The organism is Massilia pinisoli (assembly GCF_024753285.1).
GTDB lineage: Bacteria > Pseudomonadota > Gammaproteobacteria > Burkholderiales > Burkholderiaceae_D > Telluria > Telluria pinisoli.
This window is the reverse complement of sequence record NZ_JANUGW010000001.1, coordinates 57,351-115,021: the sequence shown is the minus strand read 5'-3', so window position 1 is coordinate 115,021 and position 57,671 is coordinate 57,351. Positions and strand designations below refer to the sequence as shown.

Sequence of the window (57,671 nt, the reverse complement as noted above, 5' to 3'; positions counted from 1 at the left end):
GACGGCCAACTGCCCGCGCCAGGCGATGGCCGCCACGAGGGCGTCGCCGCGCGGCGCCAGCGCCGTGACGCGCTGCTCCCGTTCCGCGAACATCGTCTTTGCCTGTTCGGCCAGCACGCGGAAGGCGTCGCGACCGTCGCTCGCGGCCGTCAATTGGCCGCCCGACCAGTTCTCGAAGCGCACGTCAGGGCTCAGCGTCTCCAGCATGCCGTCGACGTCGAACTCGTTGTATGCGGCCACATAGCGCTCGATCAGGGCCAGTGCGGCGGGGGTGATGGTCTGGGCAGTCATCCACGTCTCCTCGTTGGCGTCAGGTGAATCGCCAGGCGATGGCCGAGGCGTCGTCGGCCGTCTTGGCCGCGAGCCCGGCCGCTTCCTTGCCCGCCTCGAATGCACGCAGCTCATCGAGCAGCGCGTCCAGGCCGCGCGTGCGGCACGCGTCCAGCAGGCTGGCATCCGTATACAAGTTGTACGTATCGACGAGGCGGTACAAGCCGTCGCTCGCGACCAGCAGCAGTGCGCCCGGCGGCGCCTCGCCTCGCGCCGCACGCGCATCGAATGGACCGCGCGGCTCCAGGCACAGGACGGCCGGCCGCGCCGCCGTGTTTTGCTCTTGGCGGCGCGCACGCAGCATGGGCAGCAGGCGCGCCCAGCGCTCGGCCGGGTCGTGGATGCCCTCCGCCACGAGCTCCGCCACGTGCGCCTGCGTCGCCCGCTCCTGCGGGTTCTCGAACGGATCGAGGTCGCGCACGGTGCCGTCAGCGAGTTGCAGCAGCACCTTGCTGTCGCCCAGGCAGAACCATTCCAGTGCATGCGTGCCGGCGGCGTCCGGGTCGCGCACGCGCACCCACGCGAGCGTCGCGATGGGCCAGGCGTGTGGAGGCACGTCGGCGCTGCCGCCGGCCGCCCGGTATGCGGCGCGCGTGCCGTCCAGCGCTTCCTGCACGAGCGTGTGCTGCTCCGCATCGGGACGGAGTACGCATCCCAGCTCGCGCACGAAGCGGCGCACGAACCACGCCGGGTCGCTGGCACCCAGCGCCAGGCAGCGGTCGTCCGTCAGCGGGGTCGCGCCGTCCAACAGGACGAGATCCGTGCAGCCGTCGCCCTCGAACACGGCGACGACGTCTTCGTTGATCCTGCCCTTGCCGGCCGCCGAGGCGAGGCTGTAGCGCATGTATGCTCTCCATAATATTGTCTGCGTTACTATAAGCGATCCCGATGACGCACGGATGACCCGGCGCGCGCTTACAACAGCCGGATGCCGGGCAAGGTGCGCAGCGACGTCTCGCGCATCACCTGCACGAAGTCGTCCAGGTAGGCGTCGTCGCGGCCCGAGCCTTCCGCCGGTCGCCGCGTGACGGCGTACAGGCGGCCCGTCAACCCATGCGCGCCGATGCGCTGCTGCGCCACATAGCCCCGCTGCAGATACGTTTGCACGGCCCACAGCGGCAACGCCGCGAATCCGCGCCCGCTCGCCACGAGCTGCAGCATCGCGACCGTCAGCTCGGTCGTGCGCCGCGGCGGCTCCACGCCGGCCGGGCGCAGCACCTGGCGCACGAGGTCCAGCATCTCGTCCGGCACGGGATACGTGATCAACGTCTGGCCGGCGAAATCGGCCGCTTCCAGGTGGTCGTGCGCCAGCAGCGGATGGCCCAGCGGGAGGATGGCGACGATGTCGAACTCGAACAGCGGGTGCACCTGGACGTCGCGCTCGTCCGCGTCGACCTCGGACACGATCGCGACGTCGGCCCGGTCCTGGTGCAGCAGGCCGACGGGGTCGGACTGGAAGCCGGACACGATGTCCTGCTCGACCTCCGGCCAGCGCAGCCGCAGCGCGTCCATCGACGGCATCAGCCAGTCGAAACACGTGTGGCATTCGACGGCGATGCGCATCTTGCCCGCGCCGTGGCCCCCGAGGCGGGCAATGTCGCGCTCTGCCTTTTCCACGGCGGGGATCACGGCCTGCGCCAGGTCCAGCAGCCGGCGCCCCGCGGGCGTGAACGACACGGGCGCCGACTTCCGCTCGAACAACGTGAGGCCATAGAACTCTTCCAGCGCCTTCAACTGGTGCGACAGCGCGGACTGCGTCACGTTCTGCAGCGCCGCGGCGCGCGACACGCTCCCCGCTTCAAGGAGGGCCAGCAAGGTGCGCAGGTGGCGCAGGTCGAGGATCGAGGTGGGCATGAGCGGAATTCATCTGGTCAGAAAAATAATTCGTTTGAATTATGGGGGCCGCTCACCGATCATGACAAGTATCATTCATCCAGATAAGACAACAACATGATCAAAACTCATATTCTCGGCTATCCCCGCATCGGCGCCCAGCGCGAACTGAAATTTGCACTGGAGCGCCACTGGCGCGGCGAAATCGGCCAGCAGGAACTGGAAGCCGTCGCGGCCGGACTGCGCGCGCGCCACTGGGCCGAGCAGCGCGCCGCGGGCCTCGATTTCGTCAGCGTGGGCGACTTCGCGCTGTACGACCAGGTCGTCGACCACGTGCTGCTGTTCGGCTGCGCCCCCGCGCGCTTCGGCTTCACGGGCGCCGAGACGCCGCTGGAACGGCTGTTCACGCTGGCCCGCGGCGTCGCGACGGAAGCGCAGGACGCGTGCGGCTGCGGCCACGCACACAGTGGTGACGCAAACGGCAGCGACGCGCACGGCAAGCCCGCACTGGAAATGACGAAGTGGTTCGACACGAACTACCACTACCTCGTGCCGGAATTCGATGCGGCGACCCGCTTCACCCTCGCGCCGCAGCGCCTGCTGGACCAGGTGGCCGAGGCGCGCGCGCTGGGCCATCCCGTCAAGGTCACGCTGGTCGGCCCGCTGTCGTTCCTGTGGCTCGGCAAGGCGAAGGACGGCGCCGATCGCCTCGGCCTGCTCGACGCCCTGCTGCCGCACTACTGCGATTTACTGGCGCGCCTGAAGGCCGCGGGCGCAGAGTGGGTCCAGCTGGACGAACCGATCCTCGGCCTCGACCTGCCGGGCGACTGGTCGCTCGCGTTCGAGCGCGCCTACCACCTGCTGCACGGCGCCGGCGTGCCGCTGCTGCTCGCGACCTACTTCTCGCCGCTGCAAGAACACCTGAGCCTCGCCTGCAAGCTGCCCGTCGCGGGCCTGCACGTGGACGGCGTGCGCGCGCCCGAAGAACTGCGCTCCGTCGCCGACTGGCTGCCGCCGCACAAGGTGCTGTCGGTCGGCATCGTCGATGGCCGCAACATCTGGCGCACCGACCTGGATGCCTGCCTCGCGCGACTGCGTCCCGTGATCGACCGCCGCGCCGGCAACCTGTGGCTGGCGCCGTCATGCTCGCTGCTGCACGTGCCGTTCACACTGGCGCACGACGCGGCGCTCGACGCCCAGCTGCGGACATGGCTCGCCGGTGCGCGCGAAAAGCTGGACGAGCTGCGCATCCTGAAACAGGCGTTGACGGACGGCGAACAGTCCGTCGCGGCCGACCTGGCCACGGCGCGCGCGGCCTTGGCATCCCGGCATGCGAGCCCGCGTGTGTCGCGGCCCGACGTCGCCGCCGCGCTCGCGGCCCTGCCGTCCGATGCGGACCGCCGCGCGTCGCCGTTCGCCCAGCGCCAGGCCGTGCAGCAGGCCCGCTTCGGCCTGCCCGCCTACCCCACGACGACGATCGGCTCGTTCCCGCAGACACCCGCCATCCGCGCGGCCCGCGCCGCCTGGCGCCGAGGCGACCTGGCGGACGCCGCATACGACCAGGCGATGCGCACCGAGATCGCCCACGCCGTGCACGTGCAGGAAGCGCTCGGGCTGGACGTCCTCGTGCACGGCGAGGCGGAGCGCAACGACATGGTCGAATACTTCGGCGAACAGCTGGACGGCTTCGCGTTCAGCGCCAACGGCTGGGTGCAGTCGTATGGCTCGCGCTGCGTGAAGCCGCCGGTGCTGTACGGTGACGTCGCCCGCCCTGCGCCGATGACGGTCGCGTGGGCCGCGTATGCGCAAAGCCTCACGCGCCGGCCGATGAAGGGCATGCTGACGGGACCCGTCACGATCCTGCAATGGTCGTTCGTGCGCGACGACCAGCCACGCGCCCTCACCTGCGCCCAGATCGCGCTCGCGATCCGCGCAGAGGTGCGCGACCTGGAGAGCAACGGCATCGGCATCGTGCAGATCGACGAACCGGCGCTGCGCGAAGGCTTGCCGCTGCGCCGCGCCGGACGCGACGCCTACCTCGACTGGGCCGGCCGCGCCTTCCGCATCGCCGCGAGCGGCGTCGGGGACGGCACCCAGATCCACACGCATATGTGCTATGCCGAGTTCAACGACATCCTGCCGGCGATCGCCGCGCTCGACGCCGACGTCATCACGATCGAGACGAGCCGCTCCGACATGGAACTGCTGGCGGGCTTCGGCGCGTTCGCGTATCCGAACGAGATCGGTCCCGGCGTGTACGACATCCACTCGCCGCGCGTGCCCGCGACGCGCGACATGGTGCGCCTGCTGCGCAAGGCGGCGGCCGTCGTGCCGGCCGAGCGCCTGTGGGTGAACCCGGACTGCGGCCTCAAGACGCGTGCCTGGCCGGAAACGGAGGCCGCGCTGCGCAATATGGTGGCGGCGGCGCGGCTGCTGCGCGCGGAACGCGACGGCTTTGATGCGCGCGCCGCCTAGGCCGGGCGGATGCCGCGCTCGACGACATACCGCTCGAGCGCGTCCGGGTTCCCGTCGCGGTCGGCCAGCGCAACGTAGGTGTCGGGCCGCACGAGGTACGCGGCGTCGCGCGCGAGGCCGGCCGCCTGGCACGCGTCGCACCATTCGGCATGATGCAGCGCCACACCGCGCCGGGCGCACCACGCGGCCAACTCCGGCCGCACGGTGCCGTACACGTGCACCTGCCAGGCGATGGCGGACAACGGCGCATGGTTGTCCGGGCCGCCGTTGCCCGTCCACGGCAGGCGCTCGCCGCCTTTCACGTGACCCGCGCTGCCGGCGGACAGCGGGCTGTCGGGATAATGGACGCCCATCTGCGACAGCACGCGGAACATGAAGGCGCGGATCGGCTCGATGCCGTAGGCGGCCGACGCGAACAGCGGCGCGATCCGGGTGCGCACGAAGTCGGCGAAGCCACCCTCCGCGATCACGAACGAGAACGCGCGGTCCGTCGTCTCGACCAGCTTGCGGGCGAACGCCTTGCGCTCGACATCGTAGCTGTCGATCAGCGACTCCGGCGCGCGGCCTCGCAACACGTGCGCCAGTTTCCACGCCAGGTTGACGGCGTCGCCGATGCCCGTGTTCATGCCCTGGCCGCCCGCGGGACTGTGCACGTGGGCCGCATCGCCCAGCAGCAGCGCGCGCCCGACACGGAACTGCCCCGCGATGCGGTGGTGCACGCGGTACGTGGAAAACCAGTTGACGTTATCGATCGTTAGCCCGAGGCTCGTGATCGCGCGCTGGCGCACGTCGTCGAACGCGAGCTCGTTCCCCTTGCGGACTTCCTCGTCGCGCACGGCGCCGACGAGGCGCGCGCTGCCGTGCTGGTCGTAGGCGAACAGCGCGGCGAAGTCGCCGTCCTCCAGCGACAGGTGGATCTCGCCGTTCGCGGACGGCCCGGTCACCTCGACGTCGGCCACGTAGAACGTGTGCTCGTACGTGCCACCTTCAAAGCCGGTGCCCAGCTGATGCCGGACGATGGAATGGGCGCCGTCGCAGCCGGCCAGCCACGCGGCGTTGCAGACCGATTCGCCCGCGGGCCCGCGGAGGCGCGCGACGACACCGCCCGCGCCCTGCTCGAAGCCGAGCAATTCCGTATTGCGCTCGACGCGCACACCCGCTTCTTCCAGGTGGCGCACGAGCACGCGCTCGTGCCGGTCCTGCGGGTAGATCAGCACGAACGGAAACGGCGTCAACTCGCGGCCCGCGTCGCGGAACGACAGGCGCGCGCGCCGTTCGCCTTTCACCCATAAATTGATGGCCGGGTTGCGCAAGCCGCCGGCTACGATCTCGTCCGCGAGGTCCAGCTGGCGGTACAGCTCCAACGTACGCGCCTGCACGGCCATCGCGCGCGAACTCGTGCCGGGGCCCTCGCTGCGGTCCACGATGCGCACCTTCACGCCCTGGCGTACGAGCCACAGGGCCAGTACGAGGCCGGTCGGTCCGGCGCCCGCGATCAATACTTCGGTCTCGTCCACAATCGCCTCCGTCGCACAGAGTTGATAACAGGAAAGCGCCGGAGCATGCGGCGCACGGCAACGATACAGTATGTTACGCGCGTCCCGCTAGAATGATCCGGACGGGCTTGTTTGCGGAAGGAGTGATGCGTGAAGATCGTGTGCATTGCGTGGGGTTCGTTGAGCTGGGAACCCGGACCGTTACGGCTCGCGTCGGACTGGCGCCCGGACGGTCCGATGTTGCCGCTGGAATTCGTGCGCGACAGCGACGACAGCGACGAGCCGGCCCTCGTGCTGCACGCGACGGCGCCCCCTCAGCCGACGCGGTGGGCGCTGCTGGACACGACCGACCTCGCCGACGCACGCGAGATGCTGCGCGCACGCGAAAAGATCCGGCCGGAGTCGCCGCAATGGGTGGGCAGCCTGCCCGACCCCGTGCCGCCAGGCCTGCCCGCGCCGACGCCGGCCGCCGTCGTGGCGGACATTGCGGCGTGGATGCGGGCGCACGACGTGGAAGCGGCCGTGTGGACGGCGCTGCCCGCGAAGTTCGCCGGCGTCAGCGAACGCGCGCCCAGCGCGCACGAGGCGGTCGCCTACCTGGATGGGCTCGCGGGCGACGCGCGCGCGCACGCGGAAGCGTACGTGCGCAGAATCCCGGTTGACATCCGCACGCTGTACCATGGCCTCATTGAGGAGCGGCTCGGCTGGACGCCGTCCGCTTAGTGCGCGTCAACCGCCCGACTTCAGCCGCGCCATCAGCTTGCGCGCCTCCTCGGCCTCGGCGAACCGCATGTCGCCCGCCAGCAGGCCATCCAGTTCCGCCCGCGCCGCGGCCTTGTCGCCGCTGGCCGCTAGCGCGACCGCCAGGTGATAACGGATGTCGCGCGCCGCCGGCGCGAGCGTGTGGGCTTCGCGCAGCAGCGGCAAGGCGCGCGCCGTGTCGCCCTTGGCGACGAGGATCCAGCCCACCGTGTCCATCACGTCCGGCCGTTTCGGGGCGCTGCGCAGCGCCGCTTCCGCCGTCGCGAGCGCGCGCGCGTCGCCCAGCGCCTGGTAGCACGCGGCCAGGTTGTTCAGCGCGACGGGATTGTCCGGCTGGCGCCGCACGACGTCTTCCATCTGCGCGGCCGCGCGCTTGAAGTCGCCGGCCGCCATCCATACCTGCGCGCGGTACGCGAGCACCCGCACGTCGTCCGGGTGCGCCGCGAGCCATTTCGCGAGGCGGCCATCGGCGTCCGCCACGCGGCCGGCCTGGCGCAGCGCGTTGTCGATCTTGATCGCGAGCTCGTTCGTCGCATGCAGGCTGGACGCGTGCTCGAACGCCGCCAGCGCGGCCGCCGGCTGGCGCTTCGCCATCAGGATGTCGCCCTGCAGCTGGAAGCCGGCCGCGCCCTGCGGATGCGCCCTCTGCATCCGCTCGGCGATCATCAGCGCGAGATCGTGCGAGCCCTTGCGCACGTACAGCTCGGCCAGTTCCAGCTGCGCCGACGGGAAGTCGGGCTGGATCGCAAGCACGCTCTTCAAGTCGTCCTCGGCCTGCGTCGTGTTCTTCATCAGCAGGCGCAGCGACGCCACCTGCATCAGCGCCGGCGCGGACCGCGGCAGCGCCTGCGCCAGCTGCTTGTACGATTCCAGCGCGCCGGCGATATCGCCCCGCGCCAGCTGCGCCTTGCCCAGCAGGTCGAGCAGGTCCGGATCTTCCGGGTGGCTCACCTGCAACCGGCGCGCCAGGTCCAGCGCCTTGTCCGGCTGCTGCGTGCGCAGGTATTGCGCGCACAGGTCGACGCCAGGTCCGATCGCGCGCGGGTCCACGGCGGCCGCCTGTTCGAGCCAGTGCGTGACTTGCGCCGGTTCGTGCGCCTGCTCGGCCAGCGCCGCGAGGCCGGCCATCGCGTCGACGCTCGTCTTGTTCCGGCCGAGGAAATCCAGCAGGATCTGGCGCGCCTGCGCAGGCCGGCTCGCGTCACTGGCGAGCTGCGCGAGGCCGGCGGCCGCGCGGTAGTACGCGGGGTCGATCTGCAGTGCGTGCGCGAAGGCGGCGCCGGCCGCATCGGCCTTGCCCTGGATGGCGAGCACCTGGCCCTCGAGCGCATACGCCAGTGCCTTGCCGGGTTGGGCGCGTTCCAGCGCCTGCGCCGCGGCGAGCGCTTGGTCACGGCGGCCCAGCTTCAGGTTCGCCTGCACGAGCGCTTCGGCGGCCTCGGTCGACGTCTTGTCGAGCCGCGTCGCCGCTTCGAGGTCGCGCACGGCATCGTCCGTCGCGCCGTCGCCCAGGCGCGACAGCCCGAGGCCGGTACGCAGCGACGCGGACGCCGCATCGAGTTCGCTGGCGCGCGCGAACAGCTCCGCCGCCTGGCCGAAGCGGCGCGTCTGCATATCGGCGTCCGCCGCGAGGCCCAGCACCTGGGCGTCGGCCTGCGACGCGCCCAGCACAGGCTCAAGCACGGCACGTGCTTCGGCCGCGTGGCCGGAACCGATCAATGCCTGCGCCAGCATCTTGCGCGCGTGGACGTTGGCCGGGTTGTGTTCGAGGTAGCGCCGGAAATACTGCTCCGCCTGGTAATTCGAGCCGAGCTTCAGATTGACGGCGCCGGCCAGCAGCACGCTGGGCATGTGGTCCGGCACGGCTTTCAGCACGCGGTACAGCACGTCGCGCGCGGCCTCCGGCTTTCCGGTCGAATAGTCGAGCAGCGCCTGCGTGTAGCCGACGAGCAGGCTGCCCGGCGCGCCCTTCGCCGCGAGGTCCAGCTCGGCCTGGGCCAACTGCGGCTTATGCAGGCCGATCGCCAGGTACGCCTTTTCCACGTGCGCCGTGCGGTGTTGGGGGCTCACGGCCAGCACGCGGTCGTACAGGGCCAGCGCCCTCTCGGGATGGTCGCTCGCGCGCGCGAGGTCGGCCTCGAACATCAATGCGTCGACGTCGCGCGGATCGCGTGCCAGCACGCGGTCCGCAAGGCCCTGCGCGACGTCCGCATGACCCTCGACCATTGCGAGGCGGCCGAGGCCCACGAGCGCCGCAGCATCCTCGGGCCGTTTTTCCAGCGCATGCTCGTACGCGGCGCGCGCCTCGGCATTCTTGCCGAGCGCCAGCCACGCATCGCCGCGCGCGGCAGCCAGTGCCGGGTCGTCGGGGCCGCCGGTCGTCTCGTCCAATGCCTTCTTGTGCTGCCCTTCCATCACCAGCGCGGCCGCCAGCGCGGCCAGCGCCGGGCCCCGTGCATAGCCTCGGTCCAACGCCTGGCGTGCCTCTTTCTCGGCCGTCGTGCTGTCGCCCAGGTCGAGGTAGGTACGGGCCAGCAGATAGCGTGTGTCCGTGCTGGCAGGCTCCGCGTCCAGCGCGTTCTTCAGGACGATCAGCGCGGCGCGGAAATCGCCCTGGCTGCGCAGTTGCACGGCATGCGCGCGCTGCTCGTCCGCCGTCTCCCGGTGACAGGCGGGGAGCGTGGCTGCCAGGGCAACGGCCAGCAGGAGGGCGGCGGAAGATCGGGTGGGCATGGAAAACTTATTGTTATAGATCAATCTTATATTCTGGTGGCGCAAGCCCGGATAACGCAAGCAAAAAACCGCCGGGCATCGCGGCGATACGACGGTGCGCAGTTCAGTTGCAAAAAAATCACGTATCTTATTGACATTGAATAATTTATTTACAAGCTAAGTTTATGTGTGGCATGATCGCGGCTGAGCTCATCAACTGTAAATATCGGGGGGATTCTGTGAAGAGTGCGATCACGCTGGCCGCTGCGGCCACTTTCGTTCTTGGTGCGAACCAAGCGGGCGCGGCCACGATCCTCGATTCCGGGACCACCGCCTATTACGGCTACGACAACAAGGGCGCGGCCGACGTCATCGGCGGCAGCACCTACGACATCTCGCAGGCGACGATCACGCGCGCCGGCAATGCCCTCACCATCGTCATCAACACGAGCTTCGCCGGCCAGGCGGGCGTGAGCGCGAGCTGGGGCAAGGACGGCCTGGCGACCAACCCCACCACCGGCAAGGGTATCGGCTATGGCGACGTCTTCCTGTCGGACACGTGGAACGCGGCCGGTACGAGCACCAACCACTACGCCACCGACGATGCAACAAAAGGCACCGTGTGGGACTACGGTTTCGCACTGAACAACCGCTGGAGCAATTCGGGCGGCACGTTCAAGCTGTACGCGCTGAACGGCGCGACGAATGCGCAGAACATCCTCAACTCCGACAGCTACATCAGCTGCGGCACCGCGTGCAACTACCGCGAGAATGAGGAAGTTGCCGTCAACACGAAGTCGAGCACCGTGAAGGACACGGGCCTGGGCGGCAGCTGGACCGTCTCGCAGAACAAGAACACGCCGTCGCTCGGCACTATCACCTTCAAGATCGACCTGAGCGGCTCGGAACTGCTGGACTACAGCTCGTTCGCGATGCACTGGGGCGAGACGTGCCAGAACGACGTCATCGAAGGCCTCGCGATGCACGTGCACGTGCCGCTGCCCGGCACGGCCGCCCTCCTCTTGCTCGGCCTGGGCGCGCTGGGCATTGCCCGCCGCCGCGGCGGCCGCGCGCTGCCGCCGGGCGCTGCAGCCGCCTGACCTTTTCCCGCCGGCCTGGCCTTTGGACCAGTGTCGGCGCGGCCCCGCATCGCTAGACTCGGCCTGTCACCTTTCTAGCGAGATCACCATGGACCCTCACCAGGACACGGCCGGCGTCGTGCAGGAATTCGGCGCGCTCGCGCCCGTGCGCATCGGCCTTCCCGAACAAACGCGTTCCCAGAGCGTACGCGCGCTGAACCGCCTGCTGGCGCACACGATGGCGCTGCGCGACGCCTACAAGAAGGCGCACTGGCAGACGTCGGGCGCCACCTTCTACGAGCTGCACCTGCTGTTCGACAAACACTACGACGAACAGGTCGCGATCATGGACGCCCTCGCGGAGCGCATCCAGACGCTGGGCGGCGTGACGTTCGCGCTGGCGGGCGACGTGGCCGGCGAATCGTCGATCGCGCGTGCGCCGCGCGGGCGCGAATCGGCCGCGGCCCAGCTGGAACGCCTGGCCGCCGCGCACGAGACGATCCTCCTCGACGCCCGTCCGCTCGCGCGCGCGGCCGCTGACGCGGGCGACGACGGCAGCAACGACCTGATCGTGAGCCAGGTCGTGCGCGCGAACGAGCTGCAAAGCTGGTTCATCGTCCAGCACCTGACCTTGCGGGCCGACCGCGGCTGACGATCGGCGCCTGCATATCCGTTCGTATAGCTGGACCCGGCGCGGCTTCGTCCCGACAATGCTCGTAGAAGCACAGGACGAGGAGCCGCCCATGACGATGTACCTGCCGCCGCTGGAGGACGCGCGTCCCATCACGCTGCTGATTGCGGACGACCACCCGCTGATCCTGGCCGGTCTCGCTGCGCTTATCCGCGCCGAGCCCGGCCTGCAACTTGCCGGCGAGGCGGTGGACGCACCCACCGCCGTCGCGCAATACATGCGGCTGCGGCCCGACGTGATGCTCATCGACCTGAACATGCCGGGCGGTGGCGGCATCGACGCGATCCGGCAGGTGCGCGCGCTCGTGCCGGACGCCCGCATCGTCATCCTGTCGGCGTACGACGGCGACGAGGACGTGCACCGCGGCCTGCAGGCCGGCGCCAGTGCTTACCTGCTCAAGCAGTCGGGCCTCGACGAGGTGCTGCAATGCGTGCGCCTCGTGGCCGCCAACCGGCGCTATCTGGCTCCCGGCCTCGCCGAGAAGCTCGCGCAGCGCGTGGAGGCGAATCGCCTGTCGCCGCGCGAGCTGCAAATCCTCGCGCACCTCGCCGCGGGCATGAGCAACAAGGTGATCGCGCGCACAGAGAACATCGGCGTGGGCACCGTCAAATACCACGTCAATAACATCCTCTCGAAGCTGAACGTGTCGTGCCGGACGGAGGCGGCGTGCGTGGCCGCGCGGCGGGGGCTGATCCACACGTATTGAAGGACCGCGGTTTCGGCCGCCGGGGCATGCAAATCTTGTACAATCCGCGCTTGTACCATCCCCGGCGCCGCACCGCATGACCCCATCCACCGCGACCCCGATCCGCGTACTGATCGCGGACGACCACCCCATGATGCGCGAAGGCATAGCCGCGTGCCTGACGGCGCACGGCGGCTTCGACGTCGTCGCGCAAGCCCGCGACGGCGACGAAGCCATCCGCCTGTTCGCCGCGACGCGGCCGGACGTTGCCCTCATCGACCTGCAGATGCCCGGCAAGGACGGCCTCGAGGCCATCCGCGCCATTCGCAGCCTGCACCCGGACGCACGCCTGATCGTGCTCACCACGTACGACGGCGACGCGCGCATCGCGGCGGCATTGAAGGCCGGCGCGTCGGCCTACCTGCTGAAGAACGTTCCGGGACCGAAACTGGCCGCCACCGTGCGCGAAGTCTACGACGGCACGCACATCCTGCCGCTGGCGCTGCGCCAGGACCTTGCCATCCACGACGCTGGTGTCGCGCTGTCGCCGCGCGAACTCGACGTGCTGCGCCTCGCGGCCCGCGGCCATTCGAACCGCGCCATCGGCGAGCAGCTGCACATCGGCGAGACGACGGTCAAGACGCACATGAGCGCGATCCTCGTGAAGCTGGGCGCGAACGACCGGGCGCATGCCGTCACGCTGGCCGCGCAGCGCGGCTTCATCGACCTCTGAGCGCCTAGGCGAGATACGCGGCGAGGCCGTCGACGAGCGCATCGAACGCGACGCGGCAGCGCGGACTGGCGCGCAAGTCCTCGTGCATCGTGACCCAGGTGTCGAGCCGGAACGTGAACGCGTCCGGCAGCACGCGCACGAGCGCGGGGGCGCGCGCAGCCAGCGGCACCTGGCACACCCCGATGCCGGCGCCGGCGCGGATCAGTGCCAGCTGCGCGACGTCGCTGTCCGTGCGCACGGCGAAGCGCTCGCGCGCATAGCCCGGCAACGCTTTCGCGGCCTGGCGCACGAACGGCGTCGGGCGGTCGTAGCCGATCACGGCGTGCGTATCCAGGTCGGCCAATGTGGCTGGCGTGCCGCGCCGCGCGAGGTAGTCCGGGTGGGCGTGCAGCCCGAGTTCGATGGCGCCGACGCGGCGCGCCACGAGTTGTTCCTGGCGCGGCGCCGTCATGCGCACGGCGATGTCGGCCTCGCGCTGCAGCAGGTCGTGCACGCGGTTCGACAGCACCAGTTCCACCTTCAGCGCCGGGTGACGCCGCGCGAGGTCTGCCACGATCGCTGGCATCACTTCCACGCCGACGACCTCGCTGACGCTGATGCGCACCGTGCCCGCCGCCTCCGCGCCGTCGCGCAGGCCGGACGCCACCCGCTCCAGCGCGGCGGCCGTGCTTTCCATCGCCTCCCCATGCGCGCGCAACGCGTGCGCGGCCTCCGTCGGCAGCAAGCCAGTCTGCGAGCGCGTGAACAGCACGAGCCCCAGCGCCGCCTCGAGCGCGGCCACGTGACGCCCGACGGTGGGCTGCGCGACGCCGAGCGCGCGCGCCGCGCCGGACAGCGATCCCTCGCGCAGCACGCCGAGGAAGGCGCGGTACAGTTCCCATTCGATGGTCGGTGCCATGGTGTTCTACAAAAATGTATAGCTGCTGGTATATGTCATGCAATTCCATTGCACCAGAAGAGCCATTACGCTGTCAACACTCTCAACGCACGGAGGACAGCATGAACGGATCGAACGAACGCAACACCGCCCTCGTACTGGGCGCCAGCGGCGGCATCGGCGGCGAGGTGGCACGGCAGCTGGCGCGCGCCGGCTGGCGGGTGCGCGGCATGAAGCGTGGCCTGGCGGCGGACACGGTCGACGCCGACGGCATCGCCTGGACGGCCGGCGATGCACTGGACCGCGCCGACGTGTCGCGCGCCGCCCAGGGGTGCGCCGTCATCGTGCACGCCGTGAACCCGCCCGGCTACCGCAACTGGGGCCAGCTCGTGCTGCCGATGCTGGACAACACGATCGCGGCGGCGCGCGAAACGGGCGCGCTCGTCGTCCTGCCCGGCACCGTCTACAACTACGGACCAGACGCTTTCCCCGACGTCGCGGAAGACGCGCCCCAGCATCCCGCGACGCGCAAGGGTAATCTGCGTGTGCAGATGGAAGCGGCGCTCGAAGCCCACGCGACGGCCGGCGGCCGCGTGCTGATCGTGCGCGCAGGCGACTTCTTCGGCCCGCAGGCGGGCAACAACTGGTTCGCGCAAGGCCTCGTCAAGCCGGGCAAGCCCGTCGGCCGCATCGCCAACCCGAGCGCACAAGGCGTCGGACACCAGTGGGCGTATCTGCCCGACGTGGCGGCGACGATGGTCGCGCTGATCGAACGCCGGGCGACACTGGCGCCGTTCGCGCGCTTCCACATGGGCGGCCACTGGGACGCGGACGGCACCGCGATGTGCGACGCGATCCGCCGCGTCGTCGCGCGCCACGGAGGCAAGGCGTCCGTCGGCGCCTTTCCGTGGTGGCTCGTGCGCCTCGCCACGCCGTTCAACGAGACCTTACGCGAGCTGTGGGAGATGCGCTACCTGTGGCGCCAGCCCGTCCGTCTCGACAACGCCCGCATCGTGGCCGTGCTGGGCGCGGAGCCGCACACGCCGCTGGACGTCGCCGTCGAACGCACGCTGGAAGGCCTCGGCTGCCTTCCGCCCGCGACCGCCGCACGCCGCGGCTCGGCCGTCCCCGCCTAGCCGGCCAGGTTGCCGAGCCGCTGACCCTTGCCGTACATGCGGCATTCGGCCGCCAGCGCCAGCAGGTTCGGGTCGCGCTCGCGGCTCTTCGACACGATCAGGCTGATGGTCTGGTGCGACGCGTACCGCGCGTCGAGGGGAATGAGCTCGATGCGCGTGCTGAATTCGGCCACGCGGCCCGGCAGCAGGCTGTAGCCCATGCCGCCGCTGACCAGGTTGATCAGCGAGAAGATGTCGGAGACGCGCATGATCGTCTCCGGCGTGTAGCCCGCCTGGCGGAACGCATGATCGAAACTGTCGGACGTGACGAAGCCGCCGCCCAGGGTAATGAATTTGGCGTCGTGCAGGTCGCGCAGGTCGACGTGGGTGCGGCCCGCGTACGGCGACCCGAGCGGCGCCGCGAGGTGCACCTCGTCCTCGAACAGCGGCACGGCGAGCAGCTGCGCGTCGTCCAGCGGCGCCTGCAGGCCGATGACGATGGCGTCGAGCCGGCCTTCGTCCAGGCCGCGCAGCAATTCCTGATTCGAGCCGAGTGTCAGGTCGATCTGCAGTTCGGGACGGCGCAGCTTCAGGCCCATGAGCAGTTGCGGGATGCAGCGCAACGTGAGCGAATACAGCGACCCGATCTTCAGGCGGCCGCCCGCGAAGCCGGCCAGTTCGCGCACCTTGCGCACGCCCTCTTCCGTTTCGCTCACGGCGCGCTGCGCGTGCTTGGCGAACGCATACGCGGCCGGCAGCGGCGCCAGGTTGCGCCCTTCGCGCCGGAACAGGGGGCAACGCAAGCCCTCTTCCAGCGAGTGCAGGGCGCGATGCACGCTCACCGTGCTCTGGCCAAGTTCTTCCGAAACGCGCGCCAGGCTGTGCAGGCGCATGAACGCCAGGAACACTTCCAGTTTCTTTAAGGTAATCTCTTCGTCGATCATCGCGCCGCTCCTGGGCAGAGCTTACCTTAACCATTAACTTCAGAGTAAACATTCGCGCGCCGCGTTGATTGAAGGCCCGGCGTCGTGTTCCTATGCTGGCGTTACCGTCCGTACAAAGGAGACAACATGGAAAGCAACACGCCCGCCCCGCGCCAGTGGGATACGCGGCGCCGCGACAAGGCGCGCCGGATGGCGGCGGTGAGCCACCTCGCCGACGGTCCCGTGCTGGACAGCGAACGCATCGTCGAGGCGCTGCAACTGCTGCTGGCCAGCGGCGACCGCGTGGTCCTCGAGGGGAACAACCAGAAGCAGGCCGACTTCCTCGCCCGCGCGCTCGTGCAGGTCGACCCGGACCGCGTGAACCAGCTGCACATGATCATGCCGAGCGTGAGCTTGCCGGAGCACCTGGACCTGTTCGAACGGGGCGTCGCGAGCAAGCTCGATTTCGCCTACGCCGGTGCGCAAAGCCTGCGCATCTCGCAATTCCTGCAGGAGGGCATGCTGGAGGTGGGCGCGCTGCACACGTATATCGAACTGTATGCCCGCCTGTACGTGGACCTGACGCCGAACGTCGTCATGGTGGCCGGCTACAAGGCGGACCGACAGGGCAATCTGTACACGGGCCCGAGCACGGAAGACACGCCGGCCCTCGTCGAGGCGGCCGCGTTCCGCGACGGGATCGTGATCGCGCAAGTGAACGAGATCGTCGACGATCCGAAAGACCTGCCCCGCGTCGACATTCCCGGCGCGTGGATCGACTACGTGGTCCGGTCCGACAAGCCGTTCTACATCGAGCCGCTGTTCACACGCGACCCGCGCCTCATCAAGCCCGTGCACATCCTGATGGCGATGATGGCGATCCGCGGCGTGTACGAGCGCCATCAGGTGCAATCGCTGAACCACGGCATCGGCTTCAACACGGCCGCCATCGAACTGCTGCTGCCCACGTATGGCGAGCAACTCGGCTTGAAGGGCAAGATCTGCCGCAACTGGACGCTGAACCCGCACCCCACCCTGATCCCCGCCATCGAATCGGGCTGGGTCGACAGCGTGCACTGCTTCGGCGCGGAGCTGGGCATGGAGCGATACACGGCCGCGCGCCCCGACGTCTTCTTCATCGGCCGCGACGGTTCCATGCGCTCGAACCGCGCGTTGTGCCAGCTCGCGGGCCAATATGCCGTCGACCTGTTCATCGGCTCCACCTTGCAGATGGATGGACTGGGCAATTCGTCGACCGTCACCCACGGCCGCCTGACCGGATTCGGCGGCGCACCGAACATGGGGCACGATCCGCACGGACGCCGCCATCCGACGCCGGCCTGGCTCGACCTTGTCGAGACGGACGACCCGCTCGCGCGCGGCAAGAAGCTCGTCGTGCAGATGGTCGAGACGTTCCAGGACGGCAGCCAGCCGACGATCGTCGAATCGCTCGACGCGGTGGAAGTGGGCAAGGCGTCCGGCATGCCGCTCGCACCCGTGATGATCTACGGCGACGACGTCACCCACGTCCTCACCGAAGAAGGCATCGCCTACCTGTACAAGGCGCAGTCGCTGGACGAGCGCAAGGCGATGCTGGCCGCCGTCGCGGGTGTCACGCCGATCGGGCTGCGCCACGATCCGAAGGAGACGGCCCGCATGCGCGCGCAAGGCCTGATCGCGCTGCCGGAAGACATCGGTGTGCGCCGCGCCGACGCCACGCGCTCGCTGCTCGCGGCGAAGAGCATCGCGGAGCTGGTCGACTGGTCCGGCGGCCTGTACGAACCGCCCGCCAAATTCAGGAGCTGGTGATGACGGCCGCGAATCCCTTCACGACCCGCGACGTCGACGCCATCGACCAGGCATTGCATCTCGCCGACCATGCGGTCGCGGCCCTCGTCGACGAAGCCATGCTGACACCGAAGCCGGGCCTCGTCGACCTGCGCGGCGCCGGCGCCCACCACGACCTGAGCTGGCCGCTGATGTGCGCGTCGGCCTGCGCGCTGCGGTCCGCGTTCGCGCAGATGGCGCTGGCGGGTAGCCGCATCGCGGATGACGACGACCTGCTGCGACGGCGTATCGGTGCCATCGGCCGCGACGCGGAAGCCACGATGATGGCGGCCAGCGGCGGCATCAACACGCACCGCGGCGCGATTTGGGCGCTCGGGCTGCTCGTGACCGCGGCCGCAGCGACCGGCCCGGATGTGGTCCGCATCGCCGCCCGCGCCGGCCGGCTGGCGCGCATCGGCGACCCCGGCGCACCGGCCAGCACGGGCCACAAGGGCGAGCGCGCCTGCATCGAACACGGCGTGGGAGGTGCGCGCGGCCAGGCCCGCGCCGGCTTCCCGCACGTGGTCGGCCACGCGCTGCCGATGCTGAAACTGGCGCGGGCGCGCGGCGATGCGGAGCACCACGCCCGCGTGAACGCCCTGCTCGCGGTGATGGCCACCTTGGACGACACGTGCCTGCTGGCGCGCGGCGGCAAGAAGGCGCTGGCCGCGGCACAGGACGGCGCGCGGCGCGTGCTGGCGGCGGGCGGCATCGCCACGCCGAACGGCCGGCGCGCGTTCGGCGTGCTCGAAGCGCGGCTGAAGCGGATGCACGTCTCGCCCGGCGGTGCCGCCGACCTGCTGGCGGCCGCGCTGCTGCTGGACCGTATCGAACGCGGGGTTGCGGTCCCCGCAACGACGATGGAGCTTGATTGAACATGGAAAGACTGGACTACGAATTCACCGCGGGCCAGCCGGCCGCGGGACGCACGGTGAGCGGCGTCGTCGCCTCGGGCGACCTGGAAGTGCTGCTGGAGCCGGCCGGCGCCGGGCGCACGACGGTGGCCGTGCAGACGTCGGTCGACGGCTACGGCGCCACCTGGAAGGCATTGCTGGAACGGGTGTTCGGCGCCGGCGACCTGCCGGCCGCCCGTATCGAGATCAACGACAACGGCGCGACGCCCGGCGTCGTGCGCATGCGCATCGAGCAGGCGTACGAGCAGGCAGCCACCAACGGAGGGACGCCATGAGCATCGAGAACCTGTTGAAGCGCGACAGCTTCATCGAACGGGGCGCCCGCAGCCGCGCGCAGGCGCTGCTCGCCCCGGGCACCGTCCGCGAACTGGCGGGGCCGTTCGAACGCCTGCACTCGCCCTGGCTCGGCATGCAGAAGCTCGTGACACAGGCCGACGACGGCGTCGTCGTCGCCAAGGGCCGGCTCGCGGGCCAGCCCACCGTCGTGCTGGCGATCGAAGGCGCGTTCCAGGGCGGCAGCATGGGCGAGATCGGCGGCGCCAAGATCGCCGGCGCGCTGGAACTCGCCGTGCGCGACAACGAGCGCGGCGTGCCCACGCAGGCCGTGATCCTGTTCGAGACGGGCGGCGTGCGCCTGCAGGAAGCGAACCTCGGGCTGGCGGCCATCGCCGAGATCCAGTCCGCCATCGTCGCGCTGCGCCGGTACCGGCCCGTCGTCGGCGTCAGCGCGGGTACGGTGGGCTGCTACGGCGGCATGTCGATCGCGGCCGGGCTGTGCTCTTACTTCGTGATGACGCGCGAGGCGCGGCTCGGCCTCAACGGCCCGCAAGTCATCGAGCAGGAAGCCGGCGTCGCCGAATTCGATGCGCGCCAGCGCTCGCTGATCTGGGGCCTGACGGGCGGCGAACAGCGCGCGATCACCCACCTGGCGGACGCCTGCGTGGAGGACGATACGGCCCAGGTGCGCGACACCGTGGCCGCCCTGTTTGCGCGCGGCGTGCCAGCCGTGCACCGCAGCGACCGCACCGCCGACTTCCTCGCCTGCCTCGCGCGGGTCGATACGGACACCCAGGCGACGCCGGACGACGTGCGCCGCATCTACGGACAAGGACTCGAATGATGGCAGCGAACACGAATCACGCCTCGCGCGGCGCCATGTGGCTGCGCCTCCTCACGGGCGGCGCCCACCCGGTCCACGACTGGACGACGGTGCACGCGTGCGACGCCATCCTCGCCGGCCGGCCCGCGCGCTACATCGCCGTCGTGCCCGACCCGGACAATGGTTTTCCGCGCGCCCGCAACGGCGAAGTCGGGCTCGTCGAAGGCTGGCGCCTCGCGCAGGCCGTGCGCGACGTGATCGCGCTGGACCGCGATACGCTTGAGAAGCGCCCCATCGTCGCCGTCATCGACGTGCCGAGCCAGGCGTACGGCCGGCGCGAGGAAGCGTACGGGATCCATCAGGCGCTGGCCGCCGCGGTGGCCGCGTATGCCGACGCGCGGCAGGCCGGCCATCCCGTCATCGGCCTGATCGTCGGCCTCGCGATGTCCGGCGCCTTCCTGGCGCACGGCTACCAGGCCAACCGTCTGATTGCGCTGGACGATCCCGCCGTCGCCGTGCACGCGATGGGCAAGGCCTCCGCGGCGCGCGTCACGCTGCGTTCCGTCGAGGCGCTGGAAAAACTGGCGGCCAGCGTGCCGCCGATGGCCTACGACATCAGGAGCTTCGCGTCGCTCGGCATCCTGCACGAGGTGCTGACCTTGACGAACCTCGCGCTGCCGGACGAACAGGACATCGCCCTCGTCCACGGCGCGCTCGAGGCGGCGCTGGCGGACATCCTCGAGGACCCGCGGCGCGACCTCGCGAGCCGCCTGGGCGGCGCCCACCGGGCCGCGTCGCGCCGGGTCCGCGACCTGCTCGCAACACAATGGGAGGGCGCCGACTAGCTATCCGCAGCACCCACCCGGCCGCCAACAACGATAAACACGGCCGGCACCTTTTTTCTTGGACGAAGAGGAGACACACATGATTATCTATGGAACCGCATTGCTGGCCGTCTGCCATCTGCTCGGCATCTTCCTGGGCGACCTGCTGGGCACCCTGCTGGGCGCCAAGACCAACGTGGGCGGGGTCGGCATCGCCATGATCCTGCTGATCTGCGCCCGCCTGTGGCTGCACAAGCGCGGGCTGATGCCGGCGCAGACCGAGATGGGCGTCGGCTTCTGGGGCGCGATGTACATCCCCGTCGTCGTCGCCATGGCCGCGCAGCAGAACGTCGTATCGGCCTTGCGCGGCGGCCCCGTCGCACTGCTCGCCGCCTTCGCCTCGGTACTCGTGTGCGCGTGCTGCGTCTCCCTGATCAACCGTCGGGAGCGCCCGGCGCCCGACACGGACGTCGACGCCGAAACCCGCGTCGCCACGCAACGCGCTTGAAGAGGACCATCATGCTCGAACTCCTGGAAAAGACCGCAAAACACAACGGCCTCGTGCTGGCCTTCGCCCTCGTGGGCCTCGTGATGATCGTGTCGATGCAGCTGTCGCGCCGCCTCACGTTCGGCCGCGTGCACGGTTCCGCCATCGCCATCCTCATCGGCCTGGGCCTCGCCTACTGGGGCGGCATCCAGACGGGCGGCCAGAAAGGCCTCGCGGACGTCACCTTGTTCGCCGGCGTCGGCCTGATGGGCGGCGCCATGCTGCGCGACTTCGCCATCGTCGCCACCGCGTTCGAAGTGCAGGTCGTGGAAGCGCGGAAGGCCGGCCTCGTGGGCGCCGTCGCACTGATGCTCGGCACGGTGCTCCCGTTCATCGTCGGCGCCAGCGTCGCGTGGGCGTTCGGCTATCGCGACGCGGTCAGCATCACGACCATCGGCGCCGGCGCCGTCACGTACATCGTCGGTCCGGTGACGGGTGCGGCGATCGGCGCCAGCTCCGAAATCATGGCGCTGTCGATCGCCACGGGCCTCGTGAAGGCGATCATGGTCATGGTCGGCACGCCGATGGCGGCGCGCTTCCTGCGCCTGTCCACGCCGCGCTCCGCGATGGTGTTCGGCGGCCTCGCGGGCACCGTCAGCGGCGTCTCGGCGGGCCTCGCCGCCACCGACCGCCGCCTCGTGCCATACGGCGCCCTCGTGGCCACGTTCCACACGGGCCTCGGCTGCCTGCTCGGGCCGTCGCTGCTGTACTTCGCCACCCGCTCGCTGGTGGGCTGACGTGCAAGCGCCCCGTCCGCACGACCTGCTGTTCGCGCGCGACCCGGGCGCGTTCGCGTGCGCGGGCGCGCGTCCGGACTGGTTCGATGCGGGGGCGCCGCTCGTCGTGCGGCGTGAGGCGACGCCGCCCGGCATGGTTGCCGTCGGCGCGCGCGGGTTGCACCGCAACGAGCGCTGCCCTGGCTACTTGCCCGTCGCCGCGATCGCCGCCATCCTCACGCCGCGCATGCTCGCGCAGCAAGCGCATGCGACGCACGCCGACTTCCCGTGCATCGCCGCGCTGCGCACACTGGCACCGCGGCTGGACGCCCTGGACGTGGACTGGGGCCCGGCGGGCGGCGCCGGCTACTGGCTCGCGTGCGGCCTGCCCGTGCTGCGCGCGACGAGCGACCTCGATCTGCTAGTCCGCCTGCCGCGCCGGCCCGCCGCAGCGACCTTGGCCGCACTGGCCAAGCTGCAGGACGGGCAGCCCTGCCGCATCGACATCCAGGTCGATACGGGCGCAGGCGGCTTTGCCTTCGCCGAATACGTGCGCGGCGGCCGCGTGCTGTTGAAGACGGACGCGGGCGCGCGCCTTGTCGCCGACCCATGGGAGGCCGCATGAGCGTCCTGTTCACGTTCCCCGGCCAGGGCGCGCAAAAGCCGGGCATGCTGCATACGCTGCCGGACCACGAGGTGGTCGCGCACACGCTCGCGCAAGCGTCGGCGGCGCTTGGCCGCGACGTGCTTGCGCTGGACACGTCGGACGCGCTGCGCTCGACGGTCGCCGTCCAGCTGGCGCTGCTGGTGGCCGGTGTCGCGACGGCGCGCGTGCTGGACGCGCTGGGTGCGCCGGCGCAAATGGTGGCCGGGCTGTCGATCGGCGCGTGGCCCGCCGCGGTCGTCGCGGGGGTGCTGGATTTCACCGATGCGGTCCGCCTCGTCGAATTGCGCGCCCGGCTGATGGAAGACGCCTACCCGTCCGGCTACGGCATGACCGCGATCGGCGGCCTCACACGCCAGCAGCTGGAGCCGCTGATCGCGCACGTCGATGCGCCGGGGACGCCCGTGTACCTCGCCAACCTGAACGGGCCGCGCCAGCTCGTCGTCGCGGGCGCTGCCGCCGCGCTGGACGCCGTCGCCGCGCTGGCGCTCGACCGCGGCGCCAACCGGGCGGACCGCCTGGCCGTGCCGGTGCCTTCGCACTGCCCACTGCTGGACGAGCAAGCCCGCACGCTCGCATGCGCCGCCGCCCAGGTCCCGCGCCGGCGCCCGCGCATCACCTACGTCAGCAGCAGCAAGGCGCGCGCCCTGTTCGATGCCGACGCCATCGTCGCCGACCTCGCCGCGAACATGGCGCGCCCCGTGCTGTGGGCCGACACGTCGCGCCACGCCTGGGAACGGGGTGCCCGCGTCGCGCTGGAGATGCCCAGCGGCTCGGTGCTGACGCGGCTCGCGCAGGACGCCGATTTCGCCGCAGGCACCGCCCTGTGCGTCGACGGCAACCGCCTCGACACGCTCGTCCAGGTCGCACGCGACGCCAGCTAGCAGGCGCGGTCTCGGTAAACACGGGCGAACCCGCGCAACAACACGGTCGCCGAAGGCAGCGCCGCAACGATCTGTTAAGCTCGGCAGTCGACGACACGACGATGGAGACGACATGACCGCAGCCTTCCCGCGTTCCCCAACCTGGGCCACCCGGTACCTGCTGTGCATCGCCGGCATGGGCGGTCTGCTGTACGGGATCGACGTGGGCATCATCGCCGGCGCGCTGCCCTATCTGGAGTCTACGGCGGCGCTGGCGTGGAAGCTGAATGCCCAGCAGCTCAGCTTCATCGTCGCCGCGGTGCTGCTCGGCTCCGTGCTGTCCTCGCTGTTCGCGGGCCTGCTGGCGGACGTCGTCGGCCGGCGCCCCGCGATGGTCCTGTCCGGCGCGCTGTTCGTCGCCAGCATCCCGCTGATCGCCCTCGCGGACGGCTATGTGCCGCTGCTGTGCGGCCGGCTGCTGCAAGGCGTCAGCGGTGGCCTGATCGGTGTGATCGTCCCGCTGTACCTGGCCGAATGCATGGATGCGCGCCGGCGCGGCCGCGGTGCCGCGCTGTTCCAGCTGCTGCTGACCGTGGGCCTCGTCGCGGCGGCCGTCGTCGGCCTCGTGCAGGCGCGCAGCGTGCAGGCGGCGACGGATGCTGTCGCGGCGCTGCCGGAAGCGGCGCGCGCCGCCGCCGTGCTGGCGGCCAAGGACCATGCGTGGCGCGCCATTTTCTGGGCCTGCCTCGCACCGGGCGTCGTGTTCACCGCCGGCTGCCTGCTGCTGGCGGAATCCCCGCGCTGGCTCGCGCAACGGGGCCGGCTCGACGCGGCGCGCGCCGTGCTGCTGCGCACCCGCGACAGCGCCGATGCCGACCGCGAACTGGCCGAGATCGCGCGGCCGCATGCGCAGGCGACGCGCGCGGCCGACCCGCTGCTGTCGCGGCGCTACGTGCTGCCGTTCCTGCTCGCGTGCCTGATCCTCGCCTGCAACCAGGCGACCGGCATCAACTCCGTGCTGGCCTACGTCGTCAACATCCTGAACCGCGCAGGCCTGGCGGGGACGAACGCGAACCTGGCAGACGTGCTGCTGAAGGTGCTGAACGCAGTGATGACCATCGTTGCCGTGCTCCTCGTCGACCGCAAGGGACGCCGCTTCCTGCTGATGGTGGGGACGGCCGGCATCGTCGTCGCGCTGCTCGGCGTCGGCCTGCTGTTCCGCGCAAACGAGGTGGAGCAGCGCGACGTGCTGGCGCAGGTCACGCGGCTCGCGCTCGACGACGGCCTCGCGCTGCGGCTCGATGCACCCACGTTGCGCGCGCTGGGCGCGGATCCTTCCGGCCCGCCGCAGGCGCTGACGGTCGCCTACGCGTACGGGCCGTTCGCGAACGTTGCGAGCATCCGCAGCGACGATCCCGCGTTGACGGCGCTGCAGGCGCGCCGCGCCGACACCGTCCAGCCGGACAGCGTGATCGGCACGTTCTTCCGCCGCCTGCACATGAACCCGTTCCCCGATCCGGCGGCCGCCGCTGCCAGTCCGCTCGTCATCGAAAAGGCCCAGGTCGGCCCGCTGCCGGACACGCGGCACGGCTGGCTCGTGGCGCTGGCGATCTGCCTGTTCGTCGCCAGCTTCGCCGTCGGCCCCGGCGTGTGCGTATGGCTCGCGTTGTCCGAGCTGATGCCCACGCGGATCCGCTCCAACGGCATGAGCATCGCCCTGTTGATCAACCAGTTCGTGTCGACGTCGATCGCAGCCGTGTTCCTGCCGACCGTCGGCCGCCACGGCTATTCCACGATCTTCTTCTTCGGCGCCGCCTGCACGGTCGTCTACTTCCTCGCCTCGGCGTTCCTGCTGCCGGAGACGCGCGGCAAGACGTTGGAAGAGATCGACGCGCACTTCGCCCGGCCCACGGCGAAGTAGGTCGTACCGGCTAGCCGTGCTGCAGGATGTTGAGCAGGCGCCCGAACGGATCGCGGATGAAGAAGCGGCGCACGCCCCACGGTTCCACGGCCGGGCCGTATTCGGGCGCCAGTCCCGCAGCGGCCATGCGCCGCAATACGTCGTCCAGGTTGTCGACCTCGATCGACAGGTCGGGCACGGGCGTGCCGTTGCCGCCCTCCGTCGCGAAACTCAGCTGCGGCGCGGGATTGCCGCCGCCGCTGCCGGCCAGCGTGACGATCCAGCCGTGGTCCATCACGACTTCCATGTCCAGGATGCCGCCGTAAAATGCCAGCGCCGCGGCGTTGTCCGCAGCGTGGACATTGGCAACGATACGTTTGACGCCCATTCACTCTCCCGTCCGGCTATTCGGCCGGCGGCGCGCCACGGCACCGAGCACGTCGAGGATGTCGGCCGCCATCACGGGCTTGACGAAATGCCGGTCGAAGCCGGCCGCCAGCGCGAGGTCACGGTCGCGCGCCTGGCCGTAGCCGCTGACGGCGACGAGCGGCAGCGCCGCCATGCCCGGCAGCGCGCGCAGGCGGCGCGCCAGTTCGTGGCCGTCGAATTCCGGCAGGCCGATGTCGAGCACGCACAGGTCGGGCTGGTGCTCGGCCGCGTACGCGAGCGCCTGGCCCGGGCTGTGCCAGACCGTGGCGCGATGGCCGACGGCTTCGATGTACATGGCGAGGATCTGCGCGGCGTCGACGTTGTCGTCCACGATCAGCACTTCCAGCGCGCGTTCCGGCGGCGCGGGCGCCATCGTGCCCGGCACGCTGCCGGCATCGTCGCCCTCCACGCGCAGGCGCGGCAGCACGACGGTGAAGCGGCTGCCGCGGCCGGGCCCGTCGCTGTGGGCGGACACGGTACCGTCGTGCAGTTCCACGAGACTCTTCACGAGCGCGAGGCCGATGCCGAGGCCACCCTGCGCGCGGTCCGCGCTGCGCTCGGCCTGGGAAAACAGGTCGAATGCGCGTGCCGTCAGCTCCGGTGTCATGCCGATGCCGTTGTCGCACACGTCGACGACCACGCTCGTGTCTTCGATGCGCAGGTGCAGGTCGATGCGGCCGCCGTCCGGTGGCTGGCTCGGCGTGTACCGCGCGGCATTGCCCAGGATGTTGGCGAACACCTGCACCAGGCGCTTGCGGTCGCCGGCCACCAGGGCCTCGTCGGACGGCAGGTGGAGCTCCAGGCGATGGCCCTTGGCCTTGACCTGCGGGCGCACCTGTTCGACGGCTTCAGCGATCGCGCCGGCCAGCGGCACGGGCGCGCGCTCGAGCGTGATCAGGCCGCGCGTCACGCGCGACACGTCGAGCAGGTCGTCGATCAGGCCTGTCATGTGGCGTGCCTGCCGCCCGATGATCGTCGTCACCTGGCGCACGCGTTCCTCGTCGAGGCGGCCGACCTTGAGGAAGTCGGCGGCCGCCGTGATCGGTGCGAGCGGGTTGCGCAGCTCGTGCGCCAGCATCGCGAGGAATTCGTCCTTGCGCCGGTCCGCCTCGCGCAGCGCGCGCTGCGCGTCCTTGATCGGCGTGACGTCGACCATCACGGCCACGCCTTCCGTGGCGGGATCGTCCATCGTGATCGATCCCATCTGCACGCTGACGCGGCTGCCGTCCTTGCGGAAGTATTCCTTCACGAGGTTCTCGATGCGACCCACGGTGCGCAGCTCCGTCATCGCGCGCGCCGTGGCATCAAGCCATTCCGGCGGCGTCAACGTGCGCGACGCCAGGCCGTCGCGCTCGAAGTCTGCGCGCGTATAGCCCAGCATGTCGAGGAACGCCTCGTTCGCCTCGACGATCGTGCCATCCATGCGATAGCGCACGATGCCGACGACGTTCGAATCGGCCAGCCGGCGGAACCGCGCCTCGCTCTGGCGCAGCGCTTCCTCGTGGCGCTTCTGCTGGTCGATGTCCGTGCACGTGCCCATCCAGCGCACGATGCGTCCCTCGGCGTCGCGCACGGGGAGCGCGCGGCCCAGCACCCAGCGGTAGTCGCCGCTGCGGTGGCGCAGGCGGTATTCGATCTCGTACGGCGCACCCGTCGCCAGCGACAGGCGCCATGCCGCCCACGCACGTTCGCGGTCGTCCTCGTGGAACATGGCGTTCCAGCGCTCGCCGTCCGTCTCGCCGTCGCGCATACCGGTAAAGTCGTACCAGTGACGGTTGTAATAGTCGTGGTAACCGTCCGGCAAGGTCGACCACACCATCTGCGGCATGGCGTCGGCGACGACGCGAAAGCCGGCGTCGCCGGTCGGCAGCGCGGCGGGTCCGCACACGGTGCAGGTGAAGCCGCGCACGGCGCCGTCCAGGTCGCGCAGCGGCGCGAATGCGAGGTCCAGCCACGGCGCGGCGCCGGCATCGGCCGCCGTGTGCATGCTCTGGCCGACGCGGAACGCTTCGCCTGCCAGCGCGCGCGCCGCGTGCCCCGCCAGCCCGTCCCACGCCGCCGGCCAGTCGGACAAGCTTGCTCCGAACAGGCCGGGATCGTATGCGCCCAGCAGTGGTGCGGCCGCGTCGTTGTACAGCACGCCCTGCGCGCCGCCCCAGGCCAGGAGCATCGGCACGGGCGCGTCGAACATGAAGCGTGCGGCGTGCGCGAGCGCAGGCGGCCACGAGGACGGCGGACCGAGCGGCGACGCCGTCCAGTCGCACTGGCGCAGATGCCGCTCGATGCCGTGTACGGAAGACCTGCCGGCGAAGTCGTTCATGGAATCCTGTCGGTGGCGCGGCCGGGACACCGCGTCCTCCATTCTAGCGTGTTCAAACATAGGCGGGCATCCCCGGCAGCAGCTTGTCGAGCGTGACGGGATAGTCGCGCACGCGCACGCCGGTGGCGTTGTAGATCCCATTCGCCACCGCAGCCGCCACGCCGCAGATGCCGAGTTCCCCGACGCCCTTGGCCTTCATCGGCGACGACGTCGGGTCCGTCTCGTCGAGGAAGATCACCTCCTGGTGCGGGATGTCCGCGTGAACCGGCACCTCGTAGCCGGCCAGGTCGTGGTTGACGAAGAAGCCGACGCGCTTGTCCACGACGAGGTCTTCCATCAGCGCGGCGCCCACGCCCATCGTCATCGCGCCGATCACCTGGCTGCGCGCCGATTTCGGATTCAGGATACGGCCCGCCGCACAGACGGCCAGCATGCGGCGCACGCGCACCTCCGCCGTCGCCGCGTCCACCGCGACCTCGACGAAATGCGCGCCGAACGTCGACTGCTGGTACGTTTTCGCGAGCTCGCCGTATTCCATCGTGTCTTCGCCGACGACCGCGCCGTCGCGCGCCGCCTGCGCGAGCGGCTGCGCCTTGCCGCCGGCGCGCACCATGCCGTCGGCGAATTCCGCGTGCGCCGGGTCCAGGCCCAGCTTCTTTGCCACGTGCTCGCGCAGCTTGACGCAGGCCGCGTACACGCCGGCCGTCGAGCTGTTGCCGCCCCACTGGCCGCCGGAGCCGGCCGACACCGGATACGTCGAGTCGCCCAGGCGTACGGTCACGCGCGCGAGCGGCACACCCAGCATCTCGGCCGCCGTCTGGCCGATGATCGTGTAGGTGCCGGTGCCGATGTCCGTCATGTCCGTCTCGACAGTCACGGTGCCGTCGCGCTCGAGCCGCACGCGCGCGCCCGACTTCATGTTGATGTTGTTGCGGAACGCGCCGGCCATGCCGTAGCCGACGAGCCAGCGGCCGTCGCGCACCTGGCCCGGCTTGGGATTGCGCTTGCTCCAGCCGAAGCGCTCGGCGCCCACGCGCAGGGTGTCGACGAAGCGCCGCGTCGAGAACTTGCGGCCGGGCTTTTCCGGGTCCACCGTCGTGTCGTTCACGATCCTCAGCATCACGGGGTCCATGCCGAGCTTTTCCGCCAGCTCGTCCATCGCGATCTCCAGCGCCATCAGGCCCGGCGCCTCGCCGGGCGCGCGCATCGCATTGCCTTCCGCGAGGTCGAGCACCGCGAGCCGCATCTGCGTGAAGCGGTTCGCGCCCGCGTAGAACAGGCGCGTCTGGTTGACCGCCGTTTCCGGCGAGCCGCCCGGCAAGTCGCCGGACCAGCTCTCGTGCGCGATCGCCGCGATGCGCCCCTCGCGCGTGGCGCCGATGCGGATGTGCTGGATCGTCGCGGGACGGTGCGTCGTGTTGTTCATCATGAGGGCACGCTGCAACGTCACCTTCACGGGCCGGCCCGCCGCTTTTGCCCCCAGCGCCGCCAGCAGCGCTTCCGAACGGAGGAACAACTTGCCGCCGAAGCCGCCACCGATGTAAGGCGACACGAGCCGCACGTCGGCCTCCGGGATGCCCAGCGTCTTCGCCATGTCCTGCACGCCCCAGTGCACCATCTGGTTCGACGTGTACAACGTGAGCTTGTTGCCTTGCCAGACGGCGATCGACGCGTGCGGCTCCATCATCGCGTGCGTCTGGTCGGGCGTCTTGTAGACGGCGTCCAGCTTGACGGGCACCGTCGCGAACGCGTGGTCGAAGTCGCCCACCTTCGTCGTCGACTTGTCCTTCTGCTTGCTGCCGGCCGGGCCGGCCGCGTTCATCGCCGCCTCGAGATCGTACACGCCCTTTTGCGGCGCATACTCGACGTGCACGAGGCTCGCCGCGGCCCGCGCCTGCTCGAACGTCTGCGCGACGACGACGGCGACCGCCTGGTGATAGTGCTGCACCTCGGGCCCCGCGAGCAACCGCGCCGTGTTCTTGTCGCCCTTCCCCAGCTTGCCCGCGTTCTCATACGTCACAATGGCGATCACACCTGGCGCGGCCCGTGCGGCCGCGGTGTCGATCTTCGTGATGCGGCCTTTCGCGATGGCGGCGCCGACGACCCAGCCGTAGGCGGCGTCCGGTACGGCATCGTGCCGTTCGTACGCATAGGGCGCCGTACCGGTCGTCTTGAACGGGCCGTCGATGCGGTCCGTCGGCTTGCCGACCACCTGCAGGCGGTCGATGGGATTCGTCGTGGCGGGTGTCGTGAATTTCATCGCTGCCTCCTCATGCCTTGCGTGCATCGGCCAGCACGGCGGCCAGCGTGCGCTCGACGAGCGGGACCTTGAACGCATTGTCGTTCGTCGTCCGCGCCCCCGCCAGCAGCTCGTCGGTGACGGCCTTGGCCCCTTGTGGCATGCGGCTCTCGGCGGCCGGCACGCGCCACGGCCGGTGTGCGACGCCGCCCAGCGCGACGCGCCCGCTGCCGTCCCGCTGCACGACGGCTGCCACCGACACGAGCGCAAACGCATACGACGAGCGGTCGCGCACCTTGTGGTAGTAGTGCTTGCCCTTGATCGGCTTCGGCAAGGTGACGGCCGTGATCAACTCGCCGGGCGCGAGCGTGTTCTCGATGTGCGGCGTCGTCCCGGGCAGCCGGTAGAAATCGGCGATGGGGATCGTGCGTGCCGTGCCGTCCGGGCGCACGGTCTCGACACCAGCGTCAAGCAACTGCATCGCCACCGCCATGTCGCTCGGGTGCGTGGCGATGCATGCGTCGCTGTGGCCGACGATGGCCAGCGGGCGCGTGTAGCCGCCGATCGCGGAACAGCCGCTGCCCGGCTTGCGCTTGTTGCACGCCATGTTCGTGTCGTAGAAATACGGGCAGCGGGTGCGCTGCAGCAGGTTGCCCGCCGTCGTCGCCTTGTTGCGCAGCTGGGCCGACGCGCCTGCGAGCAGCGCGCGCGCCAGCACGGCGTAGTCGCGCCGCACCCGCAGGTCGGACGCGAGGTCCGTGTTGCGCACGAGGGCGCCCACGCGCAGGCCGCCGTCCGGCGTCGGTTCGATCTTGTCGAGCTCCAGGCCATTGACGTCGACGAGGTGAGGCGGCGTCTCGATCTCGAGCTTCATCAGGTCGAGCAGGTTCGTGCCGCCGGCGATGAAGCGTGCGCCCGGATGCTGGGCGGCGGCAGCCGCCGCTTCGGCCGGCGTGCCGGCGCGCTGGTACGTGAACGCTTTCATGTCTTGCCTCCGGCGACCTCGGAGATGGCGTCGATGATGTTCGAGTACGCCCCGCAGCGGCAGATGTTGCCGCTCATGCGCTCGCGCAGCTCCGCCGGCGACAGCAGCGGCTGCGCGTTCAGGTCCGCGCTCACGTGGCTCGGCACGCCGCGCCGGATCTCGTCCAGCGCCGCCACGGCCGAACAGATCTGCCCCGGCGTGCAATAGCCGCACTGGTAGCCGTCGTGCTTCACGAACGCGGCCTGCAGCGGATGCAGCTTGTCGGGCGTGCCGAGGCCTTCGATCGTCGTGACTTCCGCACCCTCGTGCATCACGGCGAGACTGAGACAGGAATTGATCCTGCGGCCGTCGACGATCACCGTGCAGGCGCCGCACTGGCCCTGGTCGCAGCCCTTCTTGGTGCCCGTCAGGTGCAGGTGCTCGCGCAGCATGTCCAGCAACGTGGTGCGCGTGTCGAGTTCCAGCTCGCGGCGCTGGCCGTTGACGCGCAGCGCCACCTTGGCCGTCACGGGCGGCGGCGTGGCAGCCGCAGGCTCCGCACCCTGCGCGCAGCCGAGCGGCAGCGCTGCGGCCGTCGCGGACAGCGCCCCGCCGATCAGCAGGTCGCGCCGTGTCTGGTTGATGTCGGTGGAGTCGGTCATGGCGTGCGTCCTCCGGATTGAGCCCTCGTCAGATTGCGCATATTAAATCCGTTTCGACGATACCCCCTGCACGGTACGCATCGCAGCCGCCGGCCGGCGCCGCGCACCGGGGCGGTGCGTAAATGCGGCGATTTCCTCGGCTGTGTGCGCTCAGGTCCGCCCACCCGCCCGCCGCCCCCACCGGTAGCGCCGGGCAGTACCGAAAGTGGCGCTTGATGATACTTTTGCAAGCAGGACTTGGCCCGGCATGGTACTCGCGGCAACATGGCGCCACGTTCTTTAAGGAGAGATCATGAAACGCTTGTTGCTCGCAACGTTGCTCGGACTGGCCTGCGCCAGCGCCTCCGCCGCCGATCCGTCGGCGCCCTCGAAGGCCATCAGTGAGGTGACGGGGAGCGTCGTCGTCGGCTCGCTCGTCGCCGTCAGCGCCGCCGGCAGCGTCGTCGTCGCCAGCGTGGAAGCCGTGGGCGACGGTGTCGAAGTCGTGCTCGAAGGCGCGGGCCAGGCCAGCCGCGCGACCGTGCGCCTGTCCGGCGAGGCGGCGCGCGGCCTGTCGATCGCCGCCGGCACCGTGCTGCAGGTCGTCGCCATGTCGGCCGGCCAGGCGCTCGTCCTGTCGGGCAAGGTGATCGCATTCATCCCGAATGAAGTCGGCCAGGCGCTTCTGCACCATGCCCGCGCGTCCTGACCGCCGCTTCGCCCGGCTGGCCTGCGCCCTGGCGCTCGCTGCGACGCTGCCGGCGCATGCCGGCCAGGCGTGCCGCGAGGAGCCGCTGAGCGTGGACGAGGTGCGCCGTTCGCTCTCGCTCGCGCAACGCGCGTATGCCGCGCTCGAGGAAAGCGGCGCCACCGTCGCCCTCGTGGCACGGGCCGGCCAAGACCTCAGCAAGTACGGCATCGAGTACTCGCACATGGGCATCGTCGTGCGCGACCACGCGGCCGGCCGCTGGACCGTCGTGCACGAGCTGAACGCGTGCGGCACCGCGAGCTCCGACCTGTACGTGGACGGCGTCGGCAACTTCTTCCTGACGGACCTGTATCGCTACCGGGCCCAGGTCGTGATTCCATCGCCCGACGTGCAGGCGCGCGTGGCGCAGTTGCTCGTGGGCCGGACGGCGCGCCGCCTGCACGACCCGCACTACAACATGCTGGCCTATGTGTATTCGACGCGCTACCAGAACTCGAACCAGTGGGTGCTCGAGACCCTGGCCGCCGCCAGCGCGCCACCGCGCGCCGTCGAGACCCGCGCCGAGGCCCAGTCGTGGCTGCAGGGCCAGGGCTACCGCGTGCGCACGGTGCAGATCCCGGCCGTCACCCGCCTGGGCGCCCGCATGTTCCGCGCCAACGTCGCGTTCGACGACCATCCGTTCGACCGGCGCATGGCCGGACAGATCGACACCGTGACGACGGACGCGATCGTGGACTTCGTGCGCGGGCAGGATCCTCGGGCGCGCGTATTCGTCGTCGAATAGGCCGGCGGCGCGGGCGGCGCCGACAAAACGGCGACAGCGGAGGAGCGCGCATTTATACTGCCGCTTTTACCACCCCGCCAAGGAAGTCATGACCCGTCACTCCCTGCCCGCACGCCTGCCCCTGCTTACCCTGCTGGTGGCCCTCGCGTGCTCCGCCCTGCCGCCCGTCCCCGTCCACGCCGCGCACGTCGAGGACAACGCCAAGCCGGCGCCGCGCGACCTGCGCGAGACATACACGAAGTACGAATACCGCATCCCGATGCGCGACGGGACGAAGCTGTTCACCGTCGTCTACGTGCCCAAGGACGCGTCGAAGCCCTACCCGTTCCTCATCAACCGCACGCCGTACAGCGCGGGCGTACAGGCCGACGGCGAGCTGCACTACGGCGAGGACTGGTACCCGAAGCAGATCGGGCCATCGAAGGAATTCGAGGACGCGGGCTATATCTTCGTCAAGCAGGACGTGCGCGGCCGCTATATGTCCGAGGGCAAGTGGCAGGAAATGACGCCGCACGCGAACCCGCGCCGTGCCGCCGGTGAAGGCCAGGAAAGCCAGGACATGTACGACACGATGGAATGGCTGTTGAAGAATGTCCCGAACAACAACGGCAAGGCCGGCATCTGGGGCATCAGCTATCCGGGCTTCTACACGTCCGCGAGCATCATCGATTCGCACCCCGCGATCAAGGCCGCGTCGCCGCAGGCGCCCGTGACGGACCTGTACATGGGCGACGACTCCTACCACGGCGGCGCCTTCATGCTGGCCGCGAACTTCGGCTTCTACGCATCGTTCACGGAGCAGCAGAACCCCACGCCGCTACCGAAGACGTGGGCCGAATTCGACTACGGCGCGGCCGACGCCTACGACTTCTTCCTGAAGCACCGCACCCTGCCGAACATCCTCGGCACCATGACAGACAAGCAGCGCGCGCTGCTGGCACCCACCATCGAGCACGACACGTACGATGCCTTCTGGCAGACGCGCGCCATCGCGCCGCACCTGAAGAACGTGAAGGCCGCGGTGCTGACCGTGGGCGGCTGGTTCGACGCGGAAGACCCGCAAGGCCCGTTCACCACGTACCACACGATCAAGAAATACAACCCGGGCACGTTCGACGGCCTCGTGATCGGCCCGTGGGTGCACGGCGGATGGGCGCGCTACGACGGCAAACAACTGGGGCGCGTGTCGTTCGACAGCAAGACGGGCGAGTACTTCCGCCAGCACATCCAGTTCCCGTTCTTCGAGCAGCAGCTCAAGGGCGTCAAGCCCGCACAACCCATCGCCGAAGTGACCTCCTTCGAGACGGGCAGCAACGTGTGGCGCCGCTACACGGCGTGGCCACCGGTGCAGGCCAAGGCGCGCACGCTGTACTTCGGGCCGGGCGGCAGCCTGACGTGGCAGCAGCCGGCGGCGGGCGCGGGCTACGACGAATACGTGTCCGATCCGAACAAGCCGGTGCCCTACATCGGCTACCCGGCGACGTCGGTGCCGCAGGAATACATGGTGTCGGACCAGCGCTTCGCGGCCACACGCCCGGACGTGCTGGTGTACCAGAGCGACGTGCTGGAAGACGACGTCACCATCGCGGGCCCCGTCACGCCGAAGCTGTTCGTGTCGACGACGGGCACGGATGCGGACTGGGTCGTGAAGCTGATCGACGTCTACCCGGCCGAATACCCGGCGGGCGAGGAGCCGAAACGCGGCGCCGACGTGCCGCCGCCGCACGGCACGATGGCCGGCTACCAGCAGCTCGTGCGGGGCAACCCGCTGCGCGGCAAATTCCGCAACGGCTTCGAGCACCCGGAGGCATTCGTGCCCGGCAAGGTCGAGGCGATCAGCTACCACCTGGGCGACATCGACCACACGTTCCGCCGCGGCCACCGCATCATGGTGCAGGTGCAAAGCTCGTGGTTCCCGCTCGTCGACCTGAATCCGCAGACGTTCGTCACCATCCCGAAGGCGAAGCCGCAAGACTTCAAGGCCGCCACGCAGCGCGTCTATCACGCGGCCGAGACGCCGTCCGGCCTGCAGGTACTCGTGATGCCGGCTCACTGACGGCGGGCGGCGCGCTTCAGCCGCAGTCCGCAGCGATGCGCGTGCTGCGGGCGGCGATGCCCGCGGCGTCGGCCTCGACGAGGTAGGCGCAACGGCGGCCCTCTTGCTTGCCGCGGTACAGCGCCTCGTCAGCCAGCGCCAGCGCGTGCTGCCAGTCGAGCGCCGTGTCGGCGCCCGGCATCAGTGCCAGCGCACCCGCCGTGATCGTCACGGCGACATGCTGGCCGTCCGCCATCCGCACGGGTGCACCTGCCACGGCACACAGCAGGCCGCGTACGACGTCTGCGTGGCCGGCCGCGTCGCCGCCGTCGACGTGCACGAGGAATTCCTCGCCGCCCCAGCGCAACACGAGGCCGCGCGCGTCCACGCAGGCGCGCAGGCGGCGCGCCACCTCCACGAGCACCTCGTCACCGGCCGCGTGGCCGAGGTGGTCGTTGATCGTCTTGAAGTGGTCGATGTCGAGCAGGATGAAGCAGCCGCCCGTTCCCGGCTTGCGCCTCTCCATCTGCGCGCGGAACGAACGGCGGTTCAACAGGCCCGTCAGCGCGTCGTGCGTCGAGTGGAACGCCAGCTCCTCGTTCAATTCGCGCAGCCGGCCACTCGCGCGCACGGAGCGGCGGTACAACCGCCACACGAAGCCGCACGCCAGCAGGGCCACCGCGGCACCCGTCGAGGCGATCAGCTCCCACACGCGGCGCTTGCGGATCTCCTCGTCTTTCAACGCGTTCTCGCGCCGCAGCCCCTCGATCTGGAGCGCGCGGCGCTGGGCATCGAACTGCTCCTGCAACACCTTCGCCATGGTCTCGTGCTCGCCGGCCGCGATCTTCGCCGCGACGTCGCGCTGTTCCTGCAGCGCCTGCAGGGCCGCGCGCAGCCGGCCCGCCTTGTCCAGCATGCGGCTCTTTTCGAGCAGCAGGTTGGCCATGTCGGGGTAGTCGGCATTCTTGCGCTTTTCCGCCAGCACGCGGTCGATGTACGCGAGCCCTTCCGCCAGCCGGCCTTGCCCGGCCAGCGCGAAGCCCAGGTTCGCCTCGGCGACGTGACGGGTGGACGGGTCGCCCGCCTTGACCGCCAGCGGAAGCGCGGCGCGCGCGGTCCGTTCGGCCTCGGCGTAGTGGCCGTCGTCCAGCCAGCTGTCCGCGATATTGCCCAGCGCGTTCGCTTCGAGCAGCACGAGGCCGCGTGCGTGTGCGATGGCGAGGCCCTTGTCGTAGGCGGCGCGTCCGAGGGCCGCGTGGCCCTGCATCACGTGGGCGATGCCTTCGATGACGTGGCGGCGCACGGCGGATGGCGGCGCAAGCGGACCGCCGTCCGGGCCGATCTCCGCCAGCGTCGCCAGCACCCTGTCCGCCGCACCCTCGTACACATAGACCTTCGCAAGCGCGAGGCGCAAGTCGTTCACGGTCGGTTCGAGCAGCCCGGGATGCCCGCGCGCGATCGCGAGCGCCTTCAGATAATGGCTGCGCGCAAAGTCGAGCTGGCCCAGTTCCAGGTACGCGTCGCCATAGGCCCGCTGCAGCGCGGCCATGAATTCGGGGTCGCGCAGGTCGGCATGGCGCACATCGACGTCGTTCACGGCCGCCAGCACGGCCGTCTTGCCATGGCTGGCGTGCGCACCGGCCACCGCCAGCATCCCGAGCGCCTCGTCCAGCGCATCGCCCCGTTCGCGCGCGAGCTTCACCATGCGCTGCGCCGTCTGTGCGGCGGCGGCCGTGTCGCCTGCGTCCACATACGCATGACGCAGCAGTTTCAAGTAGGCGATCCGGTCGGGGTCGCCGCGCGCCATCATCGCGCCGTGCGCGGCCAGCAGCGCGGGCAGCGCGCCCGCGTCGCCCGCGCGGACGAGGCGTTCCACCCGCGCGAGCGGTGCCACGTCGGCCTCCGCCCATGCGCCGCCCGCCGCGAGGGTCAGCGCCAGCAGCGCGGCGGCGAGGTTCGGACGGGATGGGATCATGCGGTGGATCGAGGATCGTCGTACATATGCATATGGGCGAGCTACTATAGCACCGCCGACTCGCCGCGATTTATCGACGGCAACGCTTTTTTCGCAATCTCCGGCAAATCCGGCAGATCATCGCCAGGCGGGAGGGCGATCGGCATGATTCCACCGCCACGTCGTCATTTTCGTTATTTGGCGTTTGGATGTATCGATGTCGGTGAGACAAAATAACGACGCGGCGGCGCGCAACCAGCCGCCTGACCCAACGAGGAGAACGATTTTGCAGGTGAACGACACGCAGCCGACCGACAGCCGCACGGGCACGCGCGACCCCGGCCTGTACTGGCTCGCGGCCGTCATCCTGCTGATCGTCGCCTGCCTGGCCGCCCTGCCCTTCGTCAGCAGCCGCGAGGCCGACAGCACCATGGTGGCGCTGAAGAACGTCTCCGACAAGGCGCACGCCTACGATCACCTGCTCGACTTGCTGAAAGATGCGGAGACGGGCCAGCGCGGCTACGTCATCACGGGAGACGCGTCATTCCTCGCGCCCTACGACTCGGCCACGGCGGAGATGCCGGACGCGCTGCGCAGGCTCGCGCCGCTGGCGGACGGACCGGATGAACGCGCGACGCAGGCCGAGATCGACCGCTACGTCCACCTCAAGCTCGACGAACTGGCCCGAACGATCGCCCTGCGCCGCACCGACGGGCTCCCGGCCGCGGCGGCCGCCGTCGGGGACCGTACGGGCAAGACGTACATGGACCGCCTGCGCGCCCTGATCGGCGACCGTGTCGACGCGCTGGAGCGCGACCGCCACACGCTGCGCGACCGCCTTGCCACCACGCTCGGCTACAACACCTTGCTCGGCATCCTCGCCAGCGCCGCGAGCGCCCTCATGATCGGCGTGGCGCTGTATGTGGTCAGGCGCAGCCTGCGCGGGCGCGCACAGGCCGCCGACCTGGCGCGGCGCCAGGCCGAGGACCATGCCGAACAGGCGCGCGCCAGCCAGGCGCGCAGCCAGCGCCTCGCCGTCACCGCGGAAATGCTGCAGGCGATGGACAGCCTGACGCGCGCGGACGAGCTGCGCGACGTGCTCCCGGGCTTCCTGCCCCAGCTGCTGCCCGGCAGCGCGGGCGCGGTGTACCTGTACCGACATTCGCGCGACTTCCTGCAGCGCGTCGCGACATGGGGCGGCGCCGTCCACCACCCGGACCTCGTCAGCCCTGCCCAGTGCTGGAGCCTGCGCTTCGGTCGCATGCACGTCGCCGAGCCGGGCGCCGGCCTGCGCTGCCCGCATTGCGGCGACGGCGCGCCAGGTCACGCGGACCTGTGCGTCCCGATGATTTCGCAAGGCGAGGTGCTGGGACTGCTCGTCGCGAGCGTGCCGGCGGGCCCGGACTCGGCGTCGGACCAGGCAGCCGCCAACGCCATCAGCGAACAGCTGGCGCTCGGCACCAGCAACATCAATTTGCGCGAAGTCCTGCGGCGCCAGTCCACGGTCGACGAACTCACGGGCCTGTACAACCGGCGCTACTTCGACGAGACCCTGCGCCGCGAACTGTTCCGCGCCGAACGCAAGCGCGCGGCGCTGGCCCTCGTGATGATCGACCTCGATCACTTCAAGCGCATGAACGACACGTACGGCCACGAGGCGGGCGACATCGTCCTGCGCGCCGTCGGCCAGGTCCTGCGCGAGGGCGTGCGGCGCAGCGACGTCGCCTGCCGCTACGGCGGGGAAGAGCTCGTGCTCGTGCTGCCCGAGTGCGACGCCGCCGCAGCCGTGCGCAGCGCGGAAACCATCCGCGCGACCATCGCGGCGCTCGAACTGCACCATGGCGACACGCTGCTGCCGGACGTGACGGCGTCGTTCGGTATCGCCGTGTGGCCGGCCAACGGCGACGATGCGGCCACCTTGCTGCAAGCGGCCGACCGCGCGCTGTACACTGCCAAGCACGCCGGGCGCAATCGCGTTTGCACGGCCTGACGGGACCATGCTAGCCTTGCCTTTTCGTTACCGTTCGATGAGGCCCGCTTGAAAGCTTCCACCGTTTCCCTCCTGCTGCTGGCATTGGCCGGCGGCGCCAGCGCGCAAACCGCCGCGCCCCTGAAGACGCAGGTCGCGGGCCGCGTCGACGGCATGTATCCGTGGCTGGAAGGCGCCTACCAGGACTTGCATGCGCATCCGGAGATCGCGTTCCAGGAAGTGCGCACGGCGGACAAGCTCGCTCAGGCGATGCGCAAGCTGGGGTTCGACGTGACGGAGAAAGTCGGGCGCACGGGCCTGGTCGCCCTGCTGCGCAACGGCCCCGGTCCCACGATCCTCGTGCGCACTGAGTTGGACGGCCTGCCGATGGAGGAAAAGACGGGCCTGCCGTACGCGAGCCGCGAGCGCACGCGCGACGGCGCCACGTTCACGGCGCACAGCTGCGGCCACGACGTCCACATGGCCGCGTGGCTGGGCGCCGCGCGCACGCTGGTCGAACTGAAGGGAGAGTGGCACGGCACGCTGATGTTCATCGCGCAGCCGGCCGAGGAAACCGTGTCCGGCGCGCGCGCCATGGTGGAAGACGGCCTGTTCAAGCGCTTCCCGAAACCCGACTACGCGTTCGCCCTGCATTCCTGGCCGCTCGCGTACGGCACCGTCGGATTCGAGAGCGGCCCCGTGTCGTCGAACTCGGATGCGCTCGAGATCAAGTTCAATGGCCGTGGCGGCCACGGCTCGGCGCCTGACAAGGCCATCGACCCCATCGCCATCGCGGCCCGCTTCATCGTCGACGTGCAGACCGTCGTCAGCCGCGAAAAGGATCCGAAGGAGTTCGGCGTCGTGACGATCGGCGCGATCCAGGGCGGCACGGTCGGCAACATCATCCCCGACACGGTGCAGGTGCGCGGCACGATCCGCTCGTACAGCCCGGACGTGCGGGCCAAGCTGCTGGACGGCGTGCGCCGCGTGGCCAATGCGTCCGCCGCGATGGCCGGCGCGCCGGCGCCCGACGTGCGCCTGATTCCGGGCGGCGCCGCCATCGTCAACGACGACGCGCTCGTGCGCCGCACGGAAGCCGTGTTCCGCGACGCGTTCGGCCCGCAAAACGCCGTGCGGATGCCCGCGATGACGGCCAGCGAGGATTTTTCCGTGTACGCGAACGAGGGCATTCCCTCGATGTTCTTCTTTACGGGCGTGTACCCGGCGGACGCCGTCGCGGCGGCGCAGCGCCCGGGCGGCAAGCCGCTCGCGTTCAACCACTCGCCGTTTTATGCGCCCGTGCCGGCGCCGTCGATCAAGACGGCCGCCGAAGCCATGAGCCTGGCCGTGCTGGGCGTGCTCGGGAGGCCCTAGCGCTTGCCGAGCGCCGCCACCGTGGCGGCCAATGCTGCGCGCGCCTGCTGCCACGGCGTGCCCGCGAGCGCCTGCGCGCATTCGGCGCACGGCTCGAACGGGTTACAGGCGTGCGGGAGTTCGACGTAGTTCGCACCCACGACGGGCTTGGCCGCGGCCGAATTCACGCGGCCGCCCGAGCTGCCTTCCTTCAGCCATTTCTGGAAGCGTTCGAGGGCGACGCCGTCCGGCACGTACCAGCGCTTGCGGCCGGGATTCCAGCGTGCGCCGAGGGCGCGGGCTTCGTCTTTTTCTGCGTAGGGAACGTTCAGGAAAGTCATGCCGCGGATGCTAACCGATCCGGCGCCCCCATGCAAATGCCGCTCCCAGCCGGCCGCGCCAATTTCCATTATGATCAGACTTCCTCATCAACGGACCCCTACATGCCCGCCATCCGCACCCTGCACCCCGACGACTGGCCCATCTACCGCGACCTGCGCCTGCGCGCGCTGGCCGATTCGCCTCAGGCATTCGGCAGCACCCATGCCGAGGAAGTGCAACGCACGGACGACATCTGGGCCGCGCGTCTGGCCGCGCCCGCGCTCGGCGCCCACAAACAGGGCTGGCCGTTCGCGGCCGAAGTGGACGGCACGCCCGTGGGCCTCGCCTGGGTCAAGATGGAAGGCGAGCACGCGAGCGTGTACCAGGTGTGGGTGGCGCCCGAGGCGCGCGGAGGCGGCGTCGGCGCCGCGCTGCTCGACGCCGCCATCAACTGGGCCCGTGCGCGCAAGGCATCCGAACTCCGTCTCGACGTGACGGCCGGCGATGGCGCGGCCCCGCGGCTTTACCGGCGCATGGGTTTCACCGACGTCGGTGCGCCCGTACCGATGGCGGGCCGGGCGACGTTCGAACAGGCGATGGTGCTGCCCCTGTCCTAGTTCCGCCGCGGGCCGCGATCAGCGGCACAGCTTGTCCAGGCCACCGACCGGCTCCACGGCGGGCAGCCCGGCCAGGTCGATGCCCGCGTCCTGCGCGTGGCGCTCGATCAGCGCGCCCTCGCCCGCGCGCGGGCTCGGTGCGCGGTAGGCGGCGTCGGCCTGCACCTTGTCAAGGGTGACGTAGCGCGCGCCGGCCGCGTCCAGTCGCTTCATCACTTCCGGCAAGGTGACGGCGCTCCAGCCCCCCATATGCGTGAGCAGCACCTGCGGGATCATGCGCCCGTACACGCGCTGCGACATCGCCTTCGTGCGCGCGATCTGCTGGTCGATGCGGCGGTAATAACTCGTCTTCATGCCGGCGATCGCGGCCTCGTCGCCCTTCGCCACGCAGCGCGCGTACGTGTCCGTGTACGCCCAGTCGTCGAAGCCGAGCGTGACGTCGGCGATGCGGTAGCCGTGCGCCTTCAGCCACGCGATCGCGCCGTCGTGGCGCTCGCCGCTGCCGGCCGCGTCGAGGAACGGGAAGCGCAGCACGTGCCAGTCGTGGCCGGCCATGTATTTTTCCAAAGTCGGCTCGTTGGCGGTGACGTCCGCCTCCCACGCCGCCAGCGACGGCGCCCCGCGCGACAACCCCATGTGGCTGTACGCGTGGTTGCCGAGCGGGTAGCCGGCGCGGCGCCACACCTCGAGCGCCTGCGCGCCGGCCGGCTCCGTGCCGAGGCTCACGGCGTTGACGAAGCCCCACGCTTCCGGCACACGATGCGCCTTCAATGTGTCGACGTACGATTGCGCGATGCCGACCCGCGTCATGCCCGGCGGCAGGCTGCCGTGGGCCGGCAGGTCGTCGGCCGTGACGGCCACGTCGAAACGGTCGGCCGGTGCGGCCGCGGCGACACCGCCGGCCAGCAGCAGCGCGCAAAGCAGAATACGTGATTTCAAGGGCATCCTCTCGGTGGCGTGGATTAGTTCGATCACTGCATTATTACCCGGATCGCGCGGCACGGCAATCGACATCGCGGCGGCGTCCGGCGACGAACGGGCCCAGTATTGACGGGCGCCGTTTGAAATGGGAATGATTGACGCGGGGTTTGGCGGCAAGGTACGATCAAACCGTTTTCAGTTCGCCGGGCCGGTTCCGCGCGCCGCGAAACGACAATCATCCCGGAGACCCCAATGCACCAACCGACGGAAGCCGCGCGCTTCCCCATCCTGTGCGCCTGCGCGGCGCTGTTCGCCACGGGCGCCGCCCACGCCGCCGGCATCGAAGTCAACCAGCTCGGCTTCCTCCCGTCCGCGCAAAAGCTGGCCGTCGTGCCGGCCGGCGCGGGCGACCGGTTCCAGGTCACGGACGCGGCGAGCGGCAAGACCGTATTCGCGGGCAGACTGGGCCCCGCCGCAACGTGGGATGCGTCCGGCGAAACGATACGCCTTGCCGATTTCTCGCGCCTGCGCAAGGCCGGCACGTACCGGATCCGCGTCGCGGACCAACCGGAATCGCCGCCGTTCGCGATCGCCGGCGACGCGTACCGCGCGCTCGACGCGGGCGCGCTGCACGCGTACACGCTGCAGCGCGCGGGCGTCGCGCTCGACGCGCGCGTCGCGGGCCCGTACGCGCGCGCGGCGGGCCATCCGGACGACAAGGTGCTCGTGCACGAATCGGCCGCCTCGGCCAAACGGCCGGCAGGCACCGTGATCGCGAGTCCGAAAGGCTGGTACGACGCGGGCGACTACAACAAATACATCGTCAACTCCGGCATCAGCACGTACACCTTGCTGGCCGCGTACGAACACTTCCCCGCCTGGTTCGACAAGCTCGCGCTGCACCTGCCGGAATCCGGCAACGGCGTCCCGGACATCCTCAACGAGGCATTGTGGAACCTCGACTGGATGGCCACGATGCAGGACCCGGACGACGGCGGCGTGTACCACAAGCTGACGAACAAGCAGTTCGACGGCATGGTGATGCCGGACCAGGCGAACGCGCCGCGCTACGTCGTGCAAAAGACGACGGCCGCGGCCCTCGATTTCGCCGCGGTGATGGCCACGGCCAGCCGCGTGCTGGCGCCGTTCGACGCGCAAGCGCCTGGCCGCTCGCAGCGTTATCTGGCGGCGGCGGAGGCGGCATGGCGCTGGGCGCAACGTCACCCGGCCACGACCTACCGCCAGCCGCCGGACGTCGCCACGGGCAAGTACGACGACGAGCATCTCGACGACGAGTTCTCGTGGGCGGCGTCGGAACTGTACATTGCGACGGGCAAGGACGAATACCGGACCCGCGCCTTGGCCGCCGCGCCGGCCGTGCAGACGGCGCCCGGCTGGAACGAGGTGCGTCCGCTCGGCTGGATCTCGCTCGCGCAGCAGCGCGCGCGCCTGCCGCATCCAAGTGACGCCGACGGCGCGCGCCGCCAGATCCTCGCCGCGGCCGACACGTTGCTGGCGCGCCGCCAGGCGTCGCCCGTCCGCCTGGCGCTGGTTACGTCCGACTTCGTCTGGGGCAGTAATGCCGTCGCCCTGAACCAGGCCATGATGCTCGTACAGGCCTACCGCATCACGAACAAGGCCGAGTACCTGGAGGCGGCGCAATCGGCCCTCGACTACACGCTGGGCCGCAATCCGCTCGGGATGAGTTATGTGACGGGCTTCGGTGCCCGGTCGCCCATGCATCCGCACCACCGGCCGTCCGTGGCGGACGGCATCGCGGCACCCGTTCCCGGCTGGCTCGTGGGCGGACCGAACCCGGGCCAGCAGGATCGCAAGGATTGCCACGTGTCGTACGCGGCGAGCGCGCCTGCGCTGTCGTACCTGGACGATGCGTGCAGCTACGCCAGCAACGAAGTCGCCATCAACTGGAACGCGCCGCTCGTGTACGTGGCGGCCGCGCTGCAGTCGCTGACACGCTGACCGGGCGCGCTTATCAGCCCACTTACCAGCCCACTTTCTTCTTGATGAACGCCGTGAGGACCGCGGCGTTGTCGCGCTGGTGCTTCAGGCGCGGGTGGGCGGCGTAGCCGGTGAACGGGAAGAACACCGAATCGATGCGCGCGTCGCCGTGCTTGCGCATGTCTTCCACCGCCGACTTGATGTAGCCCGGCCACTGCGAGCCGGGGCGCGTCGCGTCCATGCTGCCCAGCGCGCACACGATGTACGCCTTCGGGTACAGCTGGCGGATGCGCTTGACGAACGTCTCGTAGGCGGCGACGCGCTGGGCGTCGTTCGGTTCCGGCTGCAGCTGGTGCTTGTCGCCGATCAGCCAGCGGTCGTTCTGCATCAGGTTGATGACGACGACATCCGGCGTCCAGCTGGAGAAGTCCCAGTGCGTGTCGTTGTTGCCGACGGCGCTCAGCTGGTCGTAAAAATCCGGCATCGTGAACGGGAACCAGCTGATCATGACGCCGATGCCGCTCTGCGACGTCTGGTGCAATTCCGCGTTCAGGTTGCGCGCCGTGATGGCGGCGTACGACAGGTAGCTGTTCTTGTCGCGGATGACGTCGTCGCGGGCGTTCATCGGCGCTTCGTCGCCCATACCGCTCGTGATGGAATCGCCAAAGACCTCGATGCGCCGCTTCGGACGCTCGGGCGGTGCCAGCATCTGGCCGCCGTCGGCGAGCTCCAGCCCCCGGAACGTGGTCGCGCCCTCCTCGCCTTCCGTGCGCTTCGTGATCAGGAAGCTGTGCTTGCCGGGCGGGAGGCCAGCCGCGACTTCGTACGCCTTCGTGCCCTGCGCGGCCTCGATGATCAGCGGGGCCGCCGTGTCGCCGTCGATGAACACGTTGAAGTAGTTCTTGCCCCGTTCGTCGTCCAGCGTCACGGACAGCGACGTGCCCGTGAAGTTGCCCGCAATGGCCGTGTTGGGCCACGTGATGACGGGCGCCGCGGGCGCGGAAAAATCGATGCGGCCCGTGTACTGGAGGTTCTTGTCGGTGGGAGCGACGGCGACGCCGGCGCTGGCCAGGCCTGCGTGCAGCAGCGCGGCCAGGGCAAAAGTGAGAGTCGATCGTTTCATCTTGCAGCTTTCAGGAATGGAGGCGTGCGTGCGCCTCCGTGTTGTCATCACAGCTTCACGGTCACCGGCTTGCCGTCATAGGTCACGGTCTTGTCGGCCGCGTCCATGTTCGCGCTTGTCGCCACGCCGGGCTTCAGCAGGCGCACCTTGATCTGGCGCGTCTGCGGCATGCCCTTGTACTTGCCGGTGCGCGCGCCGATCTTCACGGTGCCCGTCTTGTCGTCGTAGCGGAACGGGATGCGGCTGTACTCGCCGCGCGCGTAGGCGTTCGTCACGCCGTCGTCCTCGTAGAGGCTCGCCTCGCCGCTGGCGCCTGCGTACACCTGCAGCACGAGCGGCGCATCGGGCTTCTCGTCGACGTATTGCGTGACAGGGCCAGTCGGGATCACGGCGCCCGTACGCACGAACACGGGGATGCGGTTCAACGGTGCCGGCACGGTGGCCGTCGTGCCGCCGGCGTAGCGCTTGCCCGTGTCGAAGTCGTACCAGTCGGCGCCGGACGGGAAGTACACGGTGCGCTCGCGCGCGCCATAGCTCGTCACGGGCGCCACCATCAGCGCGTGGCCGAACAGGTACTGGTCCTTGATATCCTTGACCTTGTCGTCGCGGGGGAAGTCCATCACGAGGCCGCGCATCATGGTGCCGTTCTCGTAGTGCGTGTCCGCCGCCATCGAGTAGATGTACGGCATGAGGCGGTAGCGCAGCTTCAGGTAGCCGACCATCGAATCGCGCATCGCGTCGTCGCCCGCGGCGATGTTGTAGATCTCGCGCTTGACGACTTCGCCGTGCGAGCGGAACAGCGGGGAGAACGCGCCGAACTGGAACCAGCGCAGGTTCAGCTCGCGCCACTCCTTCATGTCTTCCGGCTTGGCCTGGTCGTTCGTCGTCGCGCGGTTTTCCTGCGCGGAGCCCACGTCGCCGTACTGGAACCGGTTTTCCTGCGCATAGCCGCCGATGTCGTGCGTCCAGTTCGGAATGCCGGACATCGAGAAGTTCACGCCGGACGCGATCTGGTCGTACAGGTTGTTCCAGCGACCGGCCGTGTCGCCGCTCCACACGGCGACCGAGTTGCGCTGGATGCCGGCGAAGCCCGAGCGCGACAGGATGAACTGGCGCTTGTCCGGCTGGTCGCGGCGCAGGCCGTCGACCATGCCGCCCGAGTGCACGAGGCTGTACGGGTTGAACGTGATCTCGCCGGGGCCGTAGACGGTCGGGCCGATCAGCTTTTTGAAATCTTCCAGGCGCGAGTTCGACAGGACGTCCGGTTCCGTGTTGTCCATCCACCAGGCGTCGAAGCCCTTGTCCACGAGCTTGTGCTGCAGCTGGCGGTAATAGATGTCGCGCGCTTCCTGCGTGTACGGATCGTAGTGGCTGTTCTTGTAGCCTTTGCCGACCCAGTCCAGCGCGCCGTCCTCGACGTTCTTCGTCCACATATGGCCCTTCGCCGCCAGCTCCTTGTAGTTGTCGGTATTGGCGTAGAACTTGCCCCAGATGGAGATCATGATGTGCGCGTGCTGCTTGTGCACGGCGTCCACCATGCCCTGCGGATCGGGGAAGCGGACCTTGTCGAAGTCGTGCGAGCCCCAGCCGTCTTCCGGCCAGTAGAACCAGTCCTGCACGATGTTATCGAGCGGCCAGCCGCGCTTGCGGTATTCCGCCACCGTATCGAGCAACTGCTGCTGCGTCTCGTAGCGCTGGCGCGACTGCCAGAAGCCGTATGCCCACTTCGGCATCATCGGCTGCTGGCCCGTGAGCAGGCGGTAGCCACCGATCACGTTGTCCATATTGTCGGCGCTGATCACGTAATAGTTGATGGCCTCCGCGATCTCGGACGACAAGGTCAGCGAATGGCGCGCGGGCGCCGGCAGCGGATCGTTGTGCGTCATCGCGACCATGCCGCCCGACGGCTTCCACTCCAGGTGCAGCGGGACCGGCTTGTCCTTCTCGAACGTCACTTCGAAGTTGTGGTACCACGGGTTCCAGCCCTGGCGCCACACATCCGTCACCTGCTTGCCGCCCACGGTGAGCGTCGCGTAGTCGGACGCGTACAGCTGCATCTTGTGCACGCCGGCCTTCGGGCTCGCCATCGCGCCGTCCCACACGACCTTGACGTCCTTGCCGCCCAGCGCCTTCAGCGGCGGCAGCTCTTTCGGCCAGTGCTCGGCCACGTCCTTCAGGTACTGGTACGCGATGTCCTTTTCCTGCCGTGTGAGCGCCAACTTGCCGTCGATGTAGTAGCGCGCCGTGAGGCCGCCCGGCTTGCCGTCGGCGTCCGTCAGCGCCAGGTCGCGCGACAGCCATGCGTACGGCGTCGGATCGCCGAAGCGCGAGATCGAGTTGTTGTCCCACAGGACGCCATAGTTCTTGTCGGAGACGACGAACGGCACCGACGCGATCATATTGTGCTGCTGCAGCAGGACGTCTTCGCCGTTGTAGTTCATCTGGGCGTTCTGGTGCTGGCCCAGCCCGTAGAACGCGTCCTTCGTGCCATAGTTGAAGCCTTCCTCGATCGCGAGGAACGGCTTGCCGCCCACCGTCACGGGCTTCATGGCTTCCGCGGCCTGCGTGAGGAAAGGCTTGCCGGCGGCGTCGAAGAAGCGCACCTGGCCGTCCTTCAGCGACACGCGCGCCGACACCTTGCGCGCCTTCAGCGTGACGGCGTCCTTGGCTTGCGCGACCGTGAACGCGCAGCCGCACGGCTTCGCGACCGTCATCAGCGACGGCGTCAGTGGCTTGTCCGCCGTGTCCAGCTTGACGACGTGGACGATGTTATCCGCCATCAGTTCGAGGCGCACGAGCTTCGCCGGGCCGGCGTCCGGATGGACGTCGATGCCGCTGGCGGTCTTCTGGACGGTGGCCGCGAAGGCCTGTCCGCCGGCGGCGAGCAGCAGCGCGGCGGCCGCGATACGGGTCAAATGCATGGTGGTGTCTCCAGGTTGATTCGATCGTCGCATAGGTTCAATACGTTCCCATCCGGACCTTCAGCACGGTCGGCGCGGCCGGCAGGTTCAGGCCGTAGTCGGTCTGGTCGCCGTTCCAGTTGCGCTCCATGACCCACTTGCCGTCCGACTCGAAATGGCCTTCTTCCACACGCGCGTGCATCGCCGGCTTGCCGGCGTTCGGCCCGTTGCCCGACAGCGTCACGCGCACCTGCTGGCCCACGATGACGAATTCGTCCGGGCCGATCTGCGCGATGGCGGCGCCGCCGGACGGCTTCTCCGTCCCGTCCGGATAATCGTTGGTCTGTGCGTGCGGGTCGCGCTCGCCGAACTGGAATTCGCGGTACGACAGGCGCGCATCCCAACCGTTCATCGCGATGGTCTGGGCGCCGCGGTCGTCGCCCTCGGCCGCGCCGTACGTGCGCCCTTCCGAAGCCCACTTCGCCCACACGCGCTGCATCGGTGCGAACACGTCGTAGACCTTGGCGAACGGCTCGACCATGCGCTTGTCCGTGTACTTCGAGCCGAGCGGGTAGTTGCTGTACGACGCGTAATCGATACCGAACGGCGCAACGCCGAGCGCACCCTTGCCGATGATCTCGTAGACATAGCGCGCATAGCCGGCCGCGTTGCCCATCTCGGGCACCATCAGCGGATTGTCCGGGCGCTGGAACAGTTGCAGCGTGGCGCTGACCTTCTTCGATTCCGGCATGTAGATGTCGGGCGCGGCGAAGTCGATGTGGGGCGCGGCGCCCTTGTAGATGCCGATCACGTCATAGGTCGGGCCGCCGCTGGCGAAGTCGCCCTTCCACGGCGGCGTCGGCTCGCCCACGTGCGGATCGCGCAGCGCATTGTTCACGTACATCGGCAGATCGTACACCGAACGGCCCGCCTTCGCGATGTCCTCGATGTAGGAGGCGATCGCCCACGTGTGGAAGTACTGGTCGGCGTAGTCGCCGTACACTTCGCTCCATGTGCCCTGCTTCGGCCGGCCGGCCGGCGGCGGCTGGTGCGCGAGGACGGCAGCCGGCACCGGTTGGCCGAACGCGGCCTGCGCGCGCGCCGCGAAGTCGCGCACGGTGCCATAGGTGCCGACCTCGTTCTCGACCTGCACCATGATGACGGTGTGCTTGTCGCCGTCGATCTTCTTCAGGTGCGTCATCAGTGCGACGAATGCCTTGCGGTCGGCGGCCAGCGTAGTCTCGCCGAACGGCGACAGGCAGTAGCTCGTCTTGCCGGCCTTGTCGATCATGCGCGGGAAGCGCTTGTTGTCGAACTTGACCCATTCCGGCGCGTACGCCGGACCCGTGTTCTTCCAGGTGCCGAACCAGAGCAGCACGAGGCGCATCTTGTGCTCGCGCGCCTGCGCGACGAGCTTATCGACGTAGCCGAAGTCGAACGTGCCTTCCTTCGGCTCGATCTGTTCCCACGCGACGGGGATCTCGAGCGTGTTCGCATGCGCGTCCTTCAGCGCGGCCCAGACTTTCGGCAGCGCGGCCGGATAATTGCTCGAATTCTGGGCCTGGCCGCCCAGCACGAGGAACGGCGCGCCATCGACCATCAGCGCGTAGCGGCCGTCCTTGCCGACGATGCGCGGCATGTCGGACGCGGCGTGTGCGGCATGGGCACACGTGGCAAGGAAGAAGCCCGCAGTCAGCAGGCGGGAGGACAGGGTTTTCATGCGCAAGCGGGTCTCCAGTTGTTGTCGGGGTTCGCGCAGCGGGCGGATCGCCGCCACGCTGCCTGATGGGTTGAACAGATACATCACATATTTTTCAGGCGGCCGCCGGTGCGGCCTGTCAAAACTGCGCGGCGTCGAGCGCGCGGCGCTCGCCCGGCCGAAGCGTCAGCGCCACGGTCTTGTCGCCGTAGCGCACCTTCGCCGTGCCGCCCGCGGCGACCGCGCGCACGGCCGCGGTGACGAGCCGGCCTTGACGCCAGCGCATGTCGACTTCGAAGCCGCCCCGTGCGCGCAAGCCCGTCACCTCACCGTCCGGCCACGCGGACGGCAGCGCGGGCAGCAGGTGGATCGTGCCGGCCTGCGATTGCAGCAGCATCTCCGCGATGGCCGCCGTCGCGCCGAAATTGCCGTCGATCTGGAACGGCGGGTGCGCGTCCAGCAGGTTCGGGTACGTGCCGCCCGCGTTCAGTTGCTCCGATCCGGCGCCGGCCTGTTCGCGCGCCCGCGCGCCCGGCGTCGCCAGCAGGCCACGCAGCATGCGCCAGGCGTGGTCGCCGTCGTACAACCGCGCCCAGAACGCCATCTTCCACGCCATCGACCAACCGGTGCCCGCGTCGCCGCGCGCTTCCAGCGTGCGCTTGGCGGCGGCGGCGAGCGCCGGCGTGCGCGCGGGGCTGATCTGGCGGCCCGGATACAGCGCGAACAGGTGCGACACGTGGCGGTGGGTGTCGCCCGGCGTGTCGAGCACGGGATCCTTCTTCTCGTCGAGCCACTCCAGCAGCTGGCCCCAGCTGCCCACGCGCGGCGCGGCGAGCTTGTCGCGCATTGTGGTCAACCGGGCGGCGAGCGGCGCGTCGACGCCGAGGATGCGGGCCGCTTCCGCCGTGTTGTTGAACAGGTCCCAGACGATCTCCTGGTCGTAGGTGACGCCATCCTCGACAGGACCGTGCTCCGGCGACCAGCCCTGCGGCGCGACGAGGCGGCCATCCGGCAGCACCTTCAGGTAATCCTGCCAGAACGCGCTCGCCTCCTTCATCATCGGGTACGCCACCTCGCGCAGGAACGCCTTGTCCTGCGTGAACGCATAATGTTCCCAGAAGTGCTGCGCATACCAGGCGCTCGCCGTCTTGTTCCACAAATAACCCATGCCGCCGAACGGATTCGATTCCGTGCGCACGGTCCAGCCGCGCACCGGCTTGCCGTCCCGGCCCTTGAATTCGGCGGCCGTCGTCTGGCGCCACATGGGTGCGACGCTCGTCACGAAGCGGAAGAACGGGTCCGCCGCTTCCGACAGATTCGTCACCTCGGTCGGCCAGTAATTCATCTGGACGTTGATGTTCGTGTGGTAGTCCGACTTCCACGGCGGCGTGACGCTGTTGTTCCACAGGCCCTGCAGGTTCGCGGGCAGCGAATCGCGCGAACTCGACACGAGCAGGTAGCGGCCGTACTGGAAGTACTGCGCTTCCAGTTCCGGATCGGCGCCCGCCTTCGTGTACGCGAGCAGGCGCGCGTCCGTCGGCAGCGCGCTGCGCTCCGCTGCGGTCGTGCCCAGGTCCAGCTGCACCCGGCCCAGCAGGCTCGCCACGTCGCGCTCATGGTCGGCGCGCAGGTCGGCGACCGGGCGGCTTGCCGCCGCCGTCACCTGGGCCGTCACCCGCGCCAGCGGATGGTCGCCGCGGAAGTGCCGCGCCGCGTCCGCCGCGTAGCTCGTGCCCGCGCCGACGATGATCGTCAGCGCATCGCAGCCGGAAAACACGAGGCGGCCATTCTCGATGGCGACCTTTCCGCCGTCGTTCACGACCTGCACCTGGCTCGCGTAATCCAGCGTGTTCGCTGTGGGCGCCTCGCCCGGCAGGGTCCAGCCGGCCAGCGTGCCCGTCGCGTACAGCCGCTGGCCTGCCGCGGTCAGGTGCGCGCCGTGGCGGTCGGACAGCGCGATCGACCCGGAATATTGGCCCGGCCGGTCGGCCGTGAGGCGCAGCACGATCACCTGCGCGGGATGGCTCGCCCACGCCTCGCGCCGGAAGTGCACACCGCCGTGCGAGTACGTGACGGCGTGGACGGCGTGCGCGAGATCCAGAGTGCGGTGGTAGTCGCGCGCATCCGTGTCGTGGCCCGGCAGGTCGACGACGACATCGCCGAACGGCTGGTACGCGCCCATCGACTTGTCATCGCCCGACCACAGCGTGATGTCGTTGAACTGCAGGTGCTCGCGGGCGACGCCGCCGAACACCATGGCGCCAATGCGGCCATTGCCGATCGGGAGTGCCTCGCGTTCCCAGCCATGATCGTTGTCCTGCGCCGGGCTGTCGTAGCGCAGCACCAGGTCGGGCGCGGCGGGCGCGGCGGCCGCGGCGGACGCAAGGCCCGCCAGCGCCAGTACGAAAAGCGCCCGGCGCACGGCCATCAGCGGGCGGCGGGAAATCATCGGATGCAATCGGCTACAACGCAGGGGCATGACAATCGGTTCCGTAAAGCGGGTTCAATTCGAAATTGGCTTGCCGTAGACGATGCCGCGGCCGGCCGTGCTCATGTAGACGACACCGTAGCGATTCATGTCGCCGACGATGAACTGGCCGTCGCCCGGCCCGCCGTACTGGTGGGCGTCGTCGTTGATGCGTGTCCAGGTGGCGCCCGCGTCGAGCGAGCGGTAGACGCCGCGCACGCCCTTCACGTCGCCCCAGATGTACACGGTGGGATAGTCGCGTCCCGGCGCCGCCTTGCCGAAGCCGACGGCCCCGCAATAGCCCACGGCCGCCAGCGGGGCGACATGCGCGCCGCCGTCCACGGAGCGCACGAGGCCCCCGTTCTTCAGTGCGATCCACACGTCGCCCGCGCGGCCGGGCGCCACGCGGACGAGGTGCGAACCGCCCGCGGGCAGGCGCGCGCGCGGGGCGAACGTGGCGCCGCCGTCCGTGCTGGCGAGCAGCGCCGCGTCGTCGTACGCATAGAACACGTGTGGGTCCACGGCGTCGGCCACGGGGCGCATCTTCGGCTTCGCGAGACCGGCGACCTGTGTCCACGTGGCGCCCCCGTCGGCCGACCGCCACACCTCTTTCGCGCGCTCGGGCGCATGCAGGATGACGGCGCCGTCGGCCGACATCGCGACCTGGCCCCGCGTGCCCTTGAGCGTCGCGGTCCGGGTCCACGTCGCGCCGCCGTCGTGCGTGACGAGCATGCTGTCGCCCACGCGCACCATCGTGCGGGGCATCTTCGCGGCGACGGCGAGGCCGGTGGTCGTGCCGATCTGCGGTTCGTGGATGCGGCCCGGCCGTGCCGGGTCGTCGTGCAGGAAGCCGTCGTAGTCGCCGATCGCCGACACGAGCGGGCCGCCCGGGATGCTGGCGAGGTCCAGCGGTACCGTCTCCTCGAGTCCGTCGACGGCGAACGTCCACGTGGCGGACGCCGCGTCGATGTTCGCCGTGCGGAACACGCCATTACCGGACGTGACCCACACCGCGTGCGTGTCGGCGGGGTCGAATTCGATGGAACCAGCCCAGTGGATCGCATGGCCCTTCAGCCACGGCACGCCGGCGTCGTCGCGCACGAAACCGCGCGCGACGACGTCCGTCCAGTTCGCGCCGCCGTCGCGCGACAGGAAGATGCGGTCGCCCTTCGCGTCGCCCTGCGGCAGGAAGGTGTTGATGGTCGAGACGACGAGGCGCTGCGGGTTTTTCGGATCGACGCTGATGCCGGCGAACGGACGCGTCCAGCCGGCCGGCGTGATGTTCGTCCACGTGCCGCCCGCGATCGCATACTTCCACACCTGGCCGCGGTCCATCGGTTCGCGGCCCGCGCGGTCGGGGTGCGGGCCGGCGCCGTTCGCGAACGTCACGACGAGGTTGCCCGCGCCGTCGAGCACGGCGCGCTGCGGCATCAGGTCGACGGGCGCGCCGGCCACGGGCTGGAACGTCGCGCCGCCGTCGTCGCTGCGGTACAGGTTCGGACCAACGGTGCCGAAGCGCGACACGCCTGCGAACAGGCGGCGCGCCTGCCCGCCGCGCACGCTCGCGGGATCGGGCACGACGAAGTCGATGCCCACGTCGTTCGGCGTCGTCGTCACGGACAAGCCGGCCACCCGGGTCCACGTGCGGCCCGCGTCCGCGCTCTTGAACAGGCCATCGCGGCGCGTACCTACATACAGCACCTTGCTGTCGGCCGGATCGACGGCCAGGCGCTCACCGTCCTGGCGGCCCATGCCGTTGCCGTGGGTCTTGAACTGGTTCGTGACGTCGACGGTGGAAAACGTCTTGCCGCCGTTCGTCGAATGGAGGATCGCGGTGCGGCCATCGTTCAGGTAGGCGATGCCGGCGAGAAGCCAGAGATTGTCGGCGTCGTGAGGATCGACGGCCAGTGCATCGACGCCGAGGAGGCCCGTCCGGCCTTCCGGCACCCAGTCGAGCAGCGCGGTCCAGCGCTTGCGGCGCGGGTCCCAGCGGTACGCGCCGCCCACGTCCGTGCGCGCGTACGCGACGCCGGGCGCGGCACGGGCCGGCACGACGGCCGTGACGAAACCGCCACCGCCGATGGCGACGCTGTCCCACCGATACGGCGCCCCGGGGTTCGGCGCCCCGGCGTTCTGCGCCCCGGCATACGGCGCCCCATTCTCCGCCTGCTGCGCGCCCGCGCTACCGGCCAGCAGCGCCAGCGCGACGGCCACCGCGGGGGCCAGCTTTTTCGACTTCATCGATCCGTCTCCATCATGCGTGTGCACCTGAACCGGGTGCGCATGAGTCTCCAACATTGTTTTGATATTGCTTATCGCTATGCTAAGCCAAGCGCTGTTTATGGCGCAAGGAAAATGTTCGCGCTAACAGCCAATTATCGCCCGGCGCGCGTGTTGCGCTTGTTTCGTGGCATCGCCGCTAAACATCATGAAACAGGACCGGATGGCAGCGCTGTCAACCCCGAGCTGTTGTTTTTCTCATACGTCAAGAAAAATATTTATCAGGCTATGAAATCGATTACGTATAACATTCGCCGGTGGGCTTGCTGCTGAGCAGTATGTCATACGCTAACACGAACGCCACGCCATGATTGCCGATTTTGTTCGAGATATCAGGGGCTTGGCGCAGGCCTGGGCGCCCTCTCCCCGGCCGCACTGCCGACAGCGGCGATCCCGCTGCGGCAGGGATTTTCCCGGCCATGCGCATGCAGCAGCGCATCGCGGTGACACACAACGTCCGCGCATATGCACGAATCGGGAAAAATTATGGTAGCGTATAACAACCAGTGTTAAGCATCACATCGACCTGGCTGTATGTTCGAGCTTGTTATAAAAACACTACCTGATCATCGGGGGAGACAATGAAGAAGTTCCAGAAAACCGCCATCGCGGCGGCGGTCGCGCACGTCGCCGTTCTTTCCAGCACCGCAGCTTGGGCACAAACCAGCAGTGACGCCAGTGCCGCAGCGAACGAACCGGCAGTGGCCGTCGTTCACATCAGCGGCCAGCGCGCCGCACTCCAGTCGGCGCAGAAACTCAAGCAGGATGCGGACGAAGTCGTCGACTCGATCGTCGCGGAAGACATCGGCAAGCTGCCTGACCGCTCGGTCACCGAGGTGCTGCAGCGTATCGCCGGCGTCACGATCGACCGCAACATGGCGGGCGACCCGAACCGCCAGTCCGTCGAAGGCTCGGGCGTGTCCGTGCGCGGCCTGACCTACGTGCGCTCGGAAATCAACGGCCGCGACGCGTTCTCGGCCGGCGGCGGCCGCTCGCTCGGCTTCGCCGACGTGGCACCGGAGCTGATGGCCGGCGTCGACGTCTACAAGAACCCGTCCGCGGAACAGATCGAGGGCGCCATCGCCGGCCTCGTGAACCTGCGCACCGCCATGCCGTTCGACTACAAGGGCTTCAAGGGCACGGCCGGCGTGTCGGAAAGCTATTCGACCCTGCGCAAGGGCGCGCCGTCCCCGACCGAGACGATCCTGTTGTCGAACCGCTGGAAGACGGACTTCGGCGAGTTCGGCGCCCTCATCGACTTCGCCCATGCGAAGAGCCCGACCCGCTCGGACGGCGTGGGCGTCGATCCGTATTGGCCGCACGTCAATTCGACCGATCCCGCGCTGTACGACCGCTCCCAGACCAAGTGGATCCCGCTCGGCGTCGGCTATCGCTCGCAGCAGTTCGACCGCACCCGCCGCGGCGACTACGCGGCATTCCAGTGGCGTCCGAACAAGGACCTGACGGCCGCGCTCACGTACTTCAAGACGAAGTACAAGGAAGACCTGGACGAGCACGTCGTGTCGTCGTCCGAGGACAAGTGGTACCAGCAGGTCGCCAGCGCGGATTCGGTCTTCAACAGCAATGGCGCGTTCCAGAGCGGCACGATCTCGAACCCGACGTACGGCGGTTCGCCGTTCAACAGCTCGCAGCGCATCAACACGCGCGAATCGAGCACGCGCGACGTCTCGCTGAACGTGCAATGGCGCGCGACGCCGGACCTGACGTGGACCAACGACGTGCAGCACGTCCACTCGACGACGCAGGGCTTCGACGCCGACGTGTCGACGGGCTTCATCATGCCGAACCAGACGATGGACATGCGCGGCAGCGTCCCGCAGATCACCCTCGGTTCGCCGGCCTACATGGCTGATCCGAACAACTACTACTGGGCCTACACGCAGGAAGCGGTAGATCACGCCACCGCCAGCCAGACGGCCTGGAAATCCGACGTCAAGTACGCGTTCGACCATCCGGTGCTGCGCGACATCCGCTTCGGCGTGCGCATGGCCAATCGCGAAGGCGTCAACAACAAGGCCCAGCCCTTCTACAACTGGCAGGCCATCACCTTCCCGTGGATGGAAGGCTGGCAGATCAACCACGTTGCCCGTCTGGGTGATCCGCGTTTCGCCGGCGGCGCGTCGCTGCAGCAGATCGACAACTTCTTCGGCGGCAAATACAACCTGCCTCCGATGCTGTTCGCGGACGAGGCGACGGTGCGCGGCTTCCCGGATCAGTGGGCCAAGATCCACGCGTACCACGACGTGCTGTGCGCGGAGAAGGGTTCGAGCTGCACGCCGTGGGTCGCGTCGAGCTTCACCAACCCGGCCGCAACGAACTCACAGAACGAGAAGACCCGCGCGGCATATACACAGCTGCGCTTCGGCTGGGACGACCTGAAGTACCCGATCGACGGCAACATCGGCCTGCGCTACGTGGCGACGAAGGACACGGGCAGCGGTTACGTCTCGTTCACACCGCCGACCTTGAACCTGCCGACGGACGGCACCCCGGTGTCGGGGCAGGAAAACCTGATCAACATCGCCCAGTTCGCGCAGCGCATGTCGGCCGAGAACACGTACCACAACTGGCTGCCGAGCCTGAACCTGCGCATGAAGGCCAGCGAGACGCTGCAGTTCCGCTTCGCGCTGGCCCGTTCGATGTCGCGGCCTGACTTTGGCCAGCTGCAGGTCCAGACGACGCTGAACGCGACGACGCTGCAGACGACCACGAAGAGCGCGGACGGCAAGACGACGTCGGTCCACTTCGACGGTACGAGCCTCGCCGGCAACAGCGACGGCAACGCGATGCTGAAGCCGACGACGTCGACCAACGTCGACCTGACGGCCGAGTGGTACTTCGCCAAGGCCGGCTCGCTGACCTTCTCGGCGTTCAGCAAGAACCTGAAGGACATCGTCACCA

General features: G+C 69.4%; 46 protein-coding genes (2 of these 46 cut by a window edge). 26 read left to right on the top strand and 20 right to left on the bottom strand.

Annotated features, from left to right (window positions below; translation table 11 throughout):
* From NX784_RS00470 to NX784_RS00460, 3 genes are all read right to left on the bottom strand, one after another.
* Nucleotides 1–291: the 5' portion of a nuclear transport factor 2 family protein gene (locus NX784_RS00470; RefSeq protein ID WP_258814706.1), read on the bottom strand. It extends 105 nt beyond the left edge of the window; the window shows 291 of its 396 coding nt (coding positions 1–291); it begins with the start codon at nt 289–291; its stop codon lies beyond the left edge, outside the window.
* Between the two features lie 19 nt (nt 292–310).
* Nucleotides 311–1,174 carry a protein phosphatase 2C domain-containing protein gene (locus NX784_RS00465; RefSeq protein ID WP_258814705.1) on the bottom strand — a complete coding sequence of 288 codons (864 nt, stop codon included), beginning with the start codon at nt 1,172–1,174 and terminating at the stop codon, nt 311–313.
* A 71-nt stretch (nt 1,175–1,245) separates the two neighbouring features.
* Complete coding sequence (locus NX784_RS00460; RefSeq protein WP_258814704.1) at nt 1,246–2,184, bottom strand: LysR family transcriptional regulator; 939 nt, start codon at nt 2,182–2,184, stop codon at nt 1,246–1,248.
* A 96-nt stretch (nt 2,185–2,280) separates the two neighbouring features.
* On the opposite strand from NX784_RS00460, the gene metE reads away from it, so the two are divergent.
* Complete coding sequence (gene metE / locus NX784_RS00455) at nt 2,281–4,638, top strand: 5-methyltetrahydropteroyltriglutamate--homocysteine S-methyltransferase (RefSeq protein ID WP_258814703.1); 2,358 nt, start codon at nt 2,281–2,283, stop codon at nt 4,636–4,638.
* Here metE and NX784_RS00450 read toward each other — a convergent pair.
* On the bottom strand, nt 4,635–6,155 hold the full coding sequence (locus NX784_RS00450; RefSeq protein ID WP_258814702.1) for an FAD-dependent monooxygenase: 1,521 nt from the start codon (nt 6,153–6,155) through the stop codon (nt 4,635–4,637). The two genes, metE and NX784_RS00450, sit on opposite strands and share 4 nt — an antisense overlap.
* Before the next feature lie 129 nt (nt 6,156–6,284).
* Here NX784_RS00450 and NX784_RS00445 point away from each other — a divergent pair, with 129 nt between their 5' ends.
* Complete coding sequence (locus NX784_RS00445; protein ID WP_258814701.1) at nt 6,285–6,857, top strand: hypothetical protein; 573 nt, start codon at nt 6,285–6,287, stop codon at nt 6,855–6,857.
* Nucleotides 6,858–6,863: 6 nt separating this feature from the next.
* On the opposite strand, the gene prsT is transcribed toward NX784_RS00445, so the two are convergent.
* Entirely contained in the window at nt 6,864–9,629 is a 2,766-nt protein-coding gene (gene prsT, locus NX784_RS00440; protein WP_258814700.1) for an XrtA/PEP-CTERM system TPR-repeat protein PrsT, read from the bottom strand.
* Nucleotides 9,630–9,847: 218 nt separating this feature from the next.
* Between prsT and NX784_RS00435 the strand changes: the two genes are divergently transcribed.
* From NX784_RS00435 to NX784_RS00420, 4 genes are all read left to right on the top strand, one after another.
* Nucleotides 9,848–10,708 (top strand): PEP-CTERM sorting domain-containing protein, encoded by an 861-nt coding sequence (locus NX784_RS00435; protein ID WP_258814699.1) that lies wholly within the window; start codon nt 9,848–9,850, stop codon nt 10,706–10,708.
* A gap of 88 nt (nt 10,709–10,796) precedes the next feature.
* Nucleotides 10,797–11,339, top strand: coding sequence for a Dps family protein (locus NX784_RS00430; protein WP_258814698.1), 543 nt, complete (start codon nt 10,797–10,799; stop codon nt 11,337–11,339).
* A gap of 91 nt (nt 11,340–11,430) precedes the next feature.
* Nucleotides 11,431–12,084, top strand: a complete 654-nt coding sequence (locus NX784_RS00425; protein ID WP_258814697.1) for a response regulator — start codon at nt 11,431–11,433, stop codon at nt 12,082–12,084.
* Nucleotides 12,085–12,160: 76 nt separating this feature from the next.
* Nucleotides 12,161–12,796, top strand: a complete 636-nt coding sequence (locus tag NX784_RS00420; RefSeq protein WP_258814696.1) for a response regulator transcription factor — start codon at nt 12,161–12,163, stop codon at nt 12,794–12,796.
* A gap of 4 nt (nt 12,797–12,800) precedes the next feature.
* On the opposite strand, the gene NX784_RS00415 is transcribed toward NX784_RS00420, so the two are convergent.
* Nucleotides 12,801–13,694 carry a LysR family transcriptional regulator gene (locus NX784_RS00415; protein ID WP_258814695.1) on the bottom strand — a complete coding sequence of 298 codons (894 nt, stop codon included), beginning with the start codon at nt 13,692–13,694 and terminating at the stop codon, nt 12,801–12,803.
* A gap of 101 nt (nt 13,695–13,795) precedes the next feature.
* Here NX784_RS00415 and NX784_RS00410 point away from each other — a divergent pair, with 101 nt between their 5' ends.
* Nucleotides 13,796–14,809, top strand: a complete 1,014-nt coding sequence (locus NX784_RS00410) for an NAD-dependent epimerase/dehydratase family protein (protein WP_258814694.1) — start codon at nt 13,796–13,798, stop codon at nt 14,807–14,809.
* Here NX784_RS00410 and NX784_RS00405 read toward each other — a convergent pair.
* Nucleotides 14,806–15,732 carry a LysR family transcriptional regulator gene (locus NX784_RS00405; RefSeq protein ID WP_258814693.1) on the bottom strand — a complete coding sequence of 309 codons (927 nt, stop codon included), beginning with the start codon at nt 15,730–15,732 and terminating at the stop codon, nt 14,806–14,808. The two genes, NX784_RS00410 and NX784_RS00405, sit on opposite strands and share 4 nt — an antisense overlap.
* A 126-nt stretch (nt 15,733–15,858) precedes the next feature.
* On the opposite strand from NX784_RS00405, the gene mdcA reads away from it, so the two are divergent.
* From mdcA to NX784_RS00355, 10 genes are all read left to right on the top strand, one after another.
* Nucleotides 15,859–17,520 carry a malonate decarboxylase subunit alpha gene (gene mdcA / locus NX784_RS00400; RefSeq protein WP_258814692.1) on the top strand — a complete coding sequence of 554 codons (1,662 nt, stop codon included), beginning with the start codon at nt 15,859–15,861 and terminating at the stop codon, nt 17,518–17,520.
* Entirely contained in the window at nt 17,520–18,413 is an 894-nt protein-coding gene (locus NX784_RS00395) for a triphosphoribosyl-dephospho-CoA synthase (protein WP_258814691.1), read from the top strand. Before mdcA ends, NX784_RS00395 begins: the two co-directional genes overlap by 1 nt.
* A gap of 2 nt (nt 18,414–18,415) precedes the next feature.
* Nucleotides 18,416–18,727, top strand: a complete 312-nt coding sequence (locus tag NX784_RS00390) for a malonate decarboxylase subunit delta (RefSeq protein WP_258814690.1) — start codon at nt 18,416–18,418, stop codon at nt 18,725–18,727.
* Complete coding sequence (locus tag NX784_RS00385) at nt 18,724–19,572, top strand: biotin-independent malonate decarboxylase subunit beta (protein ID WP_258814689.1); 849 nt, start codon at nt 18,724–18,726, stop codon at nt 19,570–19,572. Before NX784_RS00390 ends, NX784_RS00385 begins: the two co-directional genes overlap by 4 nt.
* A complete protein-coding gene (mdcE, locus tag NX784_RS00380; RefSeq protein ID WP_258814688.1) occupies nt 19,569–20,396 on the top strand; it encodes a biotin-independent malonate decarboxylase subunit gamma in 828 nt (275 codons plus the stop codon). Before NX784_RS00385 ends, mdcE begins: the two co-directional genes overlap by 4 nt.
* Nucleotides 20,397–20,475: 79 nt before the next feature.
* Entirely contained in the window at nt 20,476–20,883 is a 408-nt protein-coding gene (gene madL, locus NX784_RS00375; protein ID WP_258814687.1) for a malonate transporter subunit MadL, read from the top strand.
* An 11-nt stretch (nt 20,884–20,894) separates the two neighbouring features.
* Complete coding sequence (gene madM / locus NX784_RS00370; RefSeq protein WP_258814686.1) at nt 20,895–21,659, top strand: malonate transporter subunit MadM; 765 nt, start codon at nt 20,895–20,897, stop codon at nt 21,657–21,659.
* Nucleotide 21,660: 1 nt separating this feature from the next.
* Nucleotides 21,661–22,263, top strand: a complete 603-nt coding sequence (locus tag NX784_RS00365; protein WP_258814685.1) for a malonate decarboxylase holo-ACP synthase — start codon at nt 21,661–21,663, stop codon at nt 22,261–22,263.
* Nucleotides 22,260–23,186 (top strand): malonate decarboxylase subunit epsilon, encoded by a 927-nt coding sequence (mdcH, locus tag NX784_RS00360; protein ID WP_258814684.1) that lies wholly within the window; start codon nt 22,260–22,262, stop codon nt 23,184–23,186. Before NX784_RS00365 ends, mdcH begins: the two co-directional genes overlap by 4 nt.
* Before the next feature lie 112 nt (nt 23,187–23,298).
* Nucleotides 23,299–25,086: an MFS transporter gene (locus NX784_RS00355; RefSeq protein WP_258814683.1), complete on the top strand. Its 1,788-nt coding sequence runs from the start codon at nt 23,299–23,301 to the stop codon at nt 25,084–25,086.
* 10 nt (nt 25,087–25,096) lie between these two features.
* Here the strand turns inward: NX784_RS00355 and NX784_RS00350 are convergent, their stop codons facing one another.
* Genes NX784_RS00350 through paoA form a run of 5 tightly spaced genes read right to left on the bottom strand, consistent with a single transcriptional unit; the run spans nt 25,097 to nt 31,679 of the window.
* A complete protein-coding gene (locus tag NX784_RS00350; RefSeq protein ID WP_258814682.1) occupies nt 25,097–25,453 on the bottom strand; it encodes a VOC family protein in 357 nt (118 codons plus the stop codon).
* Nucleotides 25,454–27,814, bottom strand: a complete 2,361-nt coding sequence (locus tag NX784_RS00345) for a hybrid sensor histidine kinase/response regulator (protein ID WP_258814681.1) — start codon at nt 27,812–27,814, stop codon at nt 25,454–25,456.
* A gap of 52 nt (nt 27,815–27,866) precedes the next feature.
* Nucleotides 27,867–30,074 (bottom strand): aldehyde oxidoreductase molybdenum-binding subunit PaoC, encoded by a 2,208-nt coding sequence (gene paoC, locus NX784_RS00340; protein WP_258814680.1) that lies wholly within the window; start codon nt 30,072–30,074, stop codon nt 27,867–27,869.
* A 10-nt stretch (nt 30,075–30,084) separates the two neighbouring features.
* Nucleotides 30,085–31,038, bottom strand: coding sequence for an FAD binding domain-containing protein (locus NX784_RS00335; RefSeq protein ID WP_258814679.1), 954 nt, complete (start codon nt 31,036–31,038; stop codon nt 30,085–30,087).
* On the bottom strand, nt 31,035–31,679 hold the full coding sequence (paoA, locus tag NX784_RS00330; RefSeq protein WP_258814678.1) for an aldehyde dehydrogenase iron-sulfur subunit PaoA: 645 nt from the start codon (nt 31,677–31,679) through the stop codon (nt 31,035–31,037). Before paoA ends, NX784_RS00335 begins: the two co-directional genes overlap by 4 nt.
* A 292-nt stretch (nt 31,680–31,971) precedes the next feature.
* On the opposite strand from paoA, the gene NX784_RS00325 reads away from it, so the two are divergent.
* The 3 genes from NX784_RS00325 to NX784_RS00315 all read left to right on the top strand — a co-directional run bounded on the left by NX784_RS00325 (nt 31,972) and on the right by NX784_RS00315 (nt 35,207).
* Nucleotides 31,972–32,367, top strand: coding sequence for a hypothetical protein (locus NX784_RS00325; protein WP_258814677.1), 396 nt, complete (start codon nt 31,972–31,974; stop codon nt 32,365–32,367).
* Nucleotides 32,351–33,151, top strand: a complete 801-nt coding sequence (locus NX784_RS00320; protein WP_258814676.1) for a DUF2145 domain-containing protein — start codon at nt 32,351–32,353, stop codon at nt 33,149–33,151. The genes NX784_RS00325 and NX784_RS00320 overlap by 17 nt, the downstream gene beginning before the upstream one ends.
* Nucleotides 33,152–33,239: 88 nt before the next feature.
* Entirely contained in the window at nt 33,240–35,207 is a 1,968-nt protein-coding gene (locus tag NX784_RS00315) for a CocE/NonD family hydrolase (protein WP_258814675.1), read from the top strand.
* A 16-nt stretch (nt 35,208–35,223) separates the two neighbouring features.
* Here NX784_RS00315 and NX784_RS00310 read toward each other — a convergent pair whose 3' ends face one another.
* Nucleotides 35,224–37,161, bottom strand: a complete 1,938-nt coding sequence (locus NX784_RS00310; protein ID WP_258814674.1) for a GGDEF domain-containing protein — start codon at nt 37,159–37,161, stop codon at nt 35,224–35,226.
* Between the two features lie 271 nt (nt 37,162–37,432).
* On the opposite strand from NX784_RS00310, the gene NX784_RS00305 reads away from it, so the two are divergent.
* Both NX784_RS00305 and NX784_RS00300 read left to right on the top strand, forming a co-directional pair.
* Nucleotides 37,433–39,130, top strand: a complete 1,698-nt coding sequence (locus NX784_RS00305; protein WP_258814673.1) for a sensor domain-containing diguanylate cyclase — start codon at nt 37,433–37,435, stop codon at nt 39,128–39,130.
* 48 nt (nt 39,131–39,178) lie between these two features.
* Nucleotides 39,179–40,483, top strand: a complete 1,305-nt coding sequence (locus tag NX784_RS00300) for an amidohydrolase (protein ID WP_370662897.1) — start codon at nt 39,179–39,181, stop codon at nt 40,481–40,483.
* Here NX784_RS00300 and NX784_RS00295 read toward each other — a convergent pair.
* Complete coding sequence (locus NX784_RS00295; RefSeq protein WP_258814672.1) at nt 40,480–40,803, bottom strand: DUF5710 domain-containing protein; 324 nt, start codon at nt 40,801–40,803, stop codon at nt 40,480–40,482. The two genes, NX784_RS00300 and NX784_RS00295, sit on opposite strands and share 4 nt — an antisense overlap.
* 102 nt (nt 40,804–40,905) lie before the next feature.
* Between NX784_RS00295 and NX784_RS00290 the strand changes: the two genes are divergently transcribed.
* Entirely contained in the window at nt 40,906–41,400 is a 495-nt protein-coding gene (locus NX784_RS00290) for a GNAT family N-acetyltransferase (RefSeq protein ID WP_258814671.1), read from the top strand.
* Between the two features lie 18 nt (nt 41,401–41,418).
* Here NX784_RS00290 and NX784_RS00285 read toward each other — a convergent pair whose 3' ends face one another.
* Nucleotides 41,419–42,339 carry a polysaccharide deacetylase family protein gene (locus NX784_RS00285; protein ID WP_258814670.1) on the bottom strand — a complete coding sequence of 307 codons (921 nt, stop codon included), beginning with the start codon at nt 42,337–42,339 and terminating at the stop codon, nt 41,419–41,421.
* A gap of 234 nt (nt 42,340–42,573) precedes the next feature.
* Here NX784_RS00285 and NX784_RS00280 point away from each other — a divergent pair, with 234 nt between their 5' ends.
* Complete coding sequence (locus tag NX784_RS00280) at nt 42,574–44,301, top strand: glycoside hydrolase family 9 protein (RefSeq protein WP_258814669.1); 1,728 nt, start codon at nt 42,574–42,576, stop codon at nt 44,299–44,301.
* Between the two features lie 22 nt (nt 44,302–44,323).
* Here NX784_RS00280 and NX784_RS00275 read toward each other — a convergent pair whose 3' ends face one another.
* The 5 genes from NX784_RS00275 to NX784_RS00255 form a co-directional block, all read right to left on the bottom strand.
* On the bottom strand, nt 44,324–45,403 hold the full coding sequence (locus NX784_RS00275) for an SGNH/GDSL hydrolase family protein (protein WP_258814668.1): 1,080 nt from the start codon (nt 45,401–45,403) through the stop codon (nt 44,324–44,326).
* Between the two features lie 47 nt (nt 45,404–45,450).
* The gene (locus tag NX784_RS00270; RefSeq protein ID WP_258814667.1) at nt 45,451–48,324 is read right to left on the bottom strand and encodes a glycoside hydrolase family 31 protein; all 2,874 of its coding nucleotides are present in this window, start codon (nt 48,322–48,324) and stop codon (nt 45,451–45,453) included.
* Between the two features lie 37 nt (nt 48,325–48,361).
* A complete protein-coding gene (locus NX784_RS00265; protein WP_258814666.1) occupies nt 48,362–50,023 on the bottom strand; it encodes a GH35 family beta-galactosidase in 1,662 nt (553 codons plus the stop codon).
* A gap of 118 nt (nt 50,024–50,141) precedes the next feature.
* Complete coding sequence (locus NX784_RS00260; protein WP_258814665.1) at nt 50,142–52,451, bottom strand: glycoside hydrolase family 95 protein; 2,310 nt, start codon at nt 52,449–52,451, stop codon at nt 50,142–50,144.
* A 54-nt stretch (nt 52,452–52,505) separates the two neighbouring features.
* Nucleotides 52,506–54,710, bottom strand: a complete 2,205-nt coding sequence (locus NX784_RS00255; protein ID WP_258814664.1) for a beta propeller repeat protein — start codon at nt 54,708–54,710, stop codon at nt 52,506–52,508.
* A gap of 15 nt (nt 54,711–54,725) precedes the next feature.
* Here NX784_RS00255 and NX784_RS00250 point away from each other — a divergent pair, with 15 nt between their 5' ends.
* Nucleotides 54,726–55,022 carry a hypothetical protein gene (locus NX784_RS00250; RefSeq protein ID WP_258814663.1) on the top strand — a complete coding sequence of 99 codons (297 nt, stop codon included), beginning with the start codon at nt 54,726–54,728 and terminating at the stop codon, nt 55,020–55,022.
* Between the two features lie 308 nt (nt 55,023–55,330).
* On the top strand, nt 55,331–57,671 hold the 5' portion of the coding sequence (locus NX784_RS00245) for a TonB-dependent receptor (protein ID WP_258814662.1). Its footprint extends 722 nt past the window's final position; the window shows 2,341 of its 3,063 coding nt (coding positions 1–2,341); the start codon lies at nt 55,331–55,333; its stop codon lies off the right edge, out of view.

What these genes read in the sequence shown, in the direction of transcription:
- NX784_RS00275 (WP_258814668.1), bottom strand. Translation starts at nt 45,403, where the DNA reads ATGAAACGATCGACTCTCACTTTTGCCCTGGCCGCGCTGCTGCACGCA.
- NX784_RS00310 (WP_258814674.1), bottom strand. Translation starts at nt 37,161, where the DNA reads ATGATCCCATCCCGTCCGAACCTCGCCGCCGCGCTGCTGGCGCTGACC.
- metE (WP_258814703.1), top strand. Translation starts at nt 2,281, where the DNA reads ATGATCAAAACTCATATTCTCGGCTATCCCCGCATCGGCGCCCAGCGC.
- NX784_RS00355 (WP_258814683.1), top strand. Translation starts at nt 23,299, where the DNA reads ATGACCGCAGCCTTCCCGCGTTCCCCAACCTGGGCCACCCGGTACCTG.
- NX784_RS00265 (WP_258814666.1), bottom strand. Translation starts at nt 50,023, where the DNA reads ATGAAAACCCTGTCCTCCCGCCTGCTGACTGCGGGCTTCTTCCTTGCC.
- mdcE (WP_258814688.1), top strand. Translation starts at nt 19,569, where the DNA reads ATGATGGCAGCGAACACGAATCACGCCTCGCGCGGCGCCATGTGGCTG.
- NX784_RS00385 (WP_258814689.1), top strand. Translation starts at nt 18,724, where the DNA reads ATGAGCATCGAGAACCTGTTGAAGCGCGACAGCTTCATCGAACGGGGC.
- NX784_RS00280 (WP_258814669.1), top strand. Translation starts at nt 42,574, where the DNA reads ATGCACCAACCGACGGAAGCCGCGCGCTTCCCCATCCTGTGCGCCTGC.
- NX784_RS00395 (WP_258814691.1), top strand. Translation starts at nt 17,520, where the DNA reads ATGACGGCCGCGAATCCCTTCACGACCCGCGACGTCGACGCCATCGAC.
- NX784_RS00390 (WP_258814690.1), top strand. Translation starts at nt 18,416, where the DNA reads ATGGAAAGACTGGACTACGAATTCACCGCGGGCCAGCCGGCCGCGGGA.
- NX784_RS00270 (WP_258814667.1), bottom strand. Translation starts at nt 48,324, where the DNA reads ATGCATTTGACCCGTATCGCGGCCGCCGCGCTGCTGCTCGCCGCCGGC.
- madM (WP_258814686.1), top strand. Translation starts at nt 20,895, where the DNA reads ATGCTCGAACTCCTGGAAAAGACCGCAAAACACAACGGCCTCGTGCTG.
- NX784_RS00325 (WP_258814677.1), top strand. Translation starts at nt 31,972, where the DNA reads ATGAAACGCTTGTTGCTCGCAACGTTGCTCGGACTGGCCTGCGCCAGC.
- NX784_RS00415 (WP_258814695.1), bottom strand. Translation starts at nt 13,694, where the DNA reads ATGGCACCGACCATCGAATGGGAACTGTACCGCGCCTTCCTCGGCGTG.
- NX784_RS00420 (WP_258814696.1), top strand. Translation starts at nt 12,161, where the DNA reads ATGACCCCATCCACCGCGACCCCGATCCGCGTACTGATCGCGGACGAC.
- mdcA (WP_258814692.1), top strand. Translation starts at nt 15,859, where the DNA reads ATGGAAAGCAACACGCCCGCCCCGCGCCAGTGGGATACGCGGCGCCGC.
- NX784_RS00320 (WP_258814676.1), top strand. Translation starts at nt 32,351, where the DNA reads ATGCCCGCGCGTCCTGACCGCCGCTTCGCCCGGCTGGCCTGCGCCCTG.
- prsT (WP_258814700.1), bottom strand. Translation starts at nt 9,629, where the DNA reads ATGCCCACCCGATCTTCCGCCGCCCTCCTGCTGGCCGTTGCCCTGGCA.
- NX784_RS00290 (WP_258814671.1), top strand. Translation starts at nt 40,906, where the DNA reads ATGCCCGCCATCCGCACCCTGCACCCCGACGACTGGCCCATCTACCGC.
- NX784_RS00260 (WP_258814665.1), bottom strand. Translation starts at nt 52,451, where the DNA reads ATGATTTCCCGCCGCCCGCTGATGGCCGTGCGCCGGGCGCTTTTCGTA.
- NX784_RS00350 (WP_258814682.1), bottom strand. Translation starts at nt 25,453, where the DNA reads ATGGGCGTCAAACGTATCGTTGCCAATGTCCACGCTGCGGACAACGCC.
- NX784_RS00250 (WP_258814663.1), top strand. Translation starts at nt 54,726, where the DNA reads ATGCGTGTGCACCTGAACCGGGTGCGCATGAGTCTCCAACATTGTTTT.
- NX784_RS00425 (WP_258814697.1), top strand. Translation starts at nt 11,431, where the DNA reads ATGACGATGTACCTGCCGCCGCTGGAGGACGCGCGTCCCATCACGCTG.
- paoA (WP_258814678.1), bottom strand. Translation starts at nt 31,679, where the DNA reads ATGACCGACTCCACCGACATCAACCAGACACGGCGCGACCTGCTGATC.
- NX784_RS00315 (WP_258814675.1), top strand. Translation starts at nt 33,240, where the DNA reads ATGACCCGTCACTCCCTGCCCGCACGCCTGCCCCTGCTTACCCTGCTG.
- NX784_RS00465 (WP_258814705.1), bottom strand. Translation starts at nt 1,174, where the DNA reads ATGCGCTACAGCCTCGCCTCGGCGGCCGGCAAGGGCAGGATCAACGAA.
- NX784_RS00405 (WP_258814693.1), bottom strand. Translation starts at nt 15,732, where the DNA reads ATGATCGACGAAGAGATTACCTTAAAGAAACTGGAAGTGTTCCTGGCG.
- NX784_RS00255 (WP_258814664.1), bottom strand. Translation starts at nt 54,710, where the DNA reads ATGAAGTCGAAAAAGCTGGCCCCCGCGGTGGCCGTCGCGCTGGCGCTG.
- mdcH (WP_258814684.1), top strand. Translation starts at nt 22,260, where the DNA reads ATGAGCGTCCTGTTCACGTTCCCCGGCCAGGGCGCGCAAAAGCCGGGC.
- NX784_RS00335 (WP_258814679.1), bottom strand. Translation starts at nt 31,038, where the DNA reads ATGAAAGCGTTCACGTACCAGCGCGCCGGCACGCCGGCCGAAGCGGCG.
- NX784_RS00295 (WP_258814672.1), bottom strand. Translation starts at nt 40,803, where the DNA reads ATGACTTTCCTGAACGTTCCCTACGCAGAAAAAGACGAAGCCCGCGCC.
- NX784_RS00345 (WP_258814681.1), bottom strand. Translation starts at nt 27,814, where the DNA reads ATGAACGACTTCGCCGGCAGGTCTTCCGTACACGGCATCGAGCGGCAT.
- madL (WP_258814687.1), top strand. Translation starts at nt 20,476, where the DNA reads ATGATTATCTATGGAACCGCATTGCTGGCCGTCTGCCATCTGCTCGGC.
- NX784_RS00460 (WP_258814704.1), bottom strand. Translation starts at nt 2,184, where the DNA reads ATGCCCACCTCGATCCTCGACCTGCGCCACCTGCGCACCTTGCTGGCC.
- NX784_RS00410 (WP_258814694.1), top strand. Translation starts at nt 13,796, where the DNA reads ATGAACGGATCGAACGAACGCAACACCGCCCTCGTACTGGGCGCCAGC.
- paoC (WP_258814680.1), bottom strand. Translation starts at nt 30,074, where the DNA reads ATGAAATTCACGACACCCGCCACGACGAATCCCATCGACCGCCTGCAG.
- NX784_RS00430 (WP_258814698.1), top strand. Translation starts at nt 10,797, where the DNA reads ATGGACCCTCACCAGGACACGGCCGGCGTCGTGCAGGAATTCGGCGCG.